We start from the raw sequence: 54612 nt of genomic DNA on the forward strand, positions 1-54612 counted from the left end.
GGTACTGCAGGGGGGACCCTGTGGGAGAGTAGGACGCCGCCGAACAATCATTGTGGGAAAGCCCCGCACCTTATGGTGCGGGGCTTTTCTGCGTTTAGGGTGATCTCCATGCGCTACGAACTGATCATCTTCGACAACGATGGCGTGCTCGTCGACAGTGAGCCGATCTCCAACACCATCCTGGCCGGCTACCTCACCGAACTCGGGCATCCCACCTCGTACGAGGACTCGATCCGCGACTACATGGGATCGGCCATGCACCGCATTCACGAGCTCGTTCTGGAGCGAACCGGAGAGCGGCTTCCGGAGGACTTCGACGAGACGTTTCACCGGCGTGTGTTCGCCGCGTTCCAGCGGGAGTTGGAGGCCGTTGCCGGGGTCGCCGACGTGCTCAAGCGCCTGGCCGACGACGGTGTGCCGTACTGCGTGGCGTCGTCCGGGAGCCATGAGCGGATCCGGGTGGGGCACCGGAAGACCGGGCTGGACGGGTGGTTCCGGGACGAGATCGTTTTCAGTGCCGAGGACGTCGGCCGGGGGAAGCCGGCGCCCGACCTCTTCCTCCATGCCGCCGCCCGCATGGGCGTGGCGCCCGAGCGGTGCGTGGTCGTCGAGGACAGCGGGCTCGGGGTGCAGGCCGCGGTGGCGGCGGGGATGGACGTGTACGGGTTCACGGCGATGACGCCGCGGGAGCGGCTGGCCGGGGCCACCGGGTACTTCGGGGCGATGGACGAGCTGGCGGCGACATTGGGGTGGTGATCCATCTACCGCTCGGTAGGTCCCGGGCCTACGCTGTGCCGCCATGACGGATGCGCGGTTGCGGCGTGGGCGGGGATCCCTGGCGGTCGGTTTCTTCGTGCAGGGGGTCACCTTCGCCCTGCTCGTGACCCGAATACCGGCGATCCAGGACCGGTACGGGATATCCGACGGGCTGCTGCCCCTCTTCCTTGCGGCCGTGCCCGTGCTCGCCGGCGTGTCCAGCGTCCTCACCGAGAAGGTCGTCGCCCGGATCGGTCCAGGGGCGGTGCTGCGCTGGGCCCAGCCCGTCGTGCTGCTCGCGCTCCTCGGGGTCGGGGCGGGGACGGCCCTGTGGGAGGTGGCCGTCGCGCTCGGGGTGTTCGGGCTCGCGGTCGGGGCGCTCGACGCGTCCATGAACATGCTGGGGGTGAGCCTCCAGCGGGCGTACGGGCGGAGCATCATGCTCGGCTTCCACGCCGCGTACAGCCTGGGCGGCATCGCCGGCGCCTCGCTGGCCTGGGTGGGGGCGCACTGGCATCTGTCGCTGTTCGTGTCCTATCTGCCGGTGGTGGCGGTGCTGCTGCCTGCCGCGTTCATCGGCAGCCGCTGGTATGTGGACGGTGAGCCGGGGCCCGTCGCACGGGAAGCAGGGGAGAAGGGGACCGGCGGCGTCGCGTTCCGGCTGCTGCTGCCGCTGTGTCTCGTCATGACCTTCGCGTACATAGGGGACTCCACCGTCTCCAACTGGTCGGCGAAGTACCTCCAGGACGTCCTCCACAGCTCGGAGGAGCTGGCGACGGTGCCGTACAACGCGTACATGGTGACGACGCTGCTCGGCCGGTCCATCGGCGACTTCGGGGTGCGGCGGTTGGGGGCGGCCCTGGTCGTGCGGTGCGGGGCGGTGCTCGCGGCGCTGGGTTTCGCGGTGGTGGCGGTGGCGCCGGGGGCCTGGGTGGGGATGGCCGGGTTCACGGTGCTCGGTCTCGGGCTGAGTGTGATCGTGCCGCAGACCTTCGCGGCGGCCGGGCGGCTGTTCCCCGGGTCCAGCGATGTGGCGGTGGCGCGGCTGAACGTCTTCAACTACGTGGGGTTCCTGATCGGCTCGCCGCTGGTGGGGGCGCTCGGGGACGCGTGGAGCTATCGGGGGGCCATGGTGGTGCCGATGGTGCTGGTGCTCGTGACGGTGGGGTACGCCACGTCGTTCGGTTCGAGTCCGGCCCGATACGGTGGCGGGCATGAGCGGCCGCGCACTGTTGATGTGGGATGAAGCTGTCACGGGGTACGACTTCGGGCCGGAGCACCCGATGGATCCGGTGCGGCTCGAGCTGACCATGGGGTTGGTGCGGGCGTACGGGCTGGACCGGGCCGTGGACGTGGTGGCGGCGCAGCCGGCCGGGGAGTCGACGCTGCGGCTCGTGCACCGCGAGGACTATGTGGCGGCGGTACGGGCGGCCTCGGCGGATCCGAAGGCCGCGGACCAGGCGTACGGGCTCGGGACGGTCGACGATCCGGCGTTCGCGGGGATGCACGAGGTGTCGGCGCTGATCGCCGGCCAGTCGGTGGGTGCGGCGGAGGCCGTGTGGCGCGGGGACGTGGCGCACGCGGTGAACTTCGCGGGCGGCCTGCACCACGCGATGCCGGGGGCCGCGTCCGGCTTCTGTATCTACAACGACGCGTCGCTGGCGATCGCCCGGCTGCTGGAGCTGGGTGCGGAGCGGGTCGCGTACGTGGATGTGGACGTGCATCACGGGGACGGTGTCCAGGCGGCGTTCTGGGAGGATCCGCGGGTTCTGACGGTCTCGCTGCACGAACATCCGCGGACGCTGTTCCCGCAGACGGGCTGGCCGGAGGAGACGGGCGCGGCCGGTGCCGGCGAGGGCGGGGCGGTGAACGTGGCGCTGCCGGCCGGGACCGGGGACGCGGGGTGGCTGCGGGCCTTCCACGCGGTGGTGCCGGAGCTGCTGGCCGATTTCCGGCCGCAGGTGCTGGTGACGCAGCACGGCGCGGACACGCATTTCGAGGATCCGCTGGCGCATCTGGCGGTGTCGCTGGACGCGCAGCGGGCGGTGCAGGAGGCGTGTCACGAGCTGGCGCACGCGTATGTCGAGGGCGGCCGCTGGGTGGCTCTTGGCGGTGGCGGGTACGCGGTGGTGGACGTCGTACCGCGGTCGTGGACGCATCTGGTGGGGATCGCGGCGCACGCTCCGGTGGATCCGGAGTCGGTGATCCCGTCATCGTGGCGGGATCAGGTGTACGCGCGGACGCGGCAGTTGGGGCCGGCGCGGATGACGGACGGGCTGTGGCCGGTGGACTGGCGGGAGTGGGCGGGGGGTTACGACCCTGCGGACCGGCTCGACCAGGCGATTCTGGCGACGCGCAGGGCGGTGTTCCCGCTGCGCGGGCTGCTGGCCTGAGCTTCGTACGGGCCTGTCGTGGCGTCGGCAGGACCGTTACGCCAACTGTGCGGTGTACGGCTGGTTCTGACCCTGCCTCGGGGGTGTTCGGGCAGCATCGGGTGGGTGTTGAGTACCGGGGCGCTGCGGGCGCATCTGTTGGCGGCGGGGTTGGCGGGGACCGTGGCGACCCCGCGGGAGCGGAGTCTGCGGAGCTACCGGCTCTTCGCGGCGGGCGATCCGCGGGTGACGCTCGGAATGGACCCGGAGTGGGCGTGGGGAGAGGCCGAGCTGCTGCGGCTGATGGCCGAGCGGTGCGGGGTGTCGGGTGATCCGGCGCACCGTTCGGGGCCCGACGAGATCGATCCGGAGCGGACCCTGGGTGGGCTGGCGGCGTTCGCGGAGCGGCTCGGGGAGGCGGCGGGTCGGCGTGCTCCGGTGCTGCTGGGGACGGGCCATCCGCACCGTCTGCTCGGTTTCTACGCCGCGCTCGCAGACGCTTTGTCGGCGGCGGGATGTCTTGTTCTCACCCCGGCGCAGGGGAGATGTGTCGACATAACGACCCGGTTCGGCGTACGTACGTACCTCGTGGACTACGTACGGGGTGTCGCGCTGGTGCGAGAACCGGACCTGTCGGGTGCGGGGCGTGAGACCGGGGCGCACACGCATTCACCGCTGCCGGTTAGGGCCGCGCTCGAAAGCGCGGTCGAGGGCGGCGGGCCGCTGCCGGAGCTGGTGGTCGGGGATCACGGCTGGGTCTGCGGGGCAGGTCAGCTGGGTATCGAGGCCATCGGCCTGGCGGATACGGATGATCCCGCGCTGTTCGTCGGGGAGGCGGAAGGGCAGGTGTCCGTGGCCGTTCCGCTTGATGACGCGGTGCGGTCGGACTACTACCGTCCACTCACTCGCTATGTACTCAATCGAGCGTGTCTGTCACGGTAAACGGCCGATGGCAGCTCCTCTTCCCCACTCGTACCACCCGCCCCTAGTCTGGGCGTGAGCGCTCAGCGACGAAGAGTCACCGGAGGGGAAGCCGGTGTGCGTCGTGTGCGGAAGGTACAGGTGGGTCATGGCTGCTGGCGACAGGCCTCTCAACGAGGTGAAGTTTCTGACCGTGGCGGAGGTCGCCTCGGTGATGCGCGTCTCGAAGATGACCGTGTACCGCTTGGTGCACAGCGGTCATCTGCCGGCGATCCGGGTGGGGAGGTCCTTCCGGGTGCCGGAACAGGCGGTTCACGAATACCTCAGGGAGTCCTTCGTGGGGGTGGCGACCGCGTAGCGAGCGCGCGGCCGGAAGCCCGGATCCACCCTCGGATTACTTGCGCGTCGCTCGGGGCGGTAGGCTAGCCCCTCGTAGGTCGTGTGGGCCCAGACGCCCCGCACCGATCCCCGCTGGCGCGGGGATGTTCCGAGTAGTGAGCGAGGGTAGTCGTGGGCTCTGTTATCAAGAAGCGGCGTAAGCGGATGGCGAAGAAGAAGCACCGCAAGCTGCTCAAGCGCACCCGCGTTCAGCGTCGCAACAAGAAGTAAGCGACGCTGTAACGACGGCGTACTGCGTCGGCGTGGCCCTTCACCGTTTTCCGGTGGGGGGCCACGCTTTTTATTGCGCCGAAATGTGGAGGCGCTACGGTGGCGGTCAGCGGAACACCGATGGAAGACCGACGGAAGACCGATTTGACCGACGGAAGGCGCTGATCTTGGGCAAGGTCGTGCTCGTCACCGGGGCGGCCCGGCACCTCGGCGCTCGTTTCGTACGGCGCCTGCAGCGTGACCAGGAGGTCGAGCGGGTGATCGCCGTGGACGCGATCGACTCCCCGCACCCGCTCGGCGGCGCCGCGTTCGTCCGCGCGGACATCCGGCAGCCCGCCATCGCGAAGGTCCTGGCCCAGCACGACGTGGACACGGTCGTCCACATGGACGTCACCGGGACGGCGCTCGGCTCCGGCGGCCGTACGTCGGTCAAGGAGACCAACGTCATCGGCACCATGCAACTGCTCGGCGCCTGCCAGAAGTCGCCGCGGATCAAGCGGCTCGTGGTGAAGTCCAGCACCAGCGTGTACGGCTCCGCGCCCCGCGACCCGGCCGTCTTCACCGAGACCACCCCCGCGAAGTCCCTGCCGAGCGGCGGCTTCGCCAAGGACGCGGTCGAGGTCGAGGGGTACGTACGGGGCTTCGCCCGGCGCCGGCCGGACGTGGCGGTGTGCGTGCTGCGGTTCGCGAACATCCTCGGCCCGCGGGTGGACTCGCCGCTCGCCGAGTACCTGGCGCTGCCGGTGCTGCCGACCGTCTTCGGCTACGACCCGCGGCTGCAGTTCGTCCACGAGGACGACGTCATGGACGTCCTGGAGCTCGCGGCGCGCGAGCCGCGCCGGGCCACCCTCAACAGCGGCACGTTCAACGTGGCGGGCGACGGGGTGCTGCTGCTCTCCCAGTGCGCGCGGCGGCTCGGGCGGCCGACGGTGCCGGTGCTGCTGCCGGCGGTGACCTGGGTGGGGCAGGCGCTGCGTACGGTCGGGGTGACCGACTTCTCGCCGGAGCAGATCCGGCTGCTGACCCACGGACGGGTGGTGTCCACCGTCCAGATGCGCGAGACCCTCGGCTTCGCGCCCCGGTTCACGACCGCGGAGGCCTTCGCGGACTTCGCGAACAGCCGGGGCCCCGGGCTGCTGCCGCCGGAGCTGCTCGCCGGGGCGGTGGACCGGCTCGCCGGGCGGCTCGCGCCCTCACCGACCGCACAGCCCGCTGAATAGGAGCCCAGATCGCGATGGCGGACGCCAAGGTCATTCCGTTCGACGACGACCGGTCCCGGGCCCGCCGCAGGCCCGCCACCCACGGCCGTGAGGCCGCCGTACGGGCGCTGCCGGCGCAGCAGCACACCGTGGACGAGCCGGCGGCCATCGAGGAGCCGTCGGCCGCACCCGTGGCTCCGGCCCCGGCTCCCGCGCCGGCCGCTTCGGGCGGCTGGGAGCGGCGGCTCGCGGGCGGGCTCGCGTTCCTGCGGCGGCGGGTGACGGGCGACTACGAGGTCGACGAGTTCGGCTACGACAAGGAGCTCACCGACCAGGTCCTGATGTCGCTGCTCCGCCCGGTGTACGAGAAGTACTTCCGGGTGGAGGTGAAGGGTGTCGAGAACATCCCCAAGGAGGGCGGGGCCCTGGTGGTGGCCAACCACTCGGGGACGTTGCCGCTGGACGGCCTGATGATGCAGGTCGCCGTCCACGACCACCATCCGGCCGGCCGTCATCTGCGGCTGCTCGCCGCCGACCTGGTCTTCATGCTGCCGGTGGTCAACGAGCTGGCCCGCAAGGCGGGGCACACGCTGGCCTGCGCGGAGGACGCGGAGCGGCTGCTGCGGGCCGGGGAGATCGTCGGTGTGATGCCGGAGGGCTTCAAGGGCATCGGGAAGCCGTTCGCCGAGCGGTACAAGCTGCAGCGCTTCGGGCGGGGCGGTTTCGTGTCGACGGCGCTGCGGGCCGGGGTGCCGATCGTGCCGTGCTCGATCGTGGGGGCGGAGGAGATCTACCCGATGCTCGGCAACGCCAAGACGCTGGCACGGGTGCTCGGTCTGCCGTACTTCCCGCTGACCCCGACCTTCCCGTGGCTGGGGCCGCTGGGGGCGATGCCGCTGCCGACGAAGTGGACGATCCAGTTCGGGGAGCCGATCCCGACGGATGGCTACGCGCAGGAGGCGGCGGAGGACCCGATGCTGATGTTCAACCTGACGGACCAGGTGCGCGAGCAGATCCAGCACACGCTGTACAAGCTGCTGGTGCAGCGGCGGTCGGTGTTCTTCTGAGCTTGGTTCTTCCGAGTACGGCGGTCTTCCGAGTACGGGAAGGGGGCCACCCAGTGCGGCCGGGTGGCCCCCTTCCCGTACCGCGGGCTACCTGACGTCCTCGCTGTCGATGCCCAGGCCCGGCAGCAGGCCCGGCAGGATCGGCGGGATGGTCACGTCCGGGGCCGGCGGGAGGGAGTCCTCGCCGGACGGGGACGTGCTCTGGCCCGGCTGTGGCGGGTTGAGCAGGCCGCCCGTGTTGCCGCCGAGGAGGCCGCCGTCCTGTGGTGCGCCCGTGCCCGTGCTGGAGCCGGACGGGTGGGGCTGGGTGGCGTCGCCGGTCGCGGACGGGGCGGCGGGCGAGCTGTGCGTGCGCTGCGGGCCGGCCGGGGTGTGTCGCGGCGTGCTCGGGCCGCCGGAACCGATGGTGCCGCGCTCGGGGGTGCGGGGAAGTACCGACTGGAGCGGCTCGACCTCTTCGTCTATGGCGTCGAAGACGTCGTTCACGTCGTCGCCCACGTCGGTGAGCTGGACGGGGAGCCGGTCGCGCAGGCCGTCCCAGGTGGCCCGGTGGGCCTGGGCGAAGGAGTTGAGCCGGGCCATGGGGCCGATCTCGCCGTCCCGCTCATAGGCCTGGCGGAGCAGGCGGTGGCCTTCGGCGGCGTCGTGCTTCATGCCGTCGAGGACGCGCCGGATCTCGCCGAGCGACTCGTGGTCGAGGTCGCCGGCCCGGCCGCGCTCCATCAGCCTGCGGGCCTCGCTCAGCCGGGTGGAGGCCTGGTCGAGGTAGATCCCGCCCCGGTCGGCGTCGTCGTCCGCCATCCCGAGCTTGAGGTCCTCCATGCCGCGCTTCAGCCCGTAGAGGGAGTCACCCGGCAGGGCGTCGGAGCTGGCGGCGGCCACTCCGCTGAAGGCTCCCGCGGCGACACCGACCGTGAGGCCGCCTGCCGCGAGGCCCTTGGTCCAGCGGGACCGGGGTCGCAACTTCCGGAGCGGGGAGGCCCGGTGGGCCCCCTTGCCGCCTGCCGTCCGCTGCTCCGGCACCGTGGGTCCCGCGCCCGCGCTCCCCTCGGCGAGCATCGTCTCCATGGCGGCGACGAGCTGAGCCCGCTGCACCACTTTGACCTCGGGGTCCATCTTCGGCTTCGGCAGTTCGCCGAGCCCGTTCGCCAGGGCCAACAGCCGCCCTTGCTCGGCCGGTTCGGCCGACACCTCGGGCTGCTCGGCCGCCGCGCCCTCGGACGCCCGATCCTCCAGGGCCTGGGCGAAGGCGTTCGCCCGCCGGTGCGCCGATACGTTCGCGATCACTGGCGGCACCTCCTCTCGTCATGACGGTCGACTCCCCGGGGGGTTCGGAAGGTTGCACACCTTGAGCGCATCCACACGAAAGAGTGAGTGGAAGTGGACATGGCGTGACCACAGGGAGCCTGCATTTCGCACAACGAGCGGCGCGGCACTTGGGTTACGCGCGAAAGATGATCGGACCAGTGCGTCATCGAGGCGTCACCGACTGTGAGTTGGTCTCGGGTAGTGGGGACGTGGGGGGAGGGGTGGAGCGGGGCGCGGCGGAGCGGGGCGGGTGAGGCCGGTGGTGGGGGCGCTTGTGGGGGGCGCGGAGCGCTCAGCGGGCGTCGTCCGGGAGGAGGCGGGCCAAGGTGCGGACGGCCCGGTACTGGAGGGTCTTGATCGCCCCCTCGTTCTTGCCCATGACCCGGGCGGTCTCGGCGACCGACAGGCCTTGGAGGAAGCGCAGGGTCACGCACTCCTGCTGCTGGGGGTTGAGGCGGCGGACCGCGTCGAGGAGTGCGGCGTTGGAGAGGGACTCGAGGACGGAGTCCTCCGGGCTGCGCTCGACCTCGTTGGCGTCGAGCATCTCGCCGGTGGTCACTTCGAGGCGGAAGCGGCTCGACTTGAAGTGGTCGGCGACGAGGTTGCGCGCGATGGTGACCAGCCAGGCGCCGAAGTCGCGGCCCTGCCAGGTGAAGGTGGAGATCCGGCGCAGGGCGCGCAGGAACGTCTCACTGGTGAGGTCCTCCGCCGTCGCCTTCCCGCCGACGCGGTAGTAGATATAGCGGTAGACGGTGTCGCTGTACTGGTCGTACAGACGGCCGAACGCTTCGGCCTCGCCGGCCTGGGCGCGTTCGACCAGGTCCATCATGCGGGCGCTGTCGCTGTCGGCGGTGGGCCTGCGGGCGGCGGTCGAGGTGCCGGCGCCTCCCCGGGTGCCGCGTCTGCCGACGGCGGCACCGCTCTCGGCAAGGGCGTAGCAGGGACCGGCGGGTGCCGGTCCGGCGAAGGCGGGTCCGCCAAAGGCGGGTACGAGGCCGGCGTACGCGGTGGGGACGAAGCCGCGCAAGTGGTCGAGGACCGTTGCGCGCAGCGTAGCCAGGCCCGAGGCGTCAACCCCGACGTGTGGGTACACGGGACTCCCAGAGGCAGAGCTTCCATCACGTGCAGTGCGGGACCGTTCACTCGTGGTGGCGAAGTGTGGGTCCGTTGTGCGTCTGAGGAGAATAACGCTTCGTACAGGCAGCGCTACACCCAGTTGCTCAAATCATCGATTCCGTCGCTTCTGTTACTGCTTGCAGGCGGATCGAGTCGCACTTCGTGACCGGTTGTTGATCGGATTGCTTCCGAGTGTGACCGGGGGTGTGTTGGGTTGTGCCCGAGTGCGGGACGGGGGAGTGATCGTGGCCGCTGCCGGGTAGGGAGGGGGGAATGCCCGGTGGTCGATGTGTGCGGAGGTGTTCGACCACGTACGGGTGAGGGGCGTTGGTCTCGGGTTGTCGCAGATGATCGCGGCCGAAACGTATCGGCATGATCAACCGACGGCGTCCGGCGCGCCGGACGGCAGTCGGGGGAGAGCCGTCGGAGGCCGGGCCGGGAGCGGGCCGGAGGTCGGGCGGCGGCCCGGCGGAGATCAGCGGCGACGGCGGTGCAGGGCGAGTGCGGCGGCCGTGCCGCCCGCGAGCGCGCCGACGCCGGCCGCGGCCGGGATGCCGACCTTGGCCGCCTTGCGGCCGGTCCGGTAGTCGCGCAACCGCCAGTCGCGCTCCTTGGCGTGCTTGCGCAGCTTGGTGTCCGGGTTGACCGCGTAGGGGTGGCCGACGAGCGAGAGCATCGGGATGTCGTTGTGGGAGTCGCTGTACGCGGCGCAGCGCGCGAGGTCCAGGCCCTCGGCAGCGGCGAGGGCGCGTACGGCCTCGGCCTTGGCCGGTCCGTGCAGGGGCTCGCCGACGAGCCGGCCGGTGTAGACGCCGTCGACCGACTCGGCGACCGTGCCGAGCGCGCCGGTGAGGCCGAGGCGGCGGGCGATGATCGTGGCGGTCTCGACGGGGGCGGCGGTGACCAGCCAGACCTTCTGGCCGGCGTCCAGGTGCGCCTGGGCGAGGGCGCGGGTGCCGGGCCAGATGCGGTCGGCCATGTACTCGTCGTAGATCTCCTCGCCGATCGACATCAGTTCGGAGACGCGGTGGCCCTTGACGATGGACAGGGCGCTGTCGCGGGCGTCCTGCATGTGCTCGGGGTCCTCGACGCCGGCGAGCCGGAACCAGGTCTGCTGCCAGGCGAAGCGGGCGAGTTCGCGGCGCTGGAAGAACTTCCGTTTGTACAGGCCGCGGCCGAAGTGGAAGATCGCGGCGCCCTGCATCACGGTGTTGTCGAGGTCGAAGAAGGCTGCGGCCCGCGCGTCGCCGGCGACCGGGAACTCGGGTTCCGCGGGCTCGGCTTCGGTGGCGGCGGCCTCCTCGCGCTCCTGTTCCAGCTGGAGCGAGGACTTGCGCGCCGCCTCGGCGGCGGCCTCGCCTGCCAGGACGCTGCGCGCGGTGGCGGAGCGCCTACGGGGGGTGAGCCATCCCAGAGCGGCCATGCCGTTGAGCATAGCCAGTCTGTTCGGTACTTCCCGACTTGTGAGGATGCCGTGGTGTGAACAGTGAGCGGCGCACCTGTTACCGAGGGCCGCGCAGAATGGACGTCATGTTCGGACGTACGAAGAAGAAGGCCGGTCCGCGGACGGTGACGCTGATCGGCAAGCCGGGGTGCCATCTGTGCGACGACGCGAGGGCGGTCGTCGAGGCCGTCTGTGCGGAGACAGGAGCACTCTGGGAGGAGAAGGACATCACCGAGGACGAGGAGCTCCGTCGCGCGTACTGGGAGCAGATCCCCGTGGTTCTGGTCGACGGCGAGCAGCACACCTTCTGGCGTGTGGACGCCGGGCGGCTCCGGCGTGAACTGGGTGCGTGACCGAAAGCCGGTTACCATCATGGACGTTTTGTTGGGTTTCGGGGGCGGCGTCGTAAGGAGAGTGTGCGGTTTTGCCCCCTTCGGGATCTCAACGCGCCGACGCTCCTGGCGGTTCCGCACGGTCGCGAACCGGCCGCGTGACCCCGGTCACTTTGGCCGGACAAAACGGACACCATCTTTGTGCACGCGTTCACAAAGACATAGCCTGCATTCGACGGGGCGGTCCTGGGACAAATGGCCGCCTGCAGCCCCGCTCATCCCGCAGGAGCACCGTGGCAACTGGCCGAACTCACCGACCGGCGACCCGTAGCCGAGGAATTCCCGAGGCCACCGTCGCCCGGCTTCCGCTGTATCTGCGTGCCCTCACGGCGCTGTCGGAGCGCTCCGTACCCACGGTCTCCTCCGAGGAGCTCGCGGCCGCCGCGGGGGTCAACTCCGCGAAGCTGCGCAAGGACTTCAGCTATCTCGGCTCGTACGGGACGCGCGGCGTCGGCTACGACGTCGAGTACCTCGTCTACCAGATCTCCCGCGAGCTCGGCCTGACCCAGGACTGGCCCGTCGTCATCGTCGGTATCGGTAACCTCGGCGCCGCGCTCGCCGGCTACGGCGGCTTCGCCTCCCGAGGCTTCCGCGTCGCCGCGCTGATCGACGCCGACCCCGCCATGACCGGAAAGCCGGTCGCCGGGATCCCCGTCCAGCACAGCGACGACCTCGAGAAGATCATCGCCGAGGACGGCGTCTCCATCGGCGTCATCGCCACCCCGGCCGGCGTCGCCCAGCAGGTCTGCGACCGGCTCGTGGCCGCCGGGGTCACCTCCATCCTGAACTTCGCCCCGACCGTGCTCTCCGTGCCCGACGGCGTGGACGTGCGCAAGGTCGACCTCTCCATCGAGCTGCAGATCCTCGCCTTCCACGAGCAGCGCAAGGCCGGCGAGGAGTCGGGCGCCGAGCCGGGCGTCGACACCGCCGTCGTACCGCCCGCCGCCCGTGGCGCGGCGGACGCCGGCCGCAAGGGACCTGACGGGGACATGCCCGCCGTGATGCCCGCATGAGCCTCCTCGTCGTCGGTCTCAGCCACCGCAGCGCCCCCGTCAGCGTCCTGGAGCGGGCCTCCCTCTCCGGGGACGCCCGGGCCAAGCTGCTGCACGACACCCTCGCCGCCGAACCGGCCGCCGAGGGCGCCGTCCTGGCCACCTGCAACCGCATCGAGCTCTACGCCGACGTGGACAAGTTCCACGCCGGTGTCGCCGAGCTGTCCACGCTGCTCGCCCAGCACAGCGGCGTCGGCCTCGAAGAGCTCACCCCCTATCTCTATGTGCACTACGAGGACCGGGCCGTCCACCACCTCTTCTCGGTGGCCTGCGGCCTGGACTCCATGGTCGTCGGCGAGGGCCAGATCCTCGGCCAGATCAAGGACGCCCTCGCGGTCGGCCAGGAGCTGCACACCGCCGGACGCCTCCTGAACGACCTGTTCCAGCAGGCGCTGCGGGTCGGCAAGCGTGCCCACAGCGAGACCGGCATCGACCGGGCCGGGCAGTCGCTCGTCACCTTCGGCCTCGAGCAGCTGGCCGACGGCGCGGACGTCGACAGCTGGGCCAAGGGCAAGCGCGCCCTGGTCATCGGAGCCGGCTCGATGTCCTCGCTGGCCGCCGCCACCCTCGCGCGGGCCGGCGTCGGCGAGATCGTCATCGCCAACCGCACGGCCGCCCGCGCCGACCGGCTCGTCGAGATCCTGCGCGAGCCCGGTGGAACGGGTGTGGCCGCACGCGCGGTGGAGATGGTTGCCGTCGGCGACGAACTGACACGTGCCGACATCGTCGTCTCCTGCACCGGAGCCACCGGACTCGTCCTCACCGGCGAGGCCGTCGAAACCGCGATGCAGGGCCGCGGCGAGCCGCTCTTCCTGCTCGACCTCGCCATGCCCCGCGACATCGACGCCGCCGCCCACCGCATGCCCGGCGTCCGGCTCGTCGACATCGAGTCGCTGGCCGAGGCCTCCGCCGACGCGCCCATGGCCGCCGACGTCGACCAGGTGCGCACCATCGTCTCCGACGAGGTCGCCGCCTTCGGCGCAGCTCAGCGCGCCGCGCACATCACGCCGACCGTGGTCGCCCTGCGCGCCATGGCCGCCGACGTGGTGGCCGGCGAGGTCGCCCGCCTGGAAGGCCGCCTCCCCGGTCTCGACGACAAGCAGCGCGCCGAGATCACCCAGACCGTGCGCCGCGTGGTCGACAAGCTCCTGCACGCGCCCACCGTGCGCGTCAAGCAGCTCGCCAGCGAGCCCGGCGGCGCCGGGTACGCCGACGCGCTGCGGACACTCTTCGACCTCGACCCGGGGACGGTTGCCTCTGTCAGCCGGGCCGACCTGAACGACGGTGACGTCAAGAACCGAGGGCGAGTATGACCGAGAGGGCACTGAGGCTCGGGACCAGGCGCAGCAGGCTCGCCATGGCCCAGTCCGGACATGTGGCCGACGCCGTCAGGCAGTTGACCGGCCGGCCCGTGGAGCTCGTGGAGATCACGACGTACGGGGACACCTCGCGCGAGCACCTGGCGCAGATCGGCGGCACCGGTGTGTTCGTCGCCGCGCTGCGCGACGCGCTGCTCGCCGGCGAGGTGGACTTCGCCGTGCACTCCCTCAAGGACCTGCCGACCGCCCAGCACCCCGACCTCGTGCTGGCGGCGATCCCCGAGCGCGAGGACCCGCGCGACGTCCTCGTCGCGCAGGCCGGCGTCACGCTGGACCGGCTGCCCGCCGGCGCCCGCGTCGGCACCGGCTCGCCGCGCCGTATGGCCCAGCTCAACGCGTACGCGCGCAGCCACGGCCTGACCATCGAGACCGTACCGATCCGGGGCAACATCGACACCCGGGTCGGTTATGTACGCAAGGGAGAGCTCGACGCGGTGGTACTCGCCGCGGCCGGACTCAACCGCATCGGCGGAACCGAGGAGCTCACCGGCTCCCTGTCGCTCGACCACCTGTCGGTCGACGCGGTCCTGCCCGCCCCCGGTCAGGGGGCCCTGGCCATCGAGTGCGCCGCTTCCAGCGCCGACCTCGTCGCCACGCTCGCCGAGCTCGACGACCCGTACACCCGGGCCGCCGTGACCGCCGAGCGATCCCTGCTCGCCGCCCTGGAGGCCGGCTGCTCCGCACCTGTGGGTGCGCTGGCCGACCTGCTGGCCGACGACCCCGGTCACGGGCAGGTTGTCACCGAAATGCGCCTGCGCGGCGTCGTCGGCACCACCGACGGCTCGACGCTGGTGCAGCTGTCCACCACCGGTCCCGTACCCACCTCCTACGACGAGGCGGTGGCACTCGGACGCGAACTCGCGCACGAGATGCTCGCCAAGGGTGCGGCCGGTCTTATGGGGGAGCGAGCACTTTGAGCCCCACCAGCCCGACCACCAGCCCCGCGTCCGCCGCCTTCTACGGCCACGGTCACGTCACGTTCCTCGGCGCCGGACCAGGCGACCCCGGACTGCTGACGCTCCGGGCCGTCGAAGCCCTGGCCGGCGCGGACGTCCTGATCGCCGAGCCGGAGGTGCTCGAAGTCGTTCGCGGCCATGCGCGCGCGGGCGTGAGCACGCCTGAGCTGACGGTTGTCGACGAAGCGTCAACAACCGTCGGTGTCCCCGTGTTGAGGGATGCGACCAATCTTGTCATGGAGGCCGCACGCGGCGGCAAGCGGGTCGTCCGAGCGGTGACCGGCGACCCCGGCCTCGACGGGAACGCGGGCGCAGAAATGCTCGCCTGCGCCGCCGAGGGCATCGCCTTCGAGGTCGTGCCCGGTGTCGCCACCGCCGTCGGCGTGCCCGCGTACGCCGGTGTGCCGCTGCGCGACGCTCAGGGCACCGACGTGCGCTTCGTCGACGCCCGCACCGCCGACGACCGGTGCTGGGCCGAGGTCGGCGCGTCCGACGGGACCGTCGTCGTCTCCACCTCGCTCGACGCCGTGGCGGCCGCCGCCGGTGAGCTAGTGGCGGCCGGCCGTAAGCCGGACACCCCGCTCACCGTCACCATCGCGGGCACCACCACCCGGCAGCGGACCTGGAGCGCGACGCTCGGCACCATCGCCCAGGTCTTCAAGCAGGGCAAGGTGCTCCCCTCGCCCGAGGGACACCGGCCGGCGATAGCCGTGGTCGGCGAGCGCAGCGCCCCGGCGCAGCGGGACCAGCTGTCGTGGTTCGAGTCCAAGCCGCTGTTCGGCTGGCGGGTGCTCGTGCCGCGTACCAAGGAGCAGGCCGCGTCGCTCTCCGACCAGCTGCGTTCGTACGGCGCGGTGCCGCACGAGGTGCCGACCATCGCCGTCGAGCCGCCGCGCACCCCGCAGCAGATGGAGCGGGCGGTCAAGGGCCTGGTCACCGGGCGCTACGAGTGGATCGCCTTCACCTCGGTCAACGCGGTGAAGGCGGTGCGGGAGAAGTTCGAGGAGTACGGGCTCGACGCCCGCGCCTTCGCCGGGATCAAGGTCGCGGCCGTCGGCGAGCAGACCGCCGCCGCGCTCGTCGACTTCGGCGTGAAGCCGGACCTGGTGCCGAGCGGTGAGCAGTCCGCGGCGGGTCTCCTCGAGGACTGGCCGCCGTACGACCCGGTCTTCGACCCGATCGACCGCGTCTTCCTGCCGCGCGCCGACATCGCGACCGAGACGCTGGTCGCCGGGCTCATCGAGCTCGGGTGGGAGGTCGACGACGTCACCGCCTACCGGACCGTACGGGCCTCGCCGCCGCCGGCGGACACGCGTGAGGCGATCAAGGGCGGCGGCTTCGACGCGGTGCTCTTCACGTCGTCGTCCACGGTGCGGAACCTGGTGGGCATCGCCGGGAAGCCGCACAACGTGACGGTCATCGCGTGCATCGGCCCCGCCACGGCCAAGACGGCCGAGGAGCACGGGCTGCGGGTGGACGTCCTCTCGCCCGAGCCGTCGGTGCACAAGCTGGCGGAGGCGCTGGCGGAGTTCGGCCTGCGGCGACGGGAGGCGGCGCTGGAGGCGGGCGATCCGGTGACGCGGCCCAGCGAGCGGCGGCCCGGCGCCAGGCGCCGGCGCACGACGTAGTCGGTGTCTTTGGGGTGCGGGTCCTCTTCGGGGCCCGCACCCTTTGCGTGGGGGGTCGGCACGACGCGGCAACGCACGACGCGGCAACAAGGTGTCGGTAAATGCACCGATTCCGCGGGCGTAGCCTCGGAGGCATGAACTCGTATGGATCCTTTCCCGGGGCGCGGCCGCGGCGGCTGCGGACTACGCCTGCCATGCGGCGGATGGTGGCCGAGACGCGGTTGCATCCGGCCGATCTGATCCTGCCCGCGTTCGTGCGGGAGGGCGTGACGCAGCCGGTGCCGATCACCGCGATGCCCGGGGTCGTGCAGCACTCGCGGGACACGCTGCGCAAGGCGGCCGTCGAGGCGGTGGAGGCCGGCGTCTCCGGGATCATGCTGTTCGGCGTGCCGGAGGACGCGAAGAAGGACGCGGCCGGTACGGCGGGCACGGACCCCGACGGGATCCTGCAGGTGGCCATCCGGGACGTGAAGGCCGAGGTCGGGGACGACCTGGTGATCATGTCGGACCTGTGCCTCGACGAGTACACGGACCACGGGCACTGCGGTGTCCTGGACGCGGCCGGGCGGGTCGACAACGACGCGACCCTGGAGCGGTACGCCGAGATGGCCCAGGTGCAGGCCGACGCGGGCGTCCACGTCGTCGGCCCGTCCGGGATGATGGACGGCCAGGTCGGGGTGATCCGCGACGCCCTGGACACCATCGGCAAGGAGGACGTGTCGATCCTCGCCTACACGGTGAAGTACTCCTCCGCCTTCTACGGGCCCTTCCGCGAGGCCGTGGGCTCCTCCCTGACCGGTGACCGCAAGACGTACCAGCAGGACCCCGCCAACGTGCGCGAGTCCCTGCGGGAGCTGGCGCTCGACCTCGAAGAGGGCGCCGACATGGTGATGGTCAAGCCGGCCGGCCCGTACCTCGACGTCCTCGCCAAGGTCGCCGAGTCGGTCGACGTGCCCGTCGCCGCGTACCAGATCAGCGGCGAGTACGCGATGGTCGAGGCCGCGGCGGAGAAGGGCTGGATCGACCGGGACAAGGCGATCTTCGAGGCGCTCACCGGCATCCGCCGGGCCGGCGCGCAGATGATCCTCACCTACTGGGCGACGGAGGTCGCGCAGAAGCTGGGCCGCGCGCTCTGACGCGAGCGCTGGTGAGCACCGGCCGACCGGCGCACCCTGGAGAGGTACCAACAGGTACCTCTCTGGAGGTGATCCTCATGATGAACACGCTCGTCGGATGGCACATCGAGATGGAGTTCAAGGAGGAGGGCGACCGGACGAGGGCGGCGGCGATGGTGCGGCTCGGTGACGGCACCGAATACCGCGCCCACGGCAATGCCAACCGGCACCCCTCCGACCCGGAGCAGCTGCGGGTCGGCGAGGAGATCGCCGGCGCCCGCGCGCTCATGGACCTCGCCTCGCAGCTGCTGCAGAAGGCCCACACCGAGATCGACGAGGCCTCGGGGCGTACCTCGCATCCCATCCACCGGTGATCCGGGTCCCGGAGCCGGCTCCGGGAGGCCGGCCTCAGTACGTCAGCGCGTCTTCCAGGTCGCGCTGCCAGTACGACACGGCGGCGCCGTCGTCGGCGAACGTGCCGCTCGGCGCCGCCACCGTCGTGCTGCTCTCCCGCGTCAGGTAGACGCGGATCTTCTTGACGGTGTGGCCGTTGGTGTCCGGGCCCGGCTCGCCAGTGAGGACGACGGACGCGTAGGCCGACTCGCCCGGGAGCAGGGTCACCACGGCCTGCGGCTTGCTGTCCTCGATGATCCGGATGGGGGCCTGGGGGTCGTCGAAGCCGACGAAGGGCGCGCCCAGCGCGTTGCAGGGACGGCCGCTGGTGTTGGTGACGGTGAGCGCCAGGTGGTTGACGGGGCGGCTCACCTTGCTCACCACGACCTTGGTGTCGGCGGCCGTGCAGGTGCGGCTGACGGGGCCGCCGTCGGAGGCGTCGGAGGTGTCGGAGGGACGCTGGGCGGGCTTGGCGGGCTTGGCCGGCGGCTTCGCGGGGGTCTTGGCGGGCGTCTTGGCGGCGGTGGGCTGGGCGCCGGGGCCGTCGGACGGCTTCGCGTCGCTGCTCGGCTCCGTCGTGGGAGCGGTGGACGTCCGTCCGGCCGCGGGGCTCGGCTTGGCGGGAGACGGATCGTCGTCCGCCTGGCAGGCGGTGAGGGCGAGCGAGGCCGCCAGGGCGGCGACGGGCAGGGCGAGGCGGCGGGCGGTGGTGCGCATGGTGGTTTCCCCCGTGAGAGTCGGCGTTTCAGCGTTTTCAGTAGCGGCTGAGGAGATGGATCACGACCGCCGTGCAGACGATCAGCACCGCGACGGCCAGGGCGTCGATGACGCGGCTGTTCGGCATGGACACCACCCTGCGGGGCGGCGTGACCCGGCGGCAATCAGCACGGGACAATGGGGGACGGTGGAACGCTCTCACCCGCTGTGAGCTGGGGAAACGACCCTCCCCTGGAACGTGTTCCTGGGATGCGGATCGAGTGACGGGGGACTCTCATGGATGCGGCGGACGGCTTCGCGGAGCTGATGCGCGAGCTGAAGGAACGATCCGGACTCAGTTACGGAGCCCTGGCGAAGCGGCTGCACGTCAGCACCTCGACGCTCCATCGCTACTGCAACGGGGACGCCGTACCGACCGGGTTCGCGCCCGTGGAACGGCTCGGGCGGCTCTGCGGGGCGTCGCGGGACGAGCTTGTCGAGCTGCACCGCTGCTGGATCGTGGCGGACGAGGCCAGGCGGAGGGGGAAGGGGGAGCCGGCGGAGGCTGTGGGCGAGGCGGCGACGCCCGCCGGTGCGGCGGCGCCCGAGGCTGTAGCGCCCGAGGCCGTAGCGCCCGAGGGGGTGGCTCCTGAAGGGGCGGCGCCCGAGGGGGCGGATCTTGAAGGGGCGGCTCCTGAGCGTCAGCCTGTGCCCGACGCCGCGCCGCTCGTCACCGCCCAGGCCCCGCCTGCCCGCCGTTCCCGCAAGCCGCTGCTCGTGCTCCTCGCCGCCACCGCCGCTGTCGTCGGTCTCGCCCTGCCCACGGCGTACGTGCTCCAGCACAAGGACGACACCCCGGCAGCGGCCGAAGACGGGGCCGCCGAGTCCGGACCGCCCGCCCCGCTGAGCGTCGGCATCAGCTCGTACAACTGGGCGGAGCCCTGCGGGCAGTACTACGTGCTCGACCAGCAGCCCGGTCACGTGCCGCCGCCGCCCCCGCCGCAGGACACCCGGGGCTGGGCCCGAGCACTCGGCGGGACCGACGGCGGACACATGCAGCTCCAGCTCACCGTGACCGGCCGCACGCAGGCGCCCGTGGTCCTCAGCAAGCTCAACGTGCGGGTGGTGGAGCGCGGCGAGCCCCTGGACGGGGCGGTGTACTCGATGGCCGACGGCTGCGGCAGCGGGATCACCCCGCAGACCTTCGACCTCGACCTCGACGCGCCGCGGCCGTTCCTCAAGCCGGTCGCCGGTCATGACGCCGACCGCGTGGTGCCGGCGAAGGACTTCCCGTACCAGGTCGCCACGGGCGACGCCCAGGTGCTCAACCTGGACGTGCACACGGAGAAGCACGTCTCCGCCTGGTACCTGGAGCTGGAGTGGAGCAGCGGCGCCCAGCGCGGGACCGTGCGCGTGGACGACGGCGGGGAGCCGTTCCGTACCAGCGCGATCGAGGGCCGGCCGACCTACGGCTGGTGGCCCGAGAAGGGCACGTGGGTCAAGCAGTGACCCACCTGCCCCTCCCGGGGTGACGTCAGAGGCGCTCGGGCGTCCTGATGCCCAGCAGGGCCATGCCCTGGTGGAGCGTCCGGGCGGTCAGGTCGCAGAGGAAGAGGCGGTTCTCCACCTGCTCCGGGGTGTCCGCCTTCAGGACCGGGCACTCCGAGTAGAACGTCGTGTAGAGCGACGCCACCTGGTAGAGATACGCCGCCAGCTTGTGCGGGGCGTAGTCCGCGGCGGTCTCGTGGATCAGCTCGCCGAACGAGTCCAGGTGCAGGCCGAGGGCGCGCTCCGAGGCGGCGAGCGCCAGCTCCGGGTGGGCCGCCGGCTTGGCGTCGCCCGCCTTGCGCAGGATCGACTGGATACGGGCGTACGCGTACTGCAGGTACACCGACGTGTCGCCGTTGAGCGAGACCATCTGGTCCAGGTCGAACTTGTAGTCACGCGCCGCCGACGTCGACAGGTCCGCGTACTTCACGGCGCCGATGCCCACCTGGGTGCCGCGCTCGGCGATCTCCTCCTCGGAGAGGTCCTGGGCCTTCTCGCGGACCACGGCGGAGGCGCGGTCGATCGCCTCGTCCAGCAGGTCCACCAGCCGCACCGTCTCGCCCTCACGGGTCTTGAAGGGCTTGCCGTCCTTGCCGAGGACCGTGCCGAAGGCCAGCTGGAGCGCCTTCACCTCGTCGTTCAGCCAGCCCGCCCGGCGGGCCGTCTCGAAGACCATCTTGAAGTGCAGCGACTGGCGGGCGTCGACCACGTACACCAGCGTCGACGCCTTCAGGTTCTGCACCCGGTCGCGGATCGCCGACAGGTCGGTCGCCGCGTAGCCGAAGCCGCCGTCGGACTTCTGGACGATCAGCGGGGTCGGGTTGCCGTCCGGGCCCTTGACGTCGTCGAAGAACACGCACAGCGCGCCCTCGGAGCGGACCGCCACGCCCGACTCCTCCAGGATCCGGCAGGTCTCCACGAGCATGTCGTTGTAGCCGGACTCGCCGACGACGTCGGGGTCACGGATGTCCATGTCGAGCTTGTCGAAGACCGAGTAGAAGTAGATCTTCGACTCGTCGACGAACCGCTGCCACATGGCCAGCGTCTCCTCGTCGCCCGCCTGCAGGTCGACGACCCGCGCGCGGGCCCGCGTCTTGAACTCCTCGTCGGAGTCGAAGAGCGCGCGGGACGCCTTGTACAGCCGGTTCAGGTTGGACATGGCCTCCTCGCCGGAGACCTCCGCGTCCGCGCCCTCGGCCTTGTGGTCCAGCTCGTGCGGGTGCTCGGTCAGGTACTGGATGAGCATGCCGAACTGGGTGCCCCAGTCGCCGATGTGGTGGCGCCGGACCACCGTCTCGCCCGTGAACTCCAGGATCTCGACCATCGCGGCGCCGATCACGGCGGAACGCAGGTGGCCGACGTGCATCTCCTTGGCCACGTTCGGCTGCGCGTAGTCGACCACCGTCGTGCCGGCCGACGGGTTGAACGGCACGCCGAGCCGGGCGTCGGCGGCACGGGCCGCCAGGGTCTTCACGATCGCCTCGTCGGTGACCGTGATGTTGAGGAAGCCGGGGCCCGAGACCTCGATCTCCTGGAAGACGTCGCCGGCCTCGATGGCCTCGACGACCTTCGTCGCCAGCTCGCGCGGGTTGCCCTTGAGCTGCTTGGCCAGCGCCAGGATGCCGTTGGCCTGGAAGTCGGCCCGGTCGCTTCGTCGCAGCAGCGGGTCGGCGGACCCGGCCTCCGGCAGGGCTGCCGAGAGGCCTTCCGCGAGGCGCTGCTGCACGGTCGAAGCGAGGGAAGGGACCGAGGCCATGAGCTTCCGTTCCTGAGTCGTGGTGTTCCGGGCCCGGAGGGGCTCCGGAAGGGCTATTTCACTTGTGTAAGTGTCCCATGGGTGGGCAACGTGTTTTCTCCGCCTGTGGACAACCTCGGAGCGCGTCCTTCCGTCTGGGAGAATGGCTGACGTAAGCCAGTAAGGCTCCGAGGGAACCAAGGAAGAAGGACGAACCGACCGTGGCTCAGAGCAGCACCGAGACCGACTGGGTCTCCCGTTTCGCGGACGAGGTCATCGCCGAGTCGGAGCGACGTGCGCCTGGCAAACCGGTCGTCGTCGCCTCCGGCCTCTCCCCGTCCGGCCCGATCCACCTGGGCAACCTGCGCGAGGTCATGACCCCGCACCTGGTCGCCGACGAGGTCCGCCGCCGTGGGTACGAGGTCCGGCACCTCATCTCCTGGGACGACTACGACCGGTACCGCAAGGTGCCGAACGGCGTCGCGGGCATCGACGAGTCCTGGGCCGAGCACATCGGCAAGCCGCTGACCTCGGTCCCGGCCCCGGCCGGCTCCCCGCACCCGAACTGGGCCGCGCACTTCAAGGCCGCCATGGTCGAGGCGCTGGCCGAGCTCGGCGTCGAGTACGACCCGATCAGCCAGACCGAGCAGTACACCTCGGGCGTCTACCGCGAGCAGATCCTGCACGCGATGAGGCACCGCGGCGACATCGACGCCATCCTCGACCAGTACCGGACGAAGAAGGCGCCGAAGAAGCAGTCGCAGAAGCCGGTCGACGAGGCCGAGCTGGAGGCCGAGGAGGGCTCCGGCGCGGCGAGCGAGGACGACGGCTCCGGCTCCGGCGCCGGCTACTTCCCGTACAAGCCCTACTGCGGGCGGTGCGAGAAGGACCTGACCACCGTCACCTCGTACGACGACGAGACCACCGAGCTGGCCTACACATGCTCCTCCTGCGGCTTCGCCGAGACCGTCAAGCTGAGCGAGTTCAACCGCGGCAAGCTGGTCTGGAAGGTCGACTGGCCGATGCGCTGGGCCTACGAGGGCGTCATCTTCGAGCCCTCCGGCGTCGACCACTCCTCGCCCGGCTCGTCCTTCCAGGTCGGCGGCCAGATCGTCACCATCTTCGACGGCGTGCAGCCCATCGGCCCCATGTACGCCTTCGTGGGCATCAGCGGCATGGCCAAGATGTCCTCCTCGCGCGGCGGCGTCCCCACGCCCTCCGACGCGCTGAAGATCATGGAGCCGCAGATCCTGCGCTGGCTGTACGCGCGCCGGAAGCCCAACCAGTCCTTCAAGATCGCCTTCGACCAGGAGATCCAGCGGCTCTACGACGAGTGGGACAAGCTGGAGGCCAAGGTCGCCGACGGCTCGGTGCTCCCCGCCGACGCCGCCGCGTACACGCGCGCCGCCCGCACCGCAGCCGGCGAGCTGCCGCGCACGGCGCGCCCGCTGCCGTACCGCACGCTCGCCTCGGTCATGGACATCACCGCCGGCCACGACGAGCAGACCCTGCGCATCCTCACCGAGCTCGACCCGGAGAACCCGGTCACCTCCCTCGACGAGGTCCGGCCGCGCCTGGACCGTGCCGAGAACTGGATCACCACCCAGGTCCCGGCCGACCAGCGCACCATCGTCCGCGACGAGCCCGACACCGAGCTCCTCGGCACCCTCGACGACCAGGGCCGCGAATCGCTGCGCCTGCTCCTGGAGGGCCTGGACAGCCACTGGTCCCTCGACGGCCTGACCACCCTGGTCTACGGCGTCCCGAAGGTCATGGCCGGCCTCACCCCCGAGGCCAAGCCGACCCCGGAGCTGAAGCTGGCCCAGCGGTCGTTCTTCGCGCTGCTCTACAAGCTGCTGGTCAGCCGCGAGACGGGCCCCCGCCTGCCCACGCTGCTGCTCGCGGTGGGCGCCGACCGGGTGCGCAAGCTGCTCGGCGCGTAAGCGTCACGGTGTGCGGAAGGCCGTCGCCCGCGGTGCGGGCGACGGCCTTCCGCTTTCTCTGCATCCTTCGACGGAGGGCGGATTCCGTCGTGGGCACGACGAAACCCGGGCCGGGGGACGAGACCGTGGAGGCATGAAGAACGAAGCCATCGCAGTCATCGGTTGGATCACACTCGTCCAGGGCGGACTCGGCGCCGGCGGACGTCTCTTCGGAGACGGCCCCTGGGGCCTGCTCCAGAAATGGTGGGACATCCCGACCGCCGGCTACCTCGCCCTCCTCGCCGTCGGCATCGTCCTCGCCGCGTGGGGCGAGACCGCGAAGCAGAGGGCCAAGGCGTGACCGGAGGGCCGGCTACGGGATGTGGTTCTCCGCCAGCTCCTGCTGGATCCGCTCCCGCAGCATGGGGGCCAGCTGCCGCAGCAGCGTGGTGCTGCGCGGGTGCTGCACTCCGTACATGTCCGCGAGCAGTATGTCGAGCTGCTCGTTGCTCGGGAACTGCTGGTGCTCGTCGACGAACGCCAGCATCGCCTTGTAGGCGACCTCGGTGAACTCGTCGACCGTCTGCTCCGGCTCCACGTACTCCGGGTACTCGACGAACTGCTCGGGACCCGGGGGCTGAACGTCCTCCGGGCCCTGCGGGATCGGCACCGGCGTCGGCTCGAGACCCTCGACGATCTGCGGGTTGTACGAGCCCTGGTAGACCTCGGGCGAGACGTGCTGGGCCGCGAACCACTGGCTCTCGTGCGACTCCGGAGCGGAGCCCTGAGGCTGCTGACCGGGCTCCAGCGCCTGGGCCGGCACCTGAGCCGACTGGACCGGCTGAACCTGCGGTTGTACCTGCGCCTGCGCCTGCGCCTGCCCCTGCGCCAGCTCCGGCGTGGCCGTGGCCGTGACCGGGGCCGGCGGCAGCAGCATCGGCTCCACGCCGGCCGCCGCGAGGCCCGCCGCGGCCGTCTCCGCCAGCGGCACACCGTACTTCGCGAGCCGCAGCGGCATCAGCGCCTCCACCGGCGCCTTGCGCCGCCACGCACGGCCGAAACGCGCCTGCAGCCGGGCCTGGTAGATCAGCCGGTCCTGCTCCAGCTTGATCACCTGCTCGTACGAGCGCAGCTCCCACAGCTTCATCCGGCGCCACAGCCGGAAGGTCGGGATCGGCGACAGCAGCCACCGGGTGAGCCGCACGCCCTCCATGTGCTTGTCGGCCGTGATGTCCGCGATCCGGCCCACCGCGTGCCGCGCCGCCTCCACCGCCACCACGAACAGCACCGGGATCACCGCGTGCATGCCCACACCCAGCGGGTCGGGCCACGCCGCCGCGCCGTTGAACGCGATCGTCGCCGCCGTCAGCAGCCATGCCGTCTGGCGCAGCAGCGGGAACGGGATGCGGATCCACGTCAGCAGCAGGTCGAGGGCGAGCAGCACACAGATGCCCGCGTCGATGCCGATCGGGAAGAAGTACGAGAAGTTCCCGAACCCCTTGTCGATGGCGAGCTCGCGCACGGCGGCGTACGAGCCGGCGAAACCGATCCCGGCGATGATCACCGCACCGGCCACGACCAGGCCGATGAGTATTCGGTGCGTCCGTGTCAGCTGCATCGCGGCCACCCGCGATCCCCTCCCGTCAAACGACATCTCGCGGGCACAGCGTGGCACATGCGGAAGGAGCCCGGCCCCCTGGGGAGGGACGGGCTCCGCGCAAAGAGCCGCAAACCGCTACTTGTTGGCCGTCGCCACGGCCGCCACGGCTTCCTTGGCGGCCTTCACGGCACCCTCGGCGATCCCCTTGTCACCCGGGGTCTCCGCACCCGCGTACCCCGCGCCGTTGAAGGAGACCAGGACGAGCACGTTGCCGGTGCGGGCCACGACGGAGGCGTACTTGAAGTCCTCGTCCGTCTTGCGCAGGTCGTACGACACGGTGTCCGCCTGGTCGCCGACACCGGCCGTCGCGGTCGTACGGAGCTTCTTCGCACCCGGTGTGGCCTGGAACTTGGCCAGCTCCTTGGCGTAGTTCTCGGCGGCCCGCTCCTGGCCGCTGCCGAGCGTCGCGTCGGACTCGTAACGGTAGAAGGAGACGTCGAGCCAGCGGTACTGCGAGCCCTTGACGCCCTTGTCCTCCAGGCCGTTCCAGGAGCAGCCGCCGCGGCTGGTGACATCGCTGGAGCTCGCCGCGGTGCCGTTCTTCGCCTTCGCCTTGGGCACCAGGGCCGCCGTCGTCCTGGCGGAGACCGCCTTGCAGACGTCGGGCAGCTTCGCGTACTTCGCGCGCTCGACCGCCTTCGTCGACTGCGTGGCCTTCGGCGTGGCGGAGGCCGACGACGACGCCTGGCCGGAAGAGCCCGAGCCCTTGCCGGCGGAGTCCGAGCCGGAGGAGCAGCCGGCGGCCACGAGCATCACCGGGACGGCGGCGCAGGCGAGTATGCGGGAGAGTCGCGGGGCTGATCGCTGCATGGTTCCTTCAGTCGCTTGTCGTACGGTCCGGGCGGCCGGCGGCGGGGTACGTCGACACGTTACGTGGTCGGCGCGCGGGCGGGCGGCCCTCGGCGGGGCGGGTCAGGACGGCTACTCCTCGAGCCGCTCGGCGAGCAGCCGGGCCAGATTCCGGGCCTTTTCCTGCAGTTCCCTGCTGTCGGGGGGCTCGACGGAGGCGGCCGTCTGCTCTTCGTACTGGACGGTCACGATCACGTTCGATGTGCGGAACACCACGCTCACGAGGCGCTTGGCGCCCGCCGGGGCGGCCGTGGTGAGGGCGTCGTCGAGGTACGCGGCCTCGCCGAGGCCGTCGAGGGCGCGGGGTTCGAGACCGGTGGTGGGAGTGGCGACGGGGGCGGCCGGGGCGGTGGCGCCGGGCTTGCCGGTGGTGCCGGGCCGGCCGGGCTGAGTGGTCGCGCCGGGCTTGGCCGGCGGTGCCTGGGTGGTGGTCTTGGCCGGCGGGGCGGGCACGTGGGTGGCCGGCTGGTGGCCGCCGGGCGGCGCGGTGGTCGGGGAGGCCGGCGTGGTCGGGGGCGTGGTGGCGGGCGTGCTGGGCGTGACCGGGGGGAGGGGGACGCCGGCGGCGGTCTGCTTGCCGCTGTACACCTCCTGCGCGCGGTCGTCGTCGCTGACGGCGGGGTCGTACGAGACGACCCGCTCGATGTCGACGGTGAGCCGGTGCACGGCGTCGGGCGTGTCGGCCTTCCAGCTGCAGCCGACCCGGCGGTCGGTGTCGAAGGTGACGGCCGGGGTGCCGCGGTAGGTGCGGTTGCGCTCGGCGTCGGGGAGCTCGGCGGCGCCGGGGAGCAGGTCCTTGAGCGTGCCCTGGGGGATGGCGCCGCAGGGCTCGAAGAGGGTGCGGTAGCGCCCGGGGGGCGCGGCGGGGGCCGCCGGGCCCGCCTTGGAGTCGACGGCGCCGGTATCGGTGGCGGTGCCGGAGGAACAGCCGGTCAGGCCGATCCCGAGACCGAGGGCGAGGGCGGCCGCGGTGAGCACCGCCGGCCCGGATCGGCCGGGTGCGTACGCCTTTCGCTGCACGATCCCAGGCTCCCTTCTCCCGGAGAGTTCCCCGAAAACTGTTTGCCGCTCCGCATCGGGCGGTGGACACAATGTCTATCGCACGCGCAGCCGTTGATGCCGGTCCGCAGTCAGTTCTACGGGCATTGGCTCCGGTTTTTGCGTTATCAGGCTTTTTGGGGGAATCGAGGAAGTATGTCGTATGTAGAGGTACCGGGTGCGAAGGTGCCCATCCGGATGTGGGCGGATCCGGCGTCGGTCGAGGGCGGCGCCATGCAGCAGCTGCAGAACGTGGCGACGCTGCCGTGGATCCAGGGCCTGGCCGTGATGCCGGACGTGCACTACGGCAAGGGTGCGACGGTCGGCTCGGTGATCGCGATGCGCGGGGCGGTCTGCCCGGCGGCGGTCGGTGTGGACATCGGCTGCGGCATGTCGGCCGTCAAGACCTCGCTGACGGCGAACGACCTCCCGGGTGACCTGTCGCGGCTGCGGTCGAAGATCGAGCAGGCGATTCCGGTGGGGCGGGGGATGCACCGGGACGCGGTGGATCCGGGGCGGCTGTTCCAGTTCCCGACGTCGGGGTGGGGGGATTTCTGGTCGCGGTTCGACTCGGTCGCGGATCCGGTCAAGTTCCGTCGGGAACGGGCGGAAAAGCAGATGGGGACGCTCGGAAGCGGAAATCACTTCTGCGAGGTCTGTATCGATGACCAAGGGTCCGTCTGGCTGATGCTGCACTCCGGCTCGCGGAACATCGGCAAGGAGCTCGCCGAGTACCACATCGGCGAGGCGCAGAAGCTGCCGCACAACCAGGGGCTGGTCGACCGCGACCTCGCGGTGTTCGTCGCGGACACCCCGCCGATGGCGGCATACCGGAACGATCTGTTCTGGGCGCAGGAGTACGCGAAGTACAACCGCGCGATCATGATGGCGCTGTTCCAGGAGGTCGTCCGCCGGGAGTTCCGCAAGGCGAAGGTGACCTTCGACCCGGTGATCTCCTGCCACCACAACTACGTGGCGGAGGAGCGGTACGAGGGGATGGACCTGCTCGTCACCCGTAAGGGCGCGATCCGGGCCGGTTCCGGGGAGTTCGGGATCATCCCGGGTTCGATGGGCACGGGCTCGTACATCGTGAAGGGTCTCGGCAACCAGGCGTCCTTCAACTCGGCCTCGCACGGCGCGGGCCGCCGGATGAGCCGGAGCGCGGCGAAGCGGCGCTTCTCGACGCGGGACCTGGAAGAGCAGACGCGGGGCGTGGAGTGCCGCAAGGACTCCGGTGTCGTGGACGAGATCCCGGGCGCGTACAAGCCGATCGAGCAGGTGATGGAGCAGCAGCGGGACCTGGTCGAGGTGGTCGCGAAGCTGAAGCAGGTCATCTGCGTGAAGGGCTGACGCCCGCGGAGGGCGTCAGGGGAGGGTCCGGTGCCGTGCGCCGGCCCCTTCTGCGTGGGCGGCCGGTCGCTCAGAGCTCGCGGTGGACCTTGGTGTTGGAGGCCTGGGCCCGGGGGCGGACGACGAGCAGGTCGATGTTGACGTGCGGGGGGCGGGTGCAGGCCCAGGTGATGGTGTCGGCCACGTCGTCGGCGGTCAGGGGCTCGGCCACGCCCGCGTAGACCTTGGCGGCCTTGTCCGTGTCGCCGCGGAAGCGGGTGGTGGCGAACTCCTCGGTCTTCACCATGCCGGGGGCGATCTCGATGACGCGGACCGGGGTGCCGACGATCTCGAGACGGAGGGTCTCGGCGAGGACGCGGGCGCCGTTCTTGGCGGCCACGTAGCCGGCGCCGCCCTCGTAGGTGGAGTGGCCGGCGGTGGAGGACAGGACGACGACCGTGCCGTCGCCGCTCGCGGTGAGGGCGGGGAGCAGGGCCTGGGTGACGTTGAGGGTGCCGATGACGTTGACCTCGTACATCGTGCGCCAGTCGTCGGGGTCGCCGGTGGCGACCGGGTCGGCGCCGAGTGCGCCGCCGGCGTTGTTGACGAGGACCGCGAGGGTGCGGAAGGCGGTGGCGAACTCGTCGACGGCGGCGCGGTCGGTGACGTCGAGGGCGTAGGCGGTGGCCTGGTGGCCGGCCTCGTTGATCTCGGCGGCCAGGGCCTCGATGCGGTCCTTGCGGCGGGCGGTGAGGACCACGCGGTAGCCGGCGGCCGCGAGCTGCCGGGCGGTGGCCGCGCCGATTCCGCTGCTCGCTCCGGTGACGACGGCGATGGGGGTACCGGCGGCAGTCATGACGTGCTCCTCGCGCGTGTGGTCGATGGTGTCGATCGCGTGGTCAGGATAGGTCGGGCGGGTTCAGCGGCCGCGCGGGGCGTACATGATCACGGCCATGCCGGCGAGGCAGACCAGGGCGCCGATGACGTCCCAGCGGTCGGGGCGGTAGCCGTCGGCGACCATGCCCCAGGCGAGGGAGCCGGCGACGAAGACGCCGCCGTAGGCGGCGAGGATGCGGCCGAACTCGGCGTCGGGCTGGAGCGTGGCGACGAAGCCGTAGACGCCGAGGGCGAGGACGCCGGCGCCGATCCAGATCCAGCCGCGGTGTTCGCGGACGCCCTGCCAGACGAGCCAGGCGCCGCCGATCTCGAAGAGTGCGGCGAGGACGAACAGGGCGGCGGAGCGGGCGATCAGCATGGGGGCAGGGTGCCATGGGCGGACGGTCCGGCCTCCGGTCCGCTCAGGACACGCGGCTGACGGCTAATCAGAAGATATGGGTGGTTATGGGTATCTTCGGGGCATGAGTGTGATGCGCAAGGCTCTGCTCGGCGCGGCCCTGACGGCTGCCCTGGTGACCGGTACGGGTGCGGGCGCCCACGCCGTCGGGCCCGAGGCGGATCTGGCCCACCACGGCCATGTCTCCCTCTGGGAGGACCGGCTCGGTGTCTGGCTGGTCAGCGAGAACCACGGGCCCTCCGACGTCTCCCAGGCGACCGTGCGGCTGGCCTTCTCGGCGCCCCTGGCGGGCGGGCAGGAGCTGCCGCCGGCCTGCCTGTGGAGCAGCGACCGGGTGGTGTCCTGTCGCACCGGTGAGCTGCGGGCGGCGGGGGCGGCGGGCGAGCTGGCCCTGGACCTGCGGACCCTGGGGCGCCCGGACGAGCTGACCGTGGAGATCCGCACCGTCTGGCGGGACGGCGTCGCCGACCGTAACCCCCGCAACGACCGTCATCGCGTCCTCGTCCTGGCGACCGGCGACCCGTACGTCTTCTGAAGCCCTCCTCCTCATCGGCCGGGCCTGCCTTGCGGCGGGACCGTGTAGCCGTCGGGGCGGACGAGGAGGGCGTCGCGGCGGGTCGGGTCGGTCCAGGTGGCGCGCAGGGGGCTGTGGGTGGCGGCCTGGGTGGTGCGGGGGAGGGGCGGGGTCGCGCCCTCGGGGGCGATCAGGACGAACTCGCCCTTGCGGAGCAGCTCGTAGAGCCGGCCCTCGCGCAGTTCGAGGTCGGGGGCGCGGCGCGCTCCGGAGCCGTAGGAGATGCCGATGCCGCTGATCATGCCGAGCGCGCGGGCGGCCGCCGGGCGGACGGTGCCGAGCAGGAGGGTGGCGAGGGCGCGGGCCGTGCGCTGGAGCGGGGTGTGGGCCATGGCGAGCCGGACGAGGGTGCCGCTGCTGCGCAGGACCATCGCGCCTACCGGGTGCCGTTCGGCCTGGTAGCTGTCGAGCAGCGCCTCGGGGTCGGGGGCCTCGCCGCGCAGGACCGCGGCGAGCTTCCAGGAGAGGTTGGCGGCGTCCTGGAGGCCGGTGTTCATGCCCTGGCCGCCGGCCGGTGAGTGGACGTGGGCGGCGTCTCCGGCGAGGAAGACGCGGCCGGAGCGGTAGGCGGGTGCCTGTCGTTCGTCGCTGTGGAAGCGGGAGATCCAGCGGGCGTCGTGCATGCCGAGGTCGCTGCCGAGGGTCCGGCGGGTGATCTCCCGGAGCTCGTCGAGGTCCACGGGTTCGCTGTCGGGGGCCTGGCGGTGGCGGTCCCAGCCCATCACCCGGTACCAGCCGTCGCCGAAGGGGGCGATGAAGGTGAAGGCGTCATCGGCGGCGGAGAGGGTGAGCATCCCCGTGGGTTTCTCCGTGAGGCGGACGTCGGCGAGGACGATGGATCGGATCACCGAGGCGCCCGGGAAGGGCAGGCCCAGCGCGCCGCGCACGGAGCTGCGTACGCCGTCGGTGCCGACCAGGTAGCGGGCGCGGAGGGTGATCGGTTCGGGTCCCGCCAGCTCGGCGGTGACGGCGCCGGCGTCCTGGCGCAGGCCGCGCAGCTCTGTGCCGTACCGGAAGTCCACACCTGTGGACAGTGCTCGGCGTTCCAGGACGCGCTCGACCTCGTACTGCGGAGTGAGCAGGAGGAACGGGAAGCGGGAGGGCAGCCGGGACAGGTCGAGGGAGAGGCGGCCGAAGGCACGCATCTCCGAGACGGGGGTGCCCTTCGCGACGAGTTCGTCGGCGAGGCCGCGGGCGTCGAGCTGTTCGAGGGTGCGGGCGTGGACGCTGAAGGCGCGGGTGAGGTTGCTGATGCCGGGGGCCCTGCGCTCGACGACCGTGACCCGCAGGCCGGCGGCGGCGAGGTCGCCTGCGAGCAGCAGTCCGGTCGGTCCCGCGCCGACGACCAGCACGTCGGTGTCGGAGCCGGTGTCCGTGTCGGGGTCGTTCTCGGGAGTCTTCGGGGTGCCCGTGGTGCTCACTGCCGCCTCCAAGGGTGCCTACGTCCGTTGGCCAACACCTGTTGGTCAACGCTTGTTGGCAAATGTAGGGCCGGACGCGATGGCGTGTCAACGGGTGTTGGCCTACAGTTGTTGGCATGACGACCGCACGTCGCTCCGACGCCACCCGCGCAGCGATCATCGACGCCGCCCGCGAGCGCTTCGCCGCCGACGGGTACGAGCGCGCGACCATCCGCGCCATCGCCGGTGACGCCGGCATCGACCCGTCGATGGTCATGCGCTACTTCGGCAACAAGGAGGGGCTGTTCGCCGCCGCCTCCGACTTCCGGCTCGACCTCCCCGAGCTCGGCGCCCTGCCCGCCCGCCACATCGGAGCCGTGCTCGTCACCCACTTCCTCGACCGCTGGGAGCGCGACGACGTCCTGACCGGGCTGCTGCGGGTCTGCGCCACCAACGCCGCCGGCGCCGAGCGGATGCGGGAGATATTCGCCGAGCAGCTCGGGCCGGTCACGCGCGGCGTCTGCGACCCCGCCGAGGCGCCGCGCCGGGCGGCGCTCGTCGCCTCGCAGATCCTCGGGATGGCGCTCACCCGCTATGTGCTGCGCTTCCCGCCCGCCGTGGAGATGTCCCGCGAGGAGGTCGTCGCCTGGCTCGGGCCGACCATCCAGCGCTATCTGGTCGACGAACTGCCGTAGGGCGTTCGGCGGGGGTGGCCATCCCCTGTTTCGTACACTCTCTGCATGACGCAGGAGAACTCCGCCCGGCGCGACGGGCTGATGGCCGAACTGCAGGGCGAGGCCCGCCGCTACATGGCCGCTTACGCGCTGTTCAACCAGGCCGTCGCCGACCATCTGCGGCTGCACCCGACCGACGTGCAGTGCCTCAACCTGCTCAGCATGGAGCGGGAACCGGTCACCATCGGGCGGGTCGCCGAGCTCACCGGCCTCACCACCGGCTCCGCCACCCGGCTCGTCGACCGCCTGGAGCGGGCCGGCTACGTCCGGCGGGAGCGGGACGCCGAGGACCGGCGCCGGGTCATGGTGGCGCCCGTGCCCGAGCGGATGGCCGAGCTCGGCGACTTCTGGCGGCGCCTCAACGGCACCTGGGGCGGCCTGTTCGACGGCTACGGCGACGACGAGCTCGCCCTGCTCACCACGTACATGCGGCGCACGGTCGAGCTGAGCGCCCAGCAGATCGACCGGCTGCGCTCCGGCGAGTTCGACGAGGCCGGCTGAGCACCGGCATCAGCGCGCGGCCGCACGCTGAGCACACCGACGTCAGCGCGCGGCCGCGCCGCCGAACTCCCGGACCGCCTCCGTGACGATCGCCTCCAGGCGGGCGTGGTGGGCGCCCCGCCAGTAGACCCTGCCGCACGCCGTGCACTGCGCGAACACGTCGTACGAGTTCTCCGTGCCCTGCTCCAGCCGGTCCCGCACCGCCTCCTTGTCGGCGTCGGTGAGCGGCCCGTTGCACGCGGTGCACCGGGTCCAGGGGGCCAGCGGCGGGGCGAAGCGTTCGAGGACGTCGCGGAGCTGGTCGTCCGGCCGGTCGCTGTAGACGTACGCGCCCGCCCACAGCTCCCGACGGCGCAGCAGTCCCCGGTCCCGGGACAGCATCACGCGCCGCTCCTTCGCCGAGAGCGCGGCAAGGGCCGCGTCGCCGATGTCCTCGCTCTCGTACGCGGCGTCGACGCCGAGCAGCCGCAGCCGCCGGGCGAGCGTGCCGAGGTGCACGTCGAGCAGGAAGCGGAGCGGGGCGCCGGGGACCGGCTGGGGGCGGGTGACGCCCTCCACCTCGACCGTCTCGCCGGCCGTGGGGACGTGCGAGGCGTCCACCGGGCGCCCGTCCACGAGCAGCCGCCCCGCCTCGGTCAGCGGCACGCCCAGCGACTCGACCACATGGCCGAGGGACGAGGCGCCGTCGGTCGCCACGGCGGTGTGCCCCGAGCGGCGGTCCGCGGCGACGAAGAGCCGCAGGCCGGGGGCGAAGCTGATCTGGATCTCCGGTCCGTTCACGCTGACAGGATGTCATCGGGTCCGGCCGCCCGGCCAGGGAATTCGTCCGCCGGGAGCCCCCTCCCGCGGGCCCGCGGCCGCGCGGTACCGTCCCGCCATGAAGATCATCGACCTGGAGCCCGGCGACCCCCGCCTGGAGGCCGAGCTGCTGCCGGTCCTGTGCGAGCTGCGCCCCCACCTCACGCCGGAGCTCTTCCGCGACGTGTACGAGCAGGGCCACGCCCAGGGCCTGCGCTTCAGCGCGGCCTACGCGGACGACGGCTCCTGCGTCGGCGCGGCCGGCTGGCGGATCGTCATCAACACCAGCTCGCTGAAGAAGCTGTACGTGGACGACCTGGTGACCAGGGCGACCGCCCGCTCCGGCGGCGTCGGCCACGCGCTCATCGCCCACCTGGAGCGGCACGCCCGTGAGACCGGCTGCCACGAGCTCAACCTGGACTCCGGCACCCACCGCACCGGAGCCCACCGCTTCTACCTGCGCGAACGCTTCGACATCATCGCCTTCCACTTCACCCGGGAGCTCAACCGCCCGGGGGAGTAGCGCCGTCGGCCGCAAGGTCGAGCCGCCACACGTTGCACCGCATCGGCCGGCCCGGCGGGTACTCGAAGTCCCGCTCCCCGAGGAGCGTGAAGCCGGCCTTGCGGCACACCGCGTTCGACGGCCCGTTCTCCGTGGACGGGAAGGCGTGCAGGTAGCGGAAGCGGCCCTCGGCGCGCGCCCGTTCCACCACGGCGCGCGTCGCCGCGCTCGCCACGCCCCGGCCCTGGGACCCCGGCAGCACCGTCCACCCCGTCTCGTACACCGGCTCCCCCTCCCAGGACGTCTCCCAGAAGCCGATGGCCCCGGCCGCCGTCTCCTCGGGCAGCAGCACGACCCGGAACATGCAGCCCGGGCGCGTCTCGTCGGAGCTCAGCGCCACGTACTTCCGCTGCCGTCCGACCAGCTGCTCCTCGCTCTCCGGGCCGCCCAGATGCTCCGTCAACTCCGGTGCGTTCACGGCGCGCAGGAGCCAGGCGTCGTCGTCGGACCACGCTTCCAGCCGGACCGTTCCGCTGTCGGTATCCATGTCCGAAGCGTAGGTCAGGGGTCTGACACCGCCCGGGCGTACGCGGTCGGCGGCACCCCGACCGTCGCCGTGAAGTCCCGTACGAGATGGGCCTGGTCGCTGTAGCCGAGCTCGGCCGCGAGCCGCGCCCAGTCCGGGGGGTCGCCCGGGGAGGACTCGGCGCGCTCCAGGGCCTCGTGGATGCGGTAGCGGAGGATCACCCACTTGGGGCCGACGCCGACCTGGGCGGCGAACAGGCGCTGGAGCGAGCGCGGCGAGAGCCCGGCCGAGCGGGCGAGCGCGGAGACGCGGCGCATCGTCCGGTCGGTGCGGACCTGTCCGACCAGGGCCATGGCCTCGGCGGCGGCGGGAACGTGCCCCGGGTCGGGGCCGTGGGCGAGCAGAAAGGCGTCGAGAGCGGCTACGCGCTCGTGGTCGTCCTCCGGGGAGAGGACTCCGGTGGCGTCAGCCGCACCTTCACCCCCGCCCGCCCCCGCGCCCGGGAACGCCTCCGTCAGCGGCGCGATCCGCCCGGTCCAGTGCGAGACCGGCCGCTCGGGCGCGAAGGGGCGGAAGCCGCCGGGCCGGAACTGCACGCCACAGACCCGTCCCCTCCCGGTCAGCTTCTTCGTGAACAGCTCCAGGCCGATGCCCGAGACGACGCCCGCGTCCCCCGCCCCCTCGGAGCGCTCGAAGACGAGGTTCACGGACGGGTGCGGGACGACGTGGGACGCGTACGGCTCGGTCAGGTCCCAGTCGATCAGCCAGTAGTGCTCCAGGAACGGGCGGAGTTCGGGCGCGGGGGAGTGGCGGCGGAAGCGGACCCGGGTGAGGAGTTCGGCCGCGTCCACGATGCCCCGGGTGTCACGGCGAGGTCCGGGGGCTGCGGTCATGGCGGGCATGGTTTCCGGTTTGGCGCGCTTCTTCAAGACGGGGATGAAGGCCCGGGCCGCCGCCCCGGGCGAGAGCTCACGCCCACCTCGGCCACGCCTACCTCAGTCGTCCCGCCGAGCCCAGGGACAGGCGGGAGACGACCTGGTCGAAGGCGCGTTCCTCGGCGGGGGTGAGGGCGACGGTCTCCTGTGGGTGCCAGATCCGCTCCAGCGGGGTGTCCGCCGAGGCGCGGCGGGCGCGGGCGCGCAGGCCCAGGGCCACCCATACCGCCGCGGAGACGGCGAGCAGGCCGAACAGGGTGATCACACGGGGGTCCGAGAGCTGGCCGGGCAAGGTCATGTCTGACTCCAGGGCGCGAGGCCGCGCGTCGGTGCGCCCACGGCAGGTGGCGCGCGCCCGCACGGCGCTGACGATTCCTACTGCTTCCTCCCGACCCGTTCAGTTAACACCACCCTGGGGGTCTTTCGGCAGGGGGCCCGGGACCGAGGTCCCGGCCCTTCCGCACCCGCGGAGGCCCTCTTGTGCGGGCCGGGGAACCGCTTCAAGGTGTCGGGAAGACGGAGGTTTCCGGCCGGGAGGGAGCAGTCGCATGGCGGACGCGGCGGGCACGTGGGGATTCACGGACGACCGGGGTGCGGCCCTGGCGGCCGAGCGCAGGCCGGAACGGGTGGTGGCCTATGTACGGGCCGGGGCGGCCCTGCTCGACCTGGGGGTGCGGCCGGTCGCGGTGTACGGCTCCGGGCACGACGGCGACGCCCTCGATCCGGTCAAGTCGGGCGGTCTGGCCGCGGCGGGCGTGCCGTACCTGGGGCCGGGGCGGACCCTGGACGAGGAGCGGATACGGGCGCTCGGCGGCGCCGACCTGCTGGTGGACGTGACGTACGACGGCAAGAGCCCGTACGCCCTCGACGAGGCGCTGGCCGACCGGCTCGGGGTGCCCCTGACCGCGCTGTCGGTCGGCAACGACCTGCCGCTGCCGGCGATCGTCGGCCGTTTCGCGGAGCTGGCCGGCGCCCTGGGGGCGTCGGGCGGTTCGCCGGCGCGGGTGGCCGACGCCGAGGCGGCGCTGCGGGCGGCCGCGGCGCGCGCGGACCTGACCGTCCTCGCCCTGTCCGGGGCGGGCCCCGAGCAGGTTCATCTGGCCCGCCCGCACGCGTGGCCTGAGCTGGCCCGGCTGGCCGAGCTGGGCGTCCGGTTCGCGGACCCGGGCCAGGGCCCCGGCGCGAGCTGGCTGACCACCGACTGGCAGCACGCCGTCGCTCTCGCCCCCGACCTGGTGCTCTTCGACAGCCGGGCGAACGCGGTGCCGCCGCACACCGTGCCACCGGGCGCCCGCCTCACCCCCTGGAACCCGGAGACACCACCCAGCCCCGCCGCGTACGTCCGCTTCTTCCAGGACCTGGCAGCGGCCCTTGGCTGATCCGGAAGCCGCGACGGCGCCGCGGCCGGCGCCGGTCCCCGGCGGACCGCCCGCCGGCTCGCTACGGCAACCGCGCCCGCAGCGAGCCGGCGAACTCCTCCACCCGCGCCAGCTGGGCGCGGAGCTCGGCGACCCGCTCCGTCGCGGCCTGTTCGTACGCGCGGACCCGCCCGACGAGAGCGGCGCGGGTGACCGGGTCGAGTTCGCCCGGGGTGTCCGGGACGTCGCCGGCGAGCCGGTCGACCGCGGTGAGCAGGTCGCGGGTCTCCTCCAGGGTGAAGCCGAGCGGTTTCATCCGGCGGATCACCATCAGCCGGGCCACGTCGGCGTCGGTGTAGAGCGGGAAGCCGCCCTCGGAGGCGGCGGACGGGATGACCAGGCCGCTGTCCTCGTACTGGCGGATGGTGCGCAGGGACAGTTCCGTCCGTGCCGCGACCTCGCCGATCTGCATGGGGTCGCCGGTCAGGCGTGCGGTGCGCACAGGGCTCACGACATCGGGTCCTTCCTCGTACGGGCCGCGGGCCGAGCCGAGGGCCCTCGTCCGGGGCGACGGCGGGCGCGGCATCCGCGTATTACATCCGATTCGTCCTAACTTCAGCACTTATGAGAGCTGGAAGCGTGGTGAAACGCCTGCTGGTGGGACGTCCGTTGGACAGCGCCCGACTGGGCGAGACCCTGCTGCCCAAACGGCTCGCCCTGCCGATCTTCTGCAGCGACCCGCTGTCCTCCGTCGCGTACGCCACCGAGGAGATCCTGCTGATCCTCGCCCTCGGCGGACTCGCGGTGCTCCATCTGACCTGGTACGCGGCGGTGGGCATCGTCGTGCTCCTGCTGGTGGTCGTCGCCTCGTACCGCCAGACCTGCTACGCCTACCCGGGCGGCGGCGGCGCCTACGTCGTCTCCGCCGAGAACCTGGGCACGACCGCCGCCCTCACCGCCGCCAGCGCGCTGCTCATCGACTACGTGATGACCGTCGCCGTCTCCGTCGTCTCCGGGGTCGCCGCGATCACCTCCGCCGTGCCCTCGATCGACGGCCACGCGACCGCCCTGTCGGTTGCCTTCGTGGCCGTACTCGCCTGGCTCAACCTGCGCGGGGTACGGGAGTCGGGCCGCTGGTTCGCCCTGCCCACGTACCTCTTCATCGCCACGATCTACCTGATGTTCGCGGTCGCGGCGGTCCGGATGGCGACCGGTGCCACGATCCGTGCCGAGTCGGCCGACCTGCCCGTCGAGGAGGTCTCCACCTACTCCGGCATCGCACTCGTGCTGCTCGGCCTGCGCGCCTTCGCGTCCGGCTGCACGGCGCTGACCGGCGTGGAGGCGGTCAGCAACGGCGTGCCGGCCTTCGAGAAGCCCAAGAGCCGCAACGCCGCCATGACCCTGGCGGTCATGGGCGGGCTCTCCGCGACCATGTTCTTCGGGATCACGGTGCTCGCCATGGTCTACGACGTGCACGTCGCCGAGGACCCCACCGAACTGGGCCTCGCGCCCGGCACCCCGACGTCCACCGCGCTCGCCCAGATCGGCCGCGCCACCTTCGGCGACTGGCACATCCTGTTCTACGCCCTCCAGGCCGTCACCGCGGGCGTCCTCATCCTGGCGGCCAACACCGCCTTCAACGGCTTCCCGATGCTCGCCTCCGTCCTGGGCCGCGACCGCTTCGCGCCCCGCCAGCTCTTCCACCGCGGCGACCGGCTCGTCTACTCCAACGGCGTCCTCCTCCTCGCGCTCGCCGCCATCGCCCTGATCGTCGCCTTCGACGCCAACCTCACCCGGCTCATCCAGCTCTACATCCTGGGCGTCTTCGTCTCCTTCACCCTGTCCCAGGCAGGCATGGTCAAGCACTGGCGGCGAGAACTCGCCACGCCCGGGGGTTCGGGCGACCGCGGCCGCATCCACCGCCGCCTGGCGATCAACGCGTTCGGCGCCTGTCTCACGGCCGTCGTCCTCGTCATCGTCCTGATCACCAAGTTCACGCACGGCGCCTGGATCGTGGTGATCGCGATGCCGGTGCTCTTCGCCGGGATGAAGGGGGTGCGCCGGCACTACGACACCGTCGCCGCCGAGGTGGCCGTCGCCCCCGACGCCCACCCGCACCCGCTGGCCGCGCACCACGTCCTGGTCCTGGTGGCCTCGGTCAACGCGCCGAGCCTGCGGGCGCTGTCGTACGCCAAGACCCTGAACCCGGCCTCGCTGACCGCCGTCACCGTCGCCGAGGACCCGGGCGAAGCGGAGGTGCTGCGCGCGTCCTGGGAGGCCCACGGCATCGACGTACCGCTACGGGTGCTGAACTCGCCCTACCGCTCGATCGTCCAGCCGGTGCTGCGGCACATCCGGGAAGCGCCCGAGCGGACCCCGGACTCGGTCGTGTCCGTGGTCATCCCCGAGTACGTGGTCGGGCACTGGTGGGAGCAGCCGCTGCACAACCAGAGCGCGCTGCGGCTCAAGACCCGCCTGCTGTTCATGAAGAACGTCGTCGTCATCGACGTGCCCTACCGGCTCGCCTCGGCCCGCGAACTGGCCGCCGAGCGCGCGAAGGCGGCGGAAGCCGCGAAGGACGGCCCCTGAAGCGTGTCGGCCGGTCCGGGGTCGGACCCGGCCGAGGCACCCCCTAGGGCCAGACCAGGCAGTAGGGCTGGTGACCCGCCTCGTGCAGGCGGACCGAGAAGTCCTGCCACTCGTGGAGGAGCTGGTAGACGTTGAAGGCGTCGCGGGGGCCGCCGCGGTCGGGGACGGTCGACCAGATGAAGGCGGCTGCGCCGACCGACTCCTCGCCGATGCCGCGCAGCGGGTCGACGACGGTCATGGGGAGCTTCACCACGGCGTAGTCGGGGTGCAGCACCACCAGCTCGAGCGGCGGCACCTTGTGCAGGGGCATGCCCTGGATCCCGGTGAGCACCATCGCGGCTATGGTCTCCGGCTTGATCTTGGTGAACATGCCGCCCATGCCGAGTTCGTCGCCGCCGAGCTCCTCGGGGCGCATCGAGATCGGGACGCGGGCCGCGGTCGCGCCGTCGGGTGCGCCGAAGTACTTGTACGTCACCCCCAACCGGCCACTCCCGTTCGACGTCGGCCCTTCGACCGCCCTGGACTCTTTCGGCTCACCGATCCGCGGAGACTCACCGATCCTTGGAGACTCGCCGGTCCGCGGAGACTCGTCGGTCCGCGCCGACTCGCCGACCCGCGCCGACTCGCCCGTCCGCGACTCGCCGACGCGCGGCTCGTTCGCCCTCGGTTCTTCCGTCCTCCGGCGCCGGTGCCTCCCCCGCCGGACAGGCTCGGGACCCAGGTCGTCAGTCCCCTCGCCCGGTCCGCCACCGCGATGCATATCTCCACCCGACTGCTGTTCTAGGCAGCACGACTCCGCCGTGCAACTCCGCCGTGCAACCCGATCATCGTGACAGTGACCTCCCCCACGTTCGTACGGTGAAACACCTGTCCGCAAGAACGCCGTGGCCTCTGACACCATGGATTCCGTGAGCCATCCCTATGACGCCCCAGTTTCGCAGACGCGGAGGACAGGCGCCTTGGCGTAATTCACAGGGTGCCCACACCGTCCCTCCGAACTCGTCGTCGTACTCGCAGGTCAGGATCACAGTGCCGTATTCATACGAAGCCCCAGTCTCACAGACGCTTTTCGACCGCGCGTCCCTTGTGACGCCCGGCGGCGTGAACTCACCGGTGCGCGCCTTCCGGGCCGTGGGCGGAACGCCCCGGTTCATGGTGTCCGGTACCGGTCCGTACCTCACCGACGCGGACGGTCGCGAGTACGTCGACCTGGTCTGCTCGTGGGGGCCGATGATCCTCGGTCACGCGCACCCCGAGGTGACCGCCGCCGTGCAGGACGCCGTCTCGCGCGGCACCTCCTTCGGTACGCCGGGTGAGGGCGAGGTCGCGCTGGCGGAGGAGATCGTCGCGCGGATCGAGCCGGTCGAGCAGGTCCGTCTGGTGTCCTCCGGCACCGAGGCGACGATGTCGGCGATCCGGCTGGCCCGCGGCTTCACCGGCCGCGCCAAGGTCGTCAAGTTCGCCGGCTGCTACCACGGACACGTGGACGCGCTGCTCGCCGCGGCGGGCTCCGGCGTCGCCACCTTCGGGCTGCCCGACACGCCCGGCGTGACCGGCGCGCAGGCCGGGGACACGATCGTGCTTCCGTACAACGACCTGGAGGCGGTACAGGAGGCGTTCCACCGCTACCCGGGCGAGATCGCCTGTGTGATCACCGAGGCCTCGCCGGGCAACATGGGCGTCGTCCCGCCGCTGCCGGGCTTCAACCAGGGCCTGAAGGACGCGTGCGCGAAGAACGGCGCGCTCTACATCTCCGACGAGGTCATGACCGGCTTCCGTACCAGCCGGGCCGGCTGGTACGGCGTCGACGGCGTGAAGCCCGACCTGATGACCTTCGGCAAGGTCATGGGCGGCGGCTTCCCGGCCGCGGCCTTCGGCGGCCGCGCCGACGTCATGGGCCACCTCGCCCCGGCCGGCCCGGTCTACCAGGCGGGCACGCTCTCCGGGAACCCGGTCGCGACCGCCGCCGGGCTCGCCCAGCTGCGGCTGCTCGACCAGGCCGCGTACGACACGGTGGACGCGGTCTCGGCCGAGATCCAGGGCCTGGTCATCGACGCGCTGGCCAAGGAGGGCGTGGCGCACCGGCTGCAGACGGCCTCCAACATGTTCTCGGTGTTCTTCACGGCCACCGAGGTGCGCGACTACGAGGACGCGAAGAAGCAGGAGGCCTTCCGCTTCAACGCCTTCTTCCACTCGATGCTCGCGGACGGGGTCTACCTGCCGCCGTCGGCCTTCGAGTCCTGGTTCGTGTCCACGGCCCACGACGAGCGGGCGATCGAGCGGGTCGCCGCCGCCCTGCCGGCGGCCGCCCGCGCCGCAGCCGAGGCCACGGAGGTGGCGGCATGAGCGACGTGACGGTCGTCCACGTGGTGCGGCACGGCGAGGTCCACAACCCGGACGGCGTGCTCTACGGCCGCCGCTCCGGCTACCACCTGTCCGAGCTCGGCCGGCAGATGGCCGACCGGGTCGCCGAGCACCTCGCGGGCCGGGACATCACCCATGTCGCCGCCTCCCCGCTGGAGCGGGCGCAGGAGACGGCGATGCCGATCGCCAAGAGCCACGGCCTGGACCTGGCCACGGACGCCCGCCTGATCGAGGCGGCGAACGTCTTCGAGGGCAAGACCTTCGGCGTCGGCGACGGTGCGCTGAAGAAGCCGGCCAACTGGAAGCACCTCACCAACCCGTTCCGGCCGTCCTGGGGCGAGCCGTACGTCGAGCAGGTCGTCCGCATGATGGGCGCGCTCGACGCGGCGAAGGACGCGGCCCGCGGGCACGAGGCGGTCCTGGTGAGCCACCAGCTGCCGATCTGGATCGTGCGCAGCTTCGTGGAGAAGCGCCGGCTGTGGCACGACCCGCGGCGCCGGCAGTGCACGCTGGCCTCGCTGACCTCGTTCACCTACAAGGACGACACGATCGTGTCGGTGGGCTACAGCGAGCCCGCCCTGGACCTCGTACCCGTGCATCTGCGTGCGGGTGCCAAGCCGGTCAAGGGCAAGGCGAAGGCCTTCGGGGCGTAGCGCGGTCTTCCCGCGCGGGTCTTCACCTCCCCTCCACCCGTAGGGTCTGGACGCGCCGGGGGCCGGGGGAGCATCGTCAGGGCGGTCGGATGACGCACAGTCGTCCGACCGCCCTCGCTTGTCCGGCCGCCTTGAAATATTTGTTCTGATTCCCCGGAACCTCCGTGTTCCTCCGCGCATCTCACTGATTGTCGGTTTGGATGACGTTTCGGTCATACGTCAGCGCGAATGGGGATGTCATGCGCGGGATCAATCGAAGGAGCCTGCTCGGGGCGGGCGTTGGTGCCGCCGCGGCGCTGGGCGTCGCCGCGTGTACCAGCGGCAATCAGGACAAAAGTGGGCGTTCCGGTCCGGGTAAGGGTGGGGACGTCACGGGTGCCCCCGAGACCCCGGCCACGCCCACCAAGGACGACGGCCGGCTCATCGGCGACGGTTCCACCGCCGACACCGGAAAGCAGCCGAACCAGCCCGACACCCCCGTGCCGCTCGAACCCGGCCAGACCCCGCCGCAGTTCGTGATCTTCTCCTGGGACGGCGCCGGCGAGGTCGGCAACGGCCTCTTCCCGCGCTTCCTCGAACTCGCCAAGAACCACGACGCGGCGATGACCTTCTTCCTCTCCGGCCTCTACCTCCTGCCCGAGTCGAAGAAGGACCTCTACCGCCCGCCGAACAACCGCGTCGGCGCCTCCGACATCGGCTACCTGACCGACGACCACGTCAAGCAGACCCTGAAGTACGTACGCCAGGCCTGGCTCGAGGGCCACGAGATCGGCACCCACTTCAACGGCCACTTCTGCGGCGGCTCCGGCTCGGTCGCCAACTGGACCCCCGCCCAGTGGCAGAGCGAGATCGACCAGGCCGTCGGCTTCGTCACCAAGTGGAAGACCAACACCGGCTGGACCGACCTCGACCCGCTGCCCTTCGACTACACCAAGGAGCTCGTCGGCGGCCGCACCCCCTGCCTGCTCGGCCAGGACAACCTGCTGCCCACCGCCAAGCGCCTCGGCTGGCGCTACGACGCCAGCTCGCCCGGCGGCCGCCAGATGTGGCCGGTCAAGCGCGGCGGCGTCTGGGACCTGCCGCTGCAGGCCGTGCCCTTCCCGGGCCACTCCTTCGAGGTCCTGTCGATGGACTACAACATGCTCGCCAACCAGTCGAAGAACTCGACCAAGGGCATGCCCTCGCGCTACCCCGGCTGGCGCAAGCAGGCCGCCGGGGCCTACCTGGCCGGCTTCAACCGCGCCTACGAGTCCAACCGCGCCCCCTTCTACATCGGCAACCACTTCGAGCAGTGGAACGGCGGCATCTACATGGACGCCGTCGAGGAGGCGCTGAAGGCCATGGCCGGCAAGAAGGACGTCCGGCTGGTCTCCTTCAGGCAGTACGTGGACTGGCTGGACGTCCAGGACCCGAAGATCCTCGCCAAGCTCCGTACCCTCGAGGTCGGCCAGTCCCCGGCCGGTGGCTGGAACGCCTTCCTCCGGCCGGCTTAGACGATCTTGACAAGGGGCGTTACGGGCACGTAGGGGGGTGCCCAAGATCCGCGAAACGCCCATGCGAAACTTTTCACATGAGTCTTAGCCGTGCGTCTCGTCGCACCCTGCTGACGGCCGGAGCCCTGGCGGCCGCGCTCGCGCTCTCGGCCTGCAGCTCGGACAACAACGGCAAGTCCGGTGGCGGCGGTGGCACCAACTTCGTGACCAACACGGGGGGCATCTCCACCGTCGCCAAGGGCGAGCGCCAGCCGGTCAACAAGATCGCCGGGAAGACCCTCGAAGGCGAGCAGCTCGACGTCGCCGACTTCAAGGGCAAGGTCGTCGTCCTCAACGTCTGGGGCTCCTGGTGCCCGCCGTGCCGCGCCGAGGCACCGCACTTCGCGAAGGTCGCCAAGGACATGAAGGTCAAGGGCGTGGAGTTCGTCGGACTCAACACCCGCGACGCCGACACGTCCAAGGGCCTGGCCTTCGAGGAGGAGTTCGGGGTCGGCTACCCGAGCCTCTACGACCCGGCCGGGAAGCTCATCCTCAGCGGGTTCCCCAAGGGCTCGATGATCCCGCAGGCCATCCCGTCCACCATCGTGCTCGACAAGGACGGAAAGGTCGCCGCGCGCTCGCTGATGGCGCTCGACGAGACCAAGCTGCGTTCCATGATCGATCCGCTGGTCGCGGAGAAGTGACGTGAACGAGACGGTCTTCAGCGGAGCGCTGCTCCTCGCGCTGCCCATCGCCGTGCTCGGGGGACTCGTCTCCTTCTTCTCGCCGTGCGTCCTGCCGCTCGTCCCCGGCTACCTCAGTTACGTGACCGGGGTCACCGGCACCGACCTCGCCGAGGCCCGGCGCGGCCGGATGGCGGGCGGCGCCGCGCTGTTCGTGCTCGGCTTCACCGTCGTGTTCGTCTCCGGCGGCGCCCTCTTCGGCGGCTTCGGCAGTGTCCTGCAGTCGCACCGCGAGATCATCTCCAAGGTGCTCGGCGCCCTGACCATCGTGCTCGGCGCCTTCTTCATGGGCGCGATGCCCTGGCTCACCCGCCGCGAGTTCCGCTTCCACAAGCGCCCGGTGACCGGCCTGCTCGGCGCCCCCATGCTGGGCGTGCTGTTCGGCCTCGGCTGGGTGCCCTGCATCGGCCCGACCCTCGCCTCCGTCCTGGCGCTCGCCTCACAGGAGGCCAGCGCCGGCCGCGGCGCGCTGCTCACGGTCGCCTACTGCATGGGCCTCGGCCTGCCCTTCATCCTCACGGCGATCGCCTTCCGGCGGGCGCTCGGCGCCTTCGGCTGGGTGAAGCGGCACTATGTCTGGGTCATGCGAACCGGCGGCATCATGCTGATCGTCACCGGACTGCTGCTCGTCACCGGGGCCTGGGACAGCCTCGTGACCGAGATGCAGTCCTGGGCGGCCGACTTCACCCCTGGGATCTGACCCATGAGCAAGACCGAAACGACAACGGCGGAGCAGGAGCCGGGCCTCGGCGCGGCCGGCGCCCAGCTGTCCACGGCCCCCCGCGAGGAGTCCCTCGTCGGCGGCCCCACCCTCGGGGTGATCGGCTGGATCCGCTGGTTCTGGCGGCAGCTGACCTCCATGCGGGTCGCCCTGATCCTGCTGTTCCTGCTCTCCCTCGGCGCGATCCCCGGCTCGCTCATCCCGCAGACGAGCGCGGACGAGCTGAAGGTGGAGACCTTCAAGAAGGCCCACGAGACGCTCACGCCGCTGTACGAGAAGCTCCAGCTGTTCGACGTCTACAGCTCGGTGTGGTTCTCCGCGATCTACATCCTGCTGTTCGTCTCGCTCATCGGCTGCATCGTGCCCCGCACCTGGCAGTTCGTCGGCCAGCTCCGCAGCCGCCCGCCGGGCGCGCCCAAGCGGCTGACCCGGCTGCCCGCGTACACCACCTGGCGCACCGAGGCCGAGCCCGAGCAGGTCCGCGAGGCCGCCCTCGCGATGCTCAAGGGCCGCCGCTTCCGCGCCCACACCGCCGGGGACGCCGTCGCCGCCGAGAAGGGCTTCCTGCGCGAGGCCGGCAACCTGGTCTTCCACGTCGCGCTGATCGTCATCCTGGTGGCCTTCGCCGTCGGCCAGCTGTACAAGTCCGAGGGCGGCAAGCTGATCGTCGAGGGCGACGGATTCTCCAACACGCTCACGCAGTACGACGACTTCAAGTCCGGTTCCCGCTTCTCCACCGACGACCTGGCGCCGTTCGGCTTCACCCTGAACGGCTTCACCGGCACGTACGAGAAGAACGGCCCCCAGCGGGGCACCCCCCGCACCTTCGAGGCGGCCGTCTCGTACGCCGAGAACGGCGGCCCGGACCAGAAGGCGGTCATCCGGGTCAACGAGCCGCTCGAGATCGGCGGCTCCAAGGTCTATCTGATCGCCCACGGCTACGCGCCCGTCATCACCGTGCGCGACGGCCGCGGCAAGGTCGTCAGCAGCGGGCCCGTACCGCTGCTCCCGATCGACAACAACATCACCTCGACCGGCGCGCTCAAGGTCATGGACGGCTACCGCGACAAGAACGGCAAGAAGGAGCAGCTGGGCTTCCAGGCCTTCTTCGTGCCGACCTTCGCGGGCGCCGGCAAGGGCACGATGTTCTCGCAGTTCCCGGCGCTCGACTTCCCGGTCATGGCGCTCACCGGCTACCACGGCGATCTGCGCGTCAACTCCGGCCTGGCGCAGAACGTGTACCAGCTGGACACCTCCAAGATGAAGCAGTTCAAGGTGCAGGGCGGCACCGGCAGCGCCAACCGGCTGCTGCCGGGCGAGACGATGACGCTGCCCGACGGCGCCGGGTCGGTCACCTTCGAGAAGGAGATCAAGGAGTGGGCCAGCTTCCAGATCTCCCAGCAGCCCGGCAACGGCCTCGCCCTCACCGGTGCGATCGCCGCCATCGCGGGCCTGGCCGGCTCGCTGTTCATCCAGCGGCGCCGGGTCTGGGTCCGGGCCGTACGGGGCGAGGACGGCGTCACCGTCGTCGAGATGGCGGGGCTCGGCCGGAGCGAGTCCGCCAAGCTGCCCGAGGAGCTGGCCGAGCTCGCGGTCACGCTCCACGCACAGGCGCCGACCGCGCCGGAACCAGCGGAACACACCGCGCCGGAACCCGCAGAAGAACCTGCCGAAAAGTCCGAAGGGGCTGAGAAGTGATCCTCGCCGCCGAGACGAACGAGAGCCTGGCGCAGATGAGCAACATGCTCGTCTACTCCTCCATGGCCGTCTACACGCTGGCCTTCCTGGCCCATATCGCCGAGTGGGTGCTCGGCAGCCGCAGCAAGGTCGGCCGCACCGCCGCCGCGCTCACCAGCCCGGCCGCCGCGCCCGCCGTGACCGTCCAGGTCAAGACGGCCGGCGGCGGCACCGCCGTGCTCGACAAGCCGAAGGTCGTCACCCGCTCCGGGGCCGGCGCCCGTGACGTACCGGACGGCCCCGGCGCGGCCGGCGGCAGCGTCAAGGGCGACCTGTACGGCCGGATCGCCGTCTCGCTGACCGCGCTCGCCTTCCTCATCGAGGCGGCCGGCGTGATCACCCGCGCCATGTCCGTGCAGCGGGCGCCGTGGGGCAACATGTACGAGTTCTCCACCACCTTCTCCACCGTGGTGGTCGGCGCGTACCTCGGCTTCCTCGTCGCCAAGAAGAACGTCCGCTGGATCGGTCTGCCGCTGGTGACGACCGTCCTGCTCGACCTCGGCGTGGCCACCACCTGGCTCTACACCGACAGCGACCAGCTGGTGCCCGCGCTGCACTCGTACTGGCTGTGGATCCACGTCTCCACCGCGATCTTCTGCGGCGCCGTGTTCTACCTGGGCGCGGTCGCGACCCTGCTCTACCTCTTCCGCGACTCCTACGAGAACAAGCTGGCGACCGGCGGCGACCCCGGCTCCTTCGCCCGCTCCGTGATGGAGCGGCTGCCGTCCGCCGCGTCGCTGGACAAGTTCTCCTACCGGGTCAACGCGGCCGTCTTCCCGCTGTGGACCTTCACGATCATCGCGGGCGCCATCTGGGCGGGCGACGCGTGGGGCCGCTACTGGGGCTGGGACGCCAAGGAGGTCTGGTCCTTCATCACGTGGGTCGGTTACGCGGCGTACCTGCACGCCAGGGCCACGGCCGGCTGGAAGGGCCGCAAGGCCGCGTACATCGCGCTCATCGCCTTCGGCTGCTTCCTCTTCAACTACTACGGCGTCAACATCTTCGTGAGCAGCAAGCACTCCTACGCGGGCGTGTGAGCTAGCGGCCGCAGGGCCCCGGGGTCACGCTTGAGGTATGAGCGAGATTCCCCGGGGCAGGAGCGAGACCCACGACGGCGACACGCATCTGCTGCGGTACGTGATCGACCTGCCGCACCCGAGGGTGGCCGTGTGGGCCGCCGTCGCCACCCCCGAGGGGCTGCCCCAGTGGCTGTGCGCCGCCGACCCGCTGGAGCCGCGGCTCGGCGGCCGGGTGGTGCTGCGCTGGCTCAACAGCGACACCGAGGTGTCGGGCACGGTGACCGCCTGGGACCCCGAGTACGTGGCCGAGTACACGGTCGGCCCGCCGCACGGCCGGATCCGCTTCCACCTGGAACCCGGTCCGGGACCGGGGCCGGGGTCGGACGCCGCCGGGTCGACCGTGCTGCGTTTCACGGCGGACTTCCGCGGCGACCGGGAAGCGAAGCTGGACATGCTGGCGGGGTGGCACGACCACCTCGAACGGCTGGCCCGGGCGCTCGACGGCCACCCCACCGACTGGCTCGACTGGACGGCCGACCGGTGGCGCGCGCTGCGGGAGCTGTACGAGCAGGACGAGGCGCCGTGGCCGAAGTGGGTGCCGTAGCCCGTACGCGCCGGACCGTCACCCTCGCCGGGGTGGCAGACAGCTCGTCGCCGGCGGTGCGCCCTCCGGCCAGGCGATCTGGACGAAGCGCTGGGAGCCGTCCTCGGCCAGCTCCACGATCGGGACCGCCTTGTTGAACGGGTTGCCGAAGTTGTCCAGGCAGATCCAGCCACTCGCGCCCTGCACCCGCAGCGAGCCCTTCACCTGTGGCCACTGGTTGGCGACGTCGGAGAGCTCCGGGTGGCTCGCGCCGTCCGGGGTGGCCTGCCGGATCGCGTGGACGGCCGCCGCCATCGCGTCGTACGCGACGATCGCCTGCCCGTCGGCGAGCGCGACCGGCTTCTTGGAGGCCCGGGCGACGTCGGTCACGAAGGTCTCGTAGGCGACGGTCGACCCGCCCGTCGCCGGGACCGGGCGGCCGGGGGCGGGCAGCCACGCGTCGGGGTGGGCGAGCGAGGCGTAGCGGACGGTCAGCCGGGCCTTGAGGGCCGAGCGGTTGAGCTTGTTGTCGGCGCCCAGGTAGGAGCCCTCGTCGCCGGTGAGGACGGTGAAGGCGCGGTCGGCGCAGCCGCGGGCGCCCAGGGCGTTGATGAACTGGCGCAGCTGGGTGTGGCGGCCGGCGAAGAACACGGTCTCGGCGCGGGTGTCGCAGATGAGGTGGGTGATCTGTCGGAACGTGTTGGCGGTGGTGCCCTCCTCCGTCGGATCGGCGGGCGAGGTGAACAGCTGCGGCTCGTACGGGGCGCCCTTGAGGGAGGCGGCGAACGCGGCCTTGAGCGTGTCGGTGTAGTGGTCGCCGGTACGGGTGTCCTCGACGAGCAGGGCCTTGGCCGCGTTCACCTTGCCGAAGTGGGCGAGGGCCTTCGCCTCGTCGCTGTTGGTGGGGGAGACGCGGGCGAGGCCGGGGAAGCGGTTGTGCCCGGCGCCGGGGCCGTTGGCGATGTCGTCGGCGGTGATGGTGGTGCCGACGACAGCGATGCCCGCGCCGGTCAGGGCCGTCACCGCCTGACGTATCTCGGTGGAGGAGGTGGCGACGCCGGTGACCGCGCGCAGCCGCTCCGGTCCCGCGGTCATCGCCTTCAGCTGCTCGACGGTGGCCTGCCAGTGGGCGTTGCCCCGGCCGGTGTTGGCGAGGACGAGGCGGATCTTGGGCGTCTCGCTGTTCGACTCGTGGTTGGCCCGGTACTGGCGGGCGTAGGCGCCCTGCACCTCGTGCAGCACCTTCACCCGCATCCCCGGGTCCGGCGAGGTCAGCGGCAGCAGGACGGCGACCGTGGCGAACTCGTCGGGCTTCAGGGTGGCGTTCTCCCCGCCGATGAGGCCGGCCACCTCGGTGAGGTCGGGGACGCCGAAGTCGTAGCCGTCGCCGTTGACGCCGACGCACTCGGCCGAGCCCTCGGGGCGGGACACGCCCGTCGCGCAGGAACGGTCCTCCGGAGTGGACCACTTCTTCACCGCGTAGCCGAGCGGCAGCGCGACGACCAGCAGGACCAGCAGGGAGGCGAACAGCTTCTGTCTCGGCGTGTAGAGGTAACGGTTGCGCAGCCGGTTGGCCATGGCCTCAGACTCCGTCCTCGCGGCCCGGCGGCAGCGAGAGCCGCCGCCAGGCGTGAATGTCCCTCGGCCAGTGGGTGGCCGCGTCCCACAGCGGGCTGTTGCCCGTCAGATGGCGGCCGGAGAGCTGGCGCAGCTCGTGCGCCAGCTTCTCGGTCACCTCGCCGTCGGGCAGGGCGAGCGGATCGGTGAGCAGCCATACGGCGTGCAGGAGGCGCCGCACGGAGAGATGGAGCCCGGTCGCCTCGGCGTCGAGCCCGGCGGGCAGCCGGTCGGGCACCTGGCGGCCGAGGGCGGCGTCCCGGCGCGGATCGGGGCCGGGGCCGCTGCCGGGGCCGCTGCCGCCCGGTCCGCGCGGGTACGGGGCGGAGGCGATGAACCGCAGCCGGCCGAGCCAGCCCACCACGTCGGTTTCGGGGAACGTGACCCGCAGATGCGTCACGGCGTCCTCGGCCCGCCCCAGGGCGAGTTCGTGGTACAGCCGGTACGGGCGGGCCTCGTCTTGGTCGTAATGCCGGTGCAGGGTCTCGTGGACGGCCCGCCAGGCCGCGTACCGGGGATGGTCGGCGTCCTCGAAACGCAGCCGGTGCAGCAGCAGGGCGCGCAGCAGCGGGTCGGCGACGAAGTGCTCGGGGCCCTCCGGCCAGTCCTCCGCGCGCAGATGGTCGCGCACCCGCAGCGCCATGTCGCCGTCGCGGGACTCGGTGTGCAGCCGGGTGCGGGCGAGCAGCCGGGCCGACACCTCGTCATGGGCGGCCGCGAGCACGGTGAACGGCTCCAGGCGCGGCTGCGGAAGCAGCGCGCCCAGCAGGGCCGGCGCCACGGGCACGGGCCGGGCGTCCTCGCGGAGCTCCACGGTCAGGTCGAGCAGGGCGCCCGGGGTGAGCCCGGGCCGCTCGGCGCGGGGCGCCTCGGCGGCCGCCTGGCCGAGCAGCATCACGCCGAGCGGCCGGCCGCCGGTCAGCCGGTGGACGCCCCGGGCCAGGTCGGCGGGGGTGCGCCCGGAGGGGTCGAAGCGGTCGAACGCGGCCTGGGTCTGGGCGGCGGAGAGCGGGGTGAGCTCGACGGCGAGGATGCCGGAGGTGATGTCGGCGCCGCGCGGGCAGGGCGCCCGGTGCGCGGTCTCGGGCAGCCGCAGCCGGTGCGCGTGGCGCATGCCCTCGTGGTCCCGGACACGGGAGGCGGCGAGGACGACGACCTTGTCGCGGCGGCCGTCGTGGCGGGCGCGCAGGATCGGTTCGACGAGCCGGCGGCCGAGGTCGACGTGGGCGTTGTCGAGGAGGAGGACCGGCCGGCCGCGGCGGGTGCCGACCCGGGTGAGCCCGCGGTAGGCCTGGCCGAGGTCCTCCACGAGCGCGCCGACGAGGAAGTCCTCGGCCTCCCGGCGGCGCCGGTCGCCCTGCTCGAAGTCGATGGCCAGCTGCTGCAGTCCGGCCTTGCCGCGGCCGCCGGCGTTGCGGTAACTGCCGTACCAGCTCTCCGACTTCTGCTGGACGCGGCCGAACACCTCCTCCAGGACCGTCTCCACGGTCGCCTCGGCGAGCAGGCCGGCGAGCGGGGCCGCGGCGTCGGCGAAGGTGGCGGCGAGCTTGGTGAGGACCTTGGTGACCCAGTTGGTCGCGGCGCCCTTGGTGGCGTCGACGGTCGACAGGACGGGGCCGAGCCGTTGCAGGTCGCGCTGGGCCCGCTCGTCGTCCTCGTGCGTCCAGCCGATCGACGCCACCGCGACCAGGCCGAGCGAGAGCCGCGGAAACTGCACCGGCTTGGCCCCCGTGACCCGCGGCGACAGCTGTACGGCGAGCTCGGCGAGCGCCCCGGTGAGCTCGGTCCAGCCGGGTCCGTGGTCGGCGGGCGGCGCGATGTGCGCGCAGTCGACCAGGGCGAGGGGAGTGGCCCCCTTGTAGGTGTTGCGCAGCTGCTTGAGCAGCGCGGTCTTCCCCATCCCGCGCCCGCCGGTGAAGACCACGACGGGCGGGTCCTCGCCGTGCTCGTACGGGACCCGCGCGAAGCCCTCGCCGCCGAGCCCGACGAGTCGCGCCGCGAGCCCCCTGTCGTGGAACACCGCCTCGCGCCCGTAGAGGACTCTGTCCACCCGCCACCCCCCGCATCCCACCAGACGTGCCCCGTCACATCCTCAAGTCCCGATTATCGACGGGTCGTTGGCCTTCGGCCAGGTTTTCGGGAGGCCGGATGGCGGAGTGTCACCGGGCCGTGACTAAGTCGCCATGGCAACGTGGCCGTGGCAACGTGGCCGTGACTGCGTCGTCGTGGCCAAGTCGTCGTCGCCAAGTCGTCCAGCTACGTCGCCGTGATGGCGTCGAGCTGGGCGCGCAGGTACGCATGGGACTCGATGCCGTTGATCGTGGTGCCGGGGTCGCACTCGTAGAAGTAGACCAGCGACACCAGCTCCTCGGCGGGCGCGTCGGCCGGCGGCGGCAGCACCCGGTGCCGCCCCGAACGCCAGCGGCCGCCGGTCCAGCCCGCCATCAGGTCGCCGATGTTGACGGTGAAGGCCTCGGGGTCGTACGGGGCGTCCTGCCAGCCGTCCGCCTCGGTGTACACCTGCAGCCCGCCCTTGCCGGCCTGCCGGTCCAGGACCGTGACGGTGCCGAAGTCGGTGTGCGGCCCGATCCGGAACTGCCCCGGCTCAGGCTCCCCGACCCGCTCCCGCCCCGGGTACCAGTTGATGTTGAACCCGAAGGTGGGATGCCCGGTGTGCCGCGTGAAGAAGTCCGCCTCCTCGCCGAGCGCCGGACCGAGCAGATCCAGGATCCGGTCCGACAGGACCCGCATCTGCCGCAGGTAGTCCTCCACCAGGGGCTTCAGCTCCGGGACTTCGGCGGGCCAGGTGTTGGGCAGGAACCACTCGGCGTCGATGTCCCGCCTCCCCGTCGGCCGGTCCGCGGCGAAGGACAGCGACTCCTTCAGATCGGGCGGCGTCGCCGTCCCCTCCGCGTACCCGTTGGCCTCCGCCCCCGGCCCGAGCCAGCCGCGCCCGCCGACCTTCACCGCGTACGGCTCCTTGGCGGCGGCGGGGAGGTGGAAGAACCGCCGGGCGCTGTCCCGGATGGCGGCGCGCAGCGCCGGGTCGACCCCGTGCCCGGTGACCAGCAGGAAGCCCGCCCGGCGCAGTGCGCGGTCGATTGTGGCGAGGTCGGCCTCGCCGTCGGTGAGGTCAAGGGTGGGAATGCCACGGTCAGTCACGGCCGATGTCCTCGCTCCACAGCTCCGGATGCTTCTCGGCGAACTCGCGCATCAGCGCGGCGCACTCGCGGTCGTCGAGCACGACGACGTCGACCCCGTGCTCGGCCAGCCAGTCCTGCCCGCCGCGAAAGGTCTCCGCCTCCCCGACCACCACTCGCGAGATCCCGAACTGCCGCACGAGCCCGGAGCAGTACCAGCACGGCGACAGCGTCGTCACCATCGTCGTCCCCCGGTAAGACCGCTGCCGCCCCGCCGCCCGGAACGCCTCGGTCTCGGCATGCGCCGACGGGTCCCTGCCCTGCACCCGCCGGTTCCGCCCGCGCCCGAGCAGCACCCCGTCGGCCCCGTACAGGGCGGCCCCGATCGGAACCCCACCCTCGGCGAGCCCGGCCCGCGCCTCGCCGAGTGCGGTGGCGAGCCACTGCCGGGCCTTCTCATCGTCCATGCGGGAACACTTCCCCGCCGGACCACCGCCCTCACCCGCGCAACGACGGACGGACTACTCCTCCGTCGAGGGGTCGTCCTTTCCGGCGGCGGGCGTGACGTAAGAGCCCTTGCCGGGCACGGTGTAGATCAGTCCACGCTCCCGGAGTTCACGCATGGCGCGGCGACCGGTCAGCACGGCGATGCCGTACTCCTCGGCGAACCGGCCGGGCGTGGGGATCACCCGGTCCGGGGCGTACTCGCCGGTTGCGATCTTGGCTGCGATCACGTCGGCCAGTTGCATGTACAGCGGGCGTCCCGACTTCGGATCAAGGCTCATGGTCCAACGCTAGATAGTCATACAAAGACACGTTTGGATGGCTCTAGCTACATCGTGATGCATCACGGTGCATCACGCACTAC

General features: G+C 71.6%; 55 protein-coding genes. 33 read left to right on the top strand and 22 right to left on the bottom strand.

The window, feature by feature from the left end; genetic code table 11:
• The first annotated feature begins 108 nt into the window (after positions 1–108).
• The 8 genes from ACIGEZ_RS26235 (at position 109) to ACIGEZ_RS26270 (ending at position 6924) form a co-directional block, all read left to right on the top strand.
• Complete coding sequence (locus tag ACIGEZ_RS26235) at positions 109–756, top strand: HAD family hydrolase (protein ID WP_399835283.1); 648 nt, start codon at positions 109–111, stop codon at positions 754–756.
• Positions 757–799: 43 nt separating this feature from the next.
• Complete coding sequence (locus tag ACIGEZ_RS26240) at positions 800–2002, top strand: MFS transporter (RefSeq protein WP_399835285.1); 1203 nt, start codon at positions 800–802, stop codon at positions 2000–2002.
• Complete coding sequence (locus ACIGEZ_RS26245; protein ID WP_399835288.1) at positions 1971–3149, top strand: acetoin utilization protein AcuC; 1179 nt, start codon at positions 1971–1973, stop codon at positions 3147–3149. Before ACIGEZ_RS26240 ends, ACIGEZ_RS26245 begins: the two co-directional genes overlap by 32 nt.
• A gap of 105 nt (positions 3150–3254) precedes the next feature.
• Positions 3255–4070, top strand: coding sequence for a phosphatase (locus tag ACIGEZ_RS26250; protein WP_399835291.1), 816 nt, complete (start codon positions 3255–3257; stop codon positions 4068–4070).
• A 127-nt stretch (positions 4071–4197) separates the two neighbouring features.
• Positions 4198–4407, top strand: a complete 210-nt coding sequence (locus tag ACIGEZ_RS26255; RefSeq protein ID WP_046910004.1) for a helix-turn-helix domain-containing protein — start codon at positions 4198–4200, stop codon at positions 4405–4407.
• A gap of 152 nt (positions 4408–4559) precedes the next feature.
• On the top strand, positions 4560–4658 hold the full coding sequence (locus ACIGEZ_RS26260; RefSeq protein ID WP_003948845.1) for a 30S ribosomal protein bS22: 99 nt from the start codon (positions 4560–4562) through the stop codon (positions 4656–4658).
• 167 nt (positions 4659–4825) lie between these two features.
• On the top strand, positions 4826–5878 hold the full coding sequence (locus tag ACIGEZ_RS26265) for an NAD-dependent epimerase/dehydratase family protein (RefSeq protein ID WP_399835293.1): 1053 nt from the start codon (positions 4826–4828) through the stop codon (positions 5876–5878).
• A gap of 14 nt (positions 5879–5892) precedes the next feature.
• On the top strand, positions 5893–6924 hold the full coding sequence (locus ACIGEZ_RS26270; protein WP_399835296.1) for a lysophospholipid acyltransferase family protein: 1032 nt from the start codon (positions 5893–5895) through the stop codon (positions 6922–6924).
• 87 nt (positions 6925–7011) lie between these two features.
• On the opposite strand, the gene ACIGEZ_RS26275 is transcribed toward ACIGEZ_RS26270, so the two are convergent.
• The 3 genes from ACIGEZ_RS26275 to ACIGEZ_RS26285 all read right to left on the bottom strand — a co-directional run bounded on the left by ACIGEZ_RS26275 (position 7012) and on the right by ACIGEZ_RS26285 (position 10771).
• Positions 7012–8211 (bottom strand): DUF5667 domain-containing protein, encoded by a 1200-nt coding sequence (locus ACIGEZ_RS26275; RefSeq protein ID WP_399835298.1) that lies wholly within the window; start codon positions 8209–8211, stop codon positions 7012–7014.
• Between the two features lie 313 nt (positions 8212–8524).
• Positions 8525–9325, bottom strand: a complete 801-nt coding sequence (locus tag ACIGEZ_RS26280) for an ECF subfamily RNA polymerase sigma factor, BldN family (protein ID WP_399835301.1) — start codon at positions 9323–9325, stop codon at positions 8525–8527.
• A gap of 498 nt (positions 9326–9823) precedes the next feature.
• Entirely contained in the window at positions 9824–10771 is a 948-nt protein-coding gene (locus ACIGEZ_RS26285; RefSeq protein ID WP_399835304.1) for an HAD family hydrolase, read from the bottom strand.
• A 98-nt stretch (positions 10772–10869) separates the two neighbouring features.
• Between ACIGEZ_RS26285 and ACIGEZ_RS26290 the strand changes: the two genes are divergently transcribed.
• From ACIGEZ_RS26290 to ACIGEZ_RS26320, 7 genes are all read left to right on the top strand, one after another.
• Positions 10870–11145 carry a glutaredoxin family protein gene (locus tag ACIGEZ_RS26290; protein ID WP_399835307.1) on the top strand — a complete coding sequence of 92 codons (276 nt, stop codon included), beginning with the start codon at positions 10870–10872 and terminating at the stop codon, positions 11143–11145.
• Positions 11146–11417: 272 nt separating this feature from the next.
• Positions 11418–12197, top strand: coding sequence for a redox-sensing transcriptional repressor Rex (locus tag ACIGEZ_RS26295; protein WP_399835309.1), 780 nt, complete (start codon positions 11418–11420; stop codon positions 12195–12197).
• Positions 12194–13549, top strand: coding sequence for a glutamyl-tRNA reductase (locus ACIGEZ_RS26300; protein WP_399835311.1), 1356 nt, complete (start codon positions 12194–12196; stop codon positions 13547–13549). Before ACIGEZ_RS26295 ends, ACIGEZ_RS26300 begins: the two co-directional genes overlap by 4 nt.
• Complete coding sequence (gene hemC / locus ACIGEZ_RS26305; RefSeq protein WP_399835314.1) at positions 13546–14532, top strand: hydroxymethylbilane synthase; 987 nt, start codon at positions 13546–13548, stop codon at positions 14530–14532. The genes ACIGEZ_RS26300 and hemC overlap by 4 nt, the downstream gene beginning before the upstream one ends.
• Positions 14529–16199 (top strand): uroporphyrinogen-III synthase, encoded by a 1671-nt coding sequence (locus ACIGEZ_RS26310; protein WP_399835318.1) that lies wholly within the window; start codon positions 14529–14531, stop codon positions 16197–16199. The genes hemC and ACIGEZ_RS26310 overlap by 4 nt, the downstream gene beginning before the upstream one ends.
• A gap of 134 nt (positions 16200–16333) precedes the next feature.
• The gene (gene hemB, locus ACIGEZ_RS26315) at positions 16334–17335 is read left to right on the top strand and encodes a porphobilinogen synthase (RefSeq protein ID WP_399835321.1); all 1002 of its coding nucleotides are present in this window, start codon (positions 16334–16336) and stop codon (positions 17333–17335) included.
• Between the two features lie 80 nt (positions 17336–17415).
• Positions 17416–17688, top strand: a complete 273-nt coding sequence (locus ACIGEZ_RS26320; RefSeq protein ID WP_399835850.1) for a DUF1876 domain-containing protein — start codon at positions 17416–17418, stop codon at positions 17686–17688.
• 34 nt (positions 17689–17722) lie between these two features.
• On the opposite strand, the gene ACIGEZ_RS26325 is transcribed toward ACIGEZ_RS26320, so the two are convergent.
• Positions 17723–18424, bottom strand: a complete 702-nt coding sequence (locus tag ACIGEZ_RS26325) for a DUF4232 domain-containing protein (RefSeq protein WP_399835324.1) — start codon at positions 18422–18424, stop codon at positions 17723–17725.
• Between the two features lie 276 nt (positions 18425–18700).
• Here ACIGEZ_RS26325 and ACIGEZ_RS26330 point away from each other — a divergent pair, with 276 nt between their 5' ends.
• Positions 18701–19912: a helix-turn-helix domain-containing protein gene (locus tag ACIGEZ_RS26330; RefSeq protein WP_399835326.1), complete on the top strand. Its 1212-nt coding sequence runs from the start codon at positions 18701–18703 to the stop codon at positions 19910–19912.
• A 25-nt stretch (positions 19913–19937) separates the two neighbouring features.
• Here the strand turns inward: ACIGEZ_RS26330 and argS are convergent, their stop codons facing one another.
• On the bottom strand, positions 19938–21707 hold the full coding sequence (argS, locus tag ACIGEZ_RS26335; RefSeq protein ID WP_399835329.1) for an arginine--tRNA ligase: 1770 nt from the start codon (positions 21705–21707) through the stop codon (positions 19938–19940).
• Positions 21708–21907: 200 nt separating this feature from the next.
• On the opposite strand from argS, the gene lysS reads away from it, so the two are divergent.
• On the top strand, positions 21908–23629 hold the full coding sequence (lysS, locus tag ACIGEZ_RS26340; RefSeq protein WP_399835332.1) for a lysine--tRNA ligase: 1722 nt from the start codon (positions 21908–21910) through the stop codon (positions 23627–23629).
• Positions 23630–23762: 133 nt separating this feature from the next.
• Positions 23763–23969: a hypothetical protein gene (locus tag ACIGEZ_RS26345; RefSeq protein WP_399835334.1), complete on the top strand. Its 207-nt coding sequence runs from the start codon at positions 23763–23765 to the stop codon at positions 23967–23969.
• 12 nt (positions 23970–23981) lie between these two features.
• Here the strand turns inward: ACIGEZ_RS26345 and ACIGEZ_RS26350 are convergent, their stop codons facing one another.
• The 3 genes from ACIGEZ_RS26350 to ACIGEZ_RS26360 all read right to left on the bottom strand — a co-directional run bounded on the left by ACIGEZ_RS26350 (position 23982) and on the right by ACIGEZ_RS26360 (position 27137).
• Positions 23982–25226: a DUF2637 domain-containing protein gene (locus ACIGEZ_RS26350; protein WP_399835336.1), complete on the bottom strand. Its 1245-nt coding sequence runs from the start codon at positions 25224–25226 to the stop codon at positions 23982–23984.
• 117 nt (positions 25227–25343) lie between these two features.
• Entirely contained in the window at positions 25344–26078 is a 735-nt protein-coding gene (locus ACIGEZ_RS26355; protein WP_399835338.1) for a DUF3558 domain-containing protein, read from the bottom strand.
• Positions 26079–26189: 111 nt separating this feature from the next.
• The gene (locus ACIGEZ_RS26360; RefSeq protein ID WP_399835340.1) at positions 26190–27137 is read right to left on the bottom strand and encodes a DUF3558 domain-containing protein; all 948 of its coding nucleotides are present in this window, start codon (positions 27135–27137) and stop codon (positions 26190–26192) included.
• A 174-nt stretch (positions 27138–27311) separates the two neighbouring features.
• Here ACIGEZ_RS26360 and ACIGEZ_RS26365 point away from each other — a divergent pair, with 174 nt between their 5' ends.
• Positions 27312–28505 carry an RtcB family protein gene (locus ACIGEZ_RS26365; RefSeq protein WP_399835343.1) on the top strand — a complete coding sequence of 398 codons (1194 nt, stop codon included), beginning with the start codon at positions 27312–27314 and terminating at the stop codon, positions 28503–28505.
• A 70-nt stretch (positions 28506–28575) separates the two neighbouring features.
• Here the strand turns inward: ACIGEZ_RS26365 and ACIGEZ_RS26370 are convergent, their stop codons facing one another.
• Both ACIGEZ_RS26370 and ACIGEZ_RS26375 read right to left on the bottom strand, forming a co-directional pair.
• Positions 28576–29340 carry an SDR family NAD(P)-dependent oxidoreductase gene (locus ACIGEZ_RS26370; RefSeq protein ID WP_399835345.1) on the bottom strand — a complete coding sequence of 255 codons (765 nt, stop codon included), beginning with the start codon at positions 29338–29340 and terminating at the stop codon, positions 28576–28578.
• A 63-nt stretch (positions 29341–29403) separates the two neighbouring features.
• A complete protein-coding gene (locus tag ACIGEZ_RS26375) occupies positions 29404–29739 on the bottom strand; it encodes a YnfA family protein (RefSeq protein WP_399835348.1) in 336 nt (111 codons plus the stop codon).
• Between the two features lie 103 nt (positions 29740–29842).
• Between ACIGEZ_RS26375 and ACIGEZ_RS26380 the strand changes: the two genes are divergently transcribed.
• A complete protein-coding gene (locus tag ACIGEZ_RS26380; RefSeq protein ID WP_399835351.1) occupies positions 29843–30313 on the top strand; it encodes a hypothetical protein in 471 nt (156 codons plus the stop codon).
• Between the two features lie 11 nt (positions 30314–30324).
• Here the strand turns inward: ACIGEZ_RS26380 and ACIGEZ_RS26385 are convergent, their stop codons facing one another.
• Positions 30325–31773 (bottom strand): FAD-dependent oxidoreductase, encoded by a 1449-nt coding sequence (locus tag ACIGEZ_RS26385; RefSeq protein WP_399835353.1) that lies wholly within the window; start codon positions 31771–31773, stop codon positions 30325–30327.
• A 116-nt stretch (positions 31774–31889) separates the two neighbouring features.
• Between ACIGEZ_RS26385 and ACIGEZ_RS26390 the strand changes: the two genes are divergently transcribed.
• Both ACIGEZ_RS26390 and ACIGEZ_RS26395 read left to right on the top strand, forming a co-directional pair.
• Positions 31890–32447 carry a TetR family transcriptional regulator gene (locus ACIGEZ_RS26390; RefSeq protein ID WP_399835355.1) on the top strand — a complete coding sequence of 186 codons (558 nt, stop codon included), beginning with the start codon at positions 31890–31892 and terminating at the stop codon, positions 32445–32447.
• 45 nt (positions 32448–32492) lie between these two features.
• Entirely contained in the window at positions 32493–32987 is a 495-nt protein-coding gene (locus ACIGEZ_RS26395; RefSeq protein WP_399835358.1) for a MarR family winged helix-turn-helix transcriptional regulator, read from the top strand.
• Positions 32988–33029: 42 nt separating this feature from the next.
• Here the strand turns inward: ACIGEZ_RS26395 and ACIGEZ_RS26400 are convergent, their stop codons facing one another.
• A complete protein-coding gene (locus tag ACIGEZ_RS26400; RefSeq protein ID WP_399835360.1) occupies positions 33030–33767 on the bottom strand; it encodes a Mut7-C RNAse domain-containing protein in 738 nt (245 codons plus the stop codon).
• Positions 33768–33864: 97 nt separating this feature from the next.
• Here ACIGEZ_RS26400 and ACIGEZ_RS26405 point away from each other — a divergent pair, with 97 nt between their 5' ends.
• On the top strand, positions 33865–34308 hold the full coding sequence (locus tag ACIGEZ_RS26405) for a GNAT family N-acetyltransferase (protein WP_399835362.1): 444 nt from the start codon (positions 33865–33867) through the stop codon (positions 34306–34308).
• On the opposite strand, the gene ACIGEZ_RS26410 is transcribed toward ACIGEZ_RS26405, so the two are convergent.
• The 3 genes from ACIGEZ_RS26410 to ACIGEZ_RS26420 form a co-directional block, all read right to left on the bottom strand.
• Complete coding sequence (locus ACIGEZ_RS26410; protein ID WP_399835364.1) at positions 34289–34834, bottom strand: GNAT family N-acetyltransferase; 546 nt, start codon at positions 34832–34834, stop codon at positions 34289–34291. The two genes, ACIGEZ_RS26405 and ACIGEZ_RS26410, sit on opposite strands and share 20 nt — an antisense overlap.
• A gap of 14 nt (positions 34835–34848) precedes the next feature.
• Positions 34849–35706, bottom strand: a complete 858-nt coding sequence (locus tag ACIGEZ_RS26415; RefSeq protein ID WP_399835366.1) for a DUF6597 domain-containing transcriptional factor — start codon at positions 35704–35706, stop codon at positions 34849–34851.
• 97 nt (positions 35707–35803) lie between these two features.
• Positions 35804–36046: a hypothetical protein gene (locus ACIGEZ_RS26420; RefSeq protein ID WP_399835369.1), complete on the bottom strand. Its 243-nt coding sequence runs from the start codon at positions 36044–36046 to the stop codon at positions 35804–35806.
• Between the two features lie 250 nt (positions 36047–36296).
• Between ACIGEZ_RS26420 and ACIGEZ_RS26425 the strand changes: the two genes are divergently transcribed.
• Positions 36297–37127, top strand: coding sequence for an ABC transporter substrate-binding protein (locus ACIGEZ_RS26425; protein ID WP_399835371.1), 831 nt, complete (start codon positions 36297–36299; stop codon positions 37125–37127).
• 61 nt (positions 37128–37188) lie between these two features.
• Here ACIGEZ_RS26425 and ACIGEZ_RS26430 read toward each other — a convergent pair whose 3' ends face one another.
• Entirely contained in the window at positions 37189–37593 is a 405-nt protein-coding gene (locus ACIGEZ_RS26430) for a MerR family transcriptional regulator (RefSeq protein ID WP_399835853.1), read from the bottom strand.
• Positions 37594–37730: 137 nt separating this feature from the next.
• Between ACIGEZ_RS26430 and ACIGEZ_RS26435 the strand changes: the two genes are divergently transcribed.
• Positions 37731–39695, top strand: a complete 1965-nt coding sequence (locus ACIGEZ_RS26435) for an APC family permease (protein ID WP_399835373.1) — start codon at positions 37731–37733, stop codon at positions 39693–39695.
• 43 nt (positions 39696–39738) lie between these two features.
• Here ACIGEZ_RS26435 and ACIGEZ_RS26440 read toward each other — a convergent pair whose 3' ends face one another.
• The gene (locus ACIGEZ_RS26440; protein WP_365717520.1) at positions 39739–40170 is read right to left on the bottom strand and encodes a hypothetical protein; all 432 of its coding nucleotides are present in this window, start codon (positions 40168–40170) and stop codon (positions 39739–39741) included.
• Between the two features lie 554 nt (positions 40171–40724).
• Here ACIGEZ_RS26440 and hemL point away from each other — a divergent pair.
• From hemL to ACIGEZ_RS26480, 8 genes are all read left to right on the top strand, one after another.
• Positions 40725–42041, top strand: a complete 1317-nt coding sequence (gene hemL / locus ACIGEZ_RS26445) for a glutamate-1-semialdehyde 2,1-aminomutase (protein ID WP_399835375.1) — start codon at positions 40725–40727, stop codon at positions 42039–42041.
• The gene (locus ACIGEZ_RS26450; protein ID WP_399835377.1) at positions 42038–42712 is read left to right on the top strand and encodes a histidine phosphatase family protein; all 675 of its coding nucleotides are present in this window, start codon (positions 42038–42040) and stop codon (positions 42710–42712) included. The genes hemL and ACIGEZ_RS26450 overlap by 4 nt, the downstream gene beginning before the upstream one ends.
• Positions 42713–42951: 239 nt before the next feature.
• Positions 42952–44205: a hypothetical protein gene (locus ACIGEZ_RS26455; protein ID WP_399835379.1), complete on the top strand. Its 1254-nt coding sequence runs from the start codon at positions 42952–42954 to the stop codon at positions 44203–44205.
• A gap of 77 nt (positions 44206–44282) precedes the next feature.
• On the top strand, positions 44283–44888 hold the full coding sequence (locus tag ACIGEZ_RS26460) for a TlpA family protein disulfide reductase (protein WP_399835382.1): 606 nt from the start codon (positions 44283–44285) through the stop codon (positions 44886–44888).
• Between the two features lies 1 nt (position 44889).
• A complete protein-coding gene (locus ACIGEZ_RS26465) occupies positions 44890–45627 on the top strand; it encodes a cytochrome c biogenesis CcdA family protein (protein ID WP_399835385.1) in 738 nt (245 codons plus the stop codon).
• Between the two features lie 3 nt (positions 45628–45630).
• Positions 45631–47346: a cytochrome c biogenesis protein ResB gene (locus tag ACIGEZ_RS26470; protein ID WP_399835388.1), complete on the top strand. Its 1716-nt coding sequence runs from the start codon at positions 45631–45633 to the stop codon at positions 47344–47346.
• Complete coding sequence (gene ccsB, locus ACIGEZ_RS26475; protein WP_399835391.1) at positions 47343–48422, top strand: c-type cytochrome biogenesis protein CcsB; 1080 nt, start codon at positions 47343–47345, stop codon at positions 48420–48422. The genes ACIGEZ_RS26470 and ccsB overlap by 4 nt, the downstream gene beginning before the upstream one ends.
• Positions 48423–48459: 37 nt before the next feature.
• The gene (locus ACIGEZ_RS26480) at positions 48460–49008 is read left to right on the top strand and encodes an SRPBCC domain-containing protein (RefSeq protein ID WP_399835393.1); all 549 of its coding nucleotides are present in this window, start codon (positions 48460–48462) and stop codon (positions 49006–49008) included.
• An 18-nt stretch (positions 49009–49026) separates the two neighbouring features.
• On the opposite strand, the gene ACIGEZ_RS26485 is transcribed toward ACIGEZ_RS26480, so the two are convergent.
• From ACIGEZ_RS26485 to ACIGEZ_RS26505, 5 genes are all read right to left on the bottom strand, one after another.
• A complete protein-coding gene (locus tag ACIGEZ_RS26485; RefSeq protein ID WP_399835395.1) occupies positions 49027–50565 on the bottom strand; it encodes an ABC transporter substrate-binding protein in 1539 nt (512 codons plus the stop codon).
• A 4-nt stretch (positions 50566–50569) separates the two neighbouring features.
• Positions 50570–52654, bottom strand: a complete 2085-nt coding sequence (locus tag ACIGEZ_RS26490) for a hypothetical protein (RefSeq protein ID WP_399835397.1) — start codon at positions 52652–52654, stop codon at positions 50570–50572.
• 206 nt (positions 52655–52860) lie between these two features.
• Positions 52861–53766 carry an isopenicillin N synthase family dioxygenase gene (locus tag ACIGEZ_RS26495; RefSeq protein ID WP_399835400.1) on the bottom strand — a complete coding sequence of 302 codons (906 nt, stop codon included), beginning with the start codon at positions 53764–53766 and terminating at the stop codon, positions 52861–52863.
• Positions 53759–54211 carry a nucleoside deaminase gene (locus ACIGEZ_RS26500; protein ID WP_399835403.1) on the bottom strand — a complete coding sequence of 151 codons (453 nt, stop codon included), beginning with the start codon at positions 54209–54211 and terminating at the stop codon, positions 53759–53761. Before ACIGEZ_RS26500 ends, ACIGEZ_RS26495 begins: the two co-directional genes overlap by 8 nt.
• Positions 54212–54265: 54 nt before the next feature.
• Positions 54266–54529 carry a GntR family transcriptional regulator gene (locus ACIGEZ_RS26505; RefSeq protein ID WP_399835406.1) on the bottom strand — a complete coding sequence of 88 codons (264 nt, stop codon included), beginning with the start codon at positions 54527–54529 and terminating at the stop codon, positions 54266–54268.
• Between the last annotated feature and the right edge of the window lie 83 nt (positions 54530–54612).

It is taken from the genome of Streptomyces sp. NPDC085481 (genome assembly GCF_044541845.1).
GTDB lineage: Bacteria > Actinomycetota > Actinomycetes > Streptomycetales > Streptomycetaceae > Streptomyces.

What these genes read in the sequence shown, in the direction of transcription:
- ACIGEZ_RS26470 (WP_399835388.1), top strand. Translation starts at nt 45,631, where the DNA reads ATGAGCAAGACCGAAACGACAACGGCGGAGCAGGAGCCGGGCCTCGGC.
- ACIGEZ_RS26300 (WP_399835311.1), top strand. Translation starts at nt 12,194, where the DNA reads ATGAGCCTCCTCGTCGTCGGTCTCAGCCACCGCAGCGCCCCCGTCAGC.
- ACIGEZ_RS26270 (WP_399835296.1), top strand. Translation starts at nt 5,893, where the DNA reads ATGGCGGACGCCAAGGTCATTCCGTTCGACGACGACCGGTCCCGGGCC.
- ACIGEZ_RS26450 (WP_399835377.1), top strand. Translation starts at nt 42,038, where the DNA reads ATGAGCGACGTGACGGTCGTCCACGTGGTGCGGCACGGCGAGGTCCAC.
- argS (WP_399835329.1), bottom strand. Translation starts at nt 21,707, where the DNA reads ATGGCCTCGGTCCCTTCCCTCGCTTCGACCGTGCAGCAGCGCCTCGCG.
- ACIGEZ_RS26395 (WP_399835358.1), top strand. Translation starts at nt 32,493, where the DNA reads ATGACGCAGGAGAACTCCGCCCGGCGCGACGGGCTGATGGCCGAACTG.
- ACIGEZ_RS26355 (WP_399835338.1), bottom strand. Translation starts at nt 26,078, where the DNA reads ATGCAGCGATCAGCCCCGCGACTCTCCCGCATACTCGCCTGCGCCGCC.
- ACIGEZ_RS26350 (WP_399835336.1), bottom strand. Translation starts at nt 25,226, where the DNA reads ATGCAGCTGACACGGACGCACCGAATACTCATCGGCCTGGTCGTGGCC.
- ACIGEZ_RS26455 (WP_399835379.1), top strand. Translation starts at nt 42,952, where the DNA reads ATGCGCGGGATCAATCGAAGGAGCCTGCTCGGGGCGGGCGTTGGTGCC.
- ACIGEZ_RS26380 (WP_399835351.1), top strand. Translation starts at nt 29,843, where the DNA reads ATGAGTGTGATGCGCAAGGCTCTGCTCGGCGCGGCCCTGACGGCTGCC.
- ACIGEZ_RS26320 (WP_399835850.1), top strand. Translation starts at nt 17,416, where the DNA reads ATGAACACGCTCGTCGGATGGCACATCGAGATGGAGTTCAAGGAGGAG.
- ACIGEZ_RS26325 (WP_399835324.1), bottom strand. Translation starts at nt 18,424, where the DNA reads ATGCGCACCACCGCCCGCCGCCTCGCCCTGCCCGTCGCCGCCCTGGCG.
- ACIGEZ_RS26485 (WP_399835395.1), bottom strand. Translation starts at nt 50,565, where the DNA reads ATGGCCAACCGGCTGCGCAACCGTTACCTCTACACGCCGAGACAGAAG.
- ACIGEZ_RS26405 (WP_399835362.1), top strand. Translation starts at nt 33,865, where the DNA reads ATGAAGATCATCGACCTGGAGCCCGGCGACCCCCGCCTGGAGGCCGAG.
- ACIGEZ_RS26500 (WP_399835403.1), bottom strand. Translation starts at nt 54,211, where the DNA reads ATGGACGATGAGAAGGCCCGGCAGTGGCTCGCCACCGCACTCGGCGAG.
- ACIGEZ_RS26245 (WP_399835288.1), top strand. Translation starts at nt 1,971, where the DNA reads ATGAGCGGCCGCGCACTGTTGATGTGGGATGAAGCTGTCACGGGGTAC.
- ACIGEZ_RS26435 (WP_399835373.1), top strand. Translation starts at nt 37,731, where the DNA reads ATGAGAGCTGGAAGCGTGGTGAAACGCCTGCTGGTGGGACGTCCGTTG.
- ACIGEZ_RS26415 (WP_399835366.1), bottom strand. Translation starts at nt 35,706, where the DNA reads ATGACCGCAGCCCCCGGACCTCGCCGTGACACCCGGGGCATCGTGGAC.
- ACIGEZ_RS26345 (WP_399835334.1), top strand. Translation starts at nt 23,763, where the DNA reads ATGAAGAACGAAGCCATCGCAGTCATCGGTTGGATCACACTCGTCCAG.
- ACIGEZ_RS26390 (WP_399835355.1), top strand. Translation starts at nt 31,890, where the DNA reads ATGACGACCGCACGTCGCTCCGACGCCACCCGCGCAGCGATCATCGAC.
- ACIGEZ_RS26375 (WP_399835348.1), bottom strand. Translation starts at nt 29,739, where the DNA reads ATGCTGATCGCCCGCTCCGCCGCCCTGTTCGTCCTCGCCGCACTCTTC.
- ACIGEZ_RS26240 (WP_399835285.1), top strand. Translation starts at nt 800, where the DNA reads ATGACGGATGCGCGGTTGCGGCGTGGGCGGGGATCCCTGGCGGTCGGT.
- ACIGEZ_RS26420 (WP_399835369.1), bottom strand. Translation starts at nt 36,046, where the DNA reads ATGACCTTGCCCGGCCAGCTCTCGGACCCCCGTGTGATCACCCTGTTC.
- hemC (WP_399835314.1), top strand. Translation starts at nt 13,546, where the DNA reads ATGACCGAGAGGGCACTGAGGCTCGGGACCAGGCGCAGCAGGCTCGCC.
- ACIGEZ_RS26330 (WP_399835326.1), top strand. Translation starts at nt 18,701, where the DNA reads ATGGATGCGGCGGACGGCTTCGCGGAGCTGATGCGCGAGCTGAAGGAA.
- ACIGEZ_RS26505 (WP_399835406.1), bottom strand. Translation starts at nt 54,529, where the DNA reads ATGAGCCTTGATCCGAAGTCGGGACGCCCGCTGTACATGCAACTGGCC.
- ACIGEZ_RS26410 (WP_399835364.1), bottom strand. Translation starts at nt 34,834, where the DNA reads ATGGATACCGACAGCGGAACGGTCCGGCTGGAAGCGTGGTCCGACGAC.
- ACIGEZ_RS26235 (WP_399835283.1), top strand. Translation starts at nt 109, where the DNA reads ATGCGCTACGAACTGATCATCTTCGACAACGATGGCGTGCTCGTCGAC.
- ACIGEZ_RS26425 (WP_399835371.1), top strand. Translation starts at nt 36,297, where the DNA reads ATGGCGGACGCGGCGGGCACGTGGGGATTCACGGACGACCGGGGTGCG.
- ACIGEZ_RS26255 (WP_046910004.1), top strand. Translation starts at nt 4,198, where the DNA reads ATGGCTGCTGGCGACAGGCCTCTCAACGAGGTGAAGTTTCTGACCGTG.
- ACIGEZ_RS26370 (WP_399835345.1), bottom strand. Translation starts at nt 29,340, where the DNA reads ATGACTGCCGCCGGTACCCCCATCGCCGTCGTCACCGGAGCGAGCAGC.
- ACIGEZ_RS26460 (WP_399835382.1), top strand. Translation starts at nt 44,283, where the DNA reads ATGAGTCTTAGCCGTGCGTCTCGTCGCACCCTGCTGACGGCCGGAGCC.
- ACIGEZ_RS26480 (WP_399835393.1), top strand. Translation starts at nt 48,460, where the DNA reads ATGAGCGAGATTCCCCGGGGCAGGAGCGAGACCCACGACGGCGACACG.
- ACIGEZ_RS26365 (WP_399835343.1), top strand. Translation starts at nt 27,312, where the DNA reads ATGTCGTATGTAGAGGTACCGGGTGCGAAGGTGCCCATCCGGATGTGG.
- ACIGEZ_RS26290 (WP_399835307.1), top strand. Translation starts at nt 10,870, where the DNA reads ATGGACGTCATGTTCGGACGTACGAAGAAGAAGGCCGGTCCGCGGACG.
- ACIGEZ_RS26285 (WP_399835304.1), bottom strand. Translation starts at nt 10,771, where the DNA reads ATGGCCGCTCTGGGATGGCTCACCCCCCGTAGGCGCTCCGCCACCGCG.
- hemB (WP_399835321.1), top strand. Translation starts at nt 16,334, where the DNA reads ATGAACTCGTATGGATCCTTTCCCGGGGCGCGGCCGCGGCGGCTGCGG.